Genomic DNA, 57,671 nt, shown 5'->3' on the forward strand with positions numbered 1-57,671 from the left:
AAGCCGTCATCGCCGAAGACGGAACGCTTTCGCGGAAGAAGCTGGGCGATATCATCTTCGCCGACGCTTCGGCGCGCAAAGATTTGGAGGCGATTCTGCATCCCGCCATCCGCCGCGAGATGATCGCCCGCATGGAGCAGGCGGAACGGGAGCGGCCGGAGCGGCTCGTTGTGGTGGACGTGCCGCTGTTGTACGAGTCGGGCCTGACGGCCATGTTCGACGAGGTGATGGTCGTCTATGTGCCGGAGCAGATGCAACTGCAGCGGCTTATGGCGCGGGACGGGACAAGCGAAGAGACGGCCAGGCTCCGCATCGCCGCGCAGCTGCCGATCGAGCGCAAGAAAGAGCAGGCGGACGTCGTCATCGACAATTCGGGCACGCTTGCCGAAACCGAACTTCAGCTGGACACGTTCTGGCGACGAAAGGGGCTGACATGAGCTTCTTCCGCACCAAACGATTCTGGGCCATCGTGTTGGCCGCGCTGCTCCTGACGCTGTTTTATAGGAGCACGTGGCTCGGCAAGCTGATGTATCCGATCCATTACCGGGATGAGATCGAGGCCGGAGCCGGCCGTTACGCCGTCGATCCGCTATTGATCGCCGCCATCATTCGCGTCGAAAGCAATTACAAGCCGGAGCCCAGATCGCGCAAGGGGGCTGTCGGATTGATGCAGCTGATGCCGGATACGGCGGAATGGATATTCGGCATGGAGGACGGCCTTCGTAACCTGACGCTTGACGATCTGGACGATCCTGCGGTCAATATCAAGGTGGGCAGCAAATATGTCGATCTGCTCGTCAAGCAGTTCGAGCATAACCTGGCGGAAGTGCTTGCAGCCTACAACGCAGGGCAAGGCAACGTCGTCAAGTGGCGGCAGACGGGGGTATGGGACGGAAAGCCGGAGCACATCGCGGATATCCCGTTTGCCGAAACGCGCAAATACGTCGATCGGGTATTGTATTACTACGACAAGTACGTCCAGGTTTACTCGGAGCAATAAAAGAAGCATTGGACGGGCTCTGAACAGAGCCGGTCGTCCAATGCTTCTCCAATCTTCCTTGCGCTTATCGCAACCGTTAAGCGCTCGTATCGTCAGAAAATAACGTTGTTAACGTGCGCTGCCTGCCAGTTGCTGCTCAGCGATTTGCACGAGACGACGAGTGATGTTACCACCGATCGAACCTGCATCGCGAGTGGCCATGTTGCCCATGTAACCGTCTTGCGGGATGGCGATGCCAAGCTCTTGAGCGACTTCGTATTTCAGTTGGTCGAGAGCAGCATTCGCTTGCGGTACAACGAGTTGGTTGCTGCTGCGGGATTGACTGGATGCCATGTTTGTTCACCTCCTTGTCGGTTGGTAACTCTATTATGCTCGGATACGCACAGATCATTACAGGTAACAGCTGGGAAATTTTTGCCGGCCGCACGCGTTCGTTTATCGCGATCGCACGTCGAGGAGAGTGGGAGGAAATGACTCGTGAGATGTCCCTTTTGCGATTATAACGGTTCGAAAGTGCTCGATTCGCGTTCGGCGAACGAAAACAAATCGATTCGTCGCCGCCGCGAATGCGAGCAATGCCAACGGCGGTTTACGACTTTCGAGATGGTGGAAGAAACGCCGCTGATCGTCATCAAAAAAGACGGCAGCCGCGAAGAATTCAGCCGCGAAAAAATGCTGCGCGGCTTGATCCGCGCTTGCGAGAAACGGCCGGTATCGGTGGAGAAGCTGGAGTCGATCGTGTCCGAAGTCGAAATGCAAATCCGCAACACCGCCAGCCCCGAAGTGCAAAGCCGCGACATCGGCGAAGCGGTAATGGAGCAGTTGTATCCGATTGACGAAGTGGCGTATGTTCGTTTCGCTTCCGTATACCGGCAATTCAAAGACATCAATATGTTCATGAAGGAACTGACGCAAATTTTGGTCAAAAATCAGATGGACGAGCAAGGGAAGTAGCGCGCGCGGCGCAGAGACGGCGGAGCCGATGATTGCGGACCGCCGTTTGCCGCTGCGGAGGAAGCAGTTTTATTATTTGGTAATACCATACTATAGATTGTAAATGCGCCAATGAAAACCGGGGGGATGAAATTGGTACGCAAACGGTTGTTGCATTCGGCCCGCACACGGTTGTTTTATTACAAACTCATCACGTACACGCTGCTTGTCTCTTTGTTGCCCATCTCCGTCATCAGCCCCTTGTTTTATCACAACGCCAAGCAAAAAATGCAGCAGGAGCTGCAGCTCGCAGGCGCCAATTATTTGAAAATGACGGTCAATGCGATGGAAGTCGTCGCCAGCAACATCGCCGCCAATTTCCGGCAGCTGTCACTCGATCAGGTCATTCGCGATTTTGAAGGCTTTCCCCGCGGCGCCTATTACGAAGCGTTGAACGGCGCGTATCCGGACGACGACCTGCCGGGGCTTTACAACTACCTCGACCGCAAGGCGAGACTGCTGGAAAATTTGCGAGCGCTGAAGCTTTCCAACGAGTTCATCTGGTCGGTTTACTACTACGACACGTCCAAGCAGATGGTCATGACCTGGGACTTGATGCAATACAAACCCGACTCGTTCTACGATCCGGGGTGGGATCAGTTTACGGAAACGATCGATTCGTTTCCCGCCTTCATGGAGATGCGCCAGGCCCGGCAGCCGGACGGCAGCGTCAAGGAAGTCATTCCGATCGTTTATATGTCGCTTGCCCGCGGCAACTATTTGGTCATCAATTTGGACGCCGCTTCGATCTACAACCGCTTCATCAGCAAGCTGGACAACAAGACGGACAGCGCGCTGTTCGTATTGTCCAAGGCCGGCAAATTGATGCTATACGAAAAAAACAAAACGCTCAGCGCGATGATTGAAGCCGATTGGCAAACAAAGGGCCAGACGGAAGCAAGCGGCCATTTTTCTTATGAAAGCGATTACGACGGGCGCAAAATGCTGGTTACGGGCATATCCTCCGAAACGCTCGGCTGGACGTTTGTGACGGCGACCGCTCTTGACGAAATGTACCGCAGCGTTTCGTATATCAAAAGCATCATCATGCTGATCACTTTCCTGCTCGTAGTGGCGACGGGGCTGCTCGTTTTCATGACGACGCGGAATATTTACAACCCGATCCGGCATTTGCTGCAATTTATTCGCGTGAAAGACGCAAGCGGCGGCGCTGCGGCCGAAGGCAAAGGAAGCAGCGAGCTGACGATGATCCGCAGCAGCCTCGAAGGCGCTTATGAGGACCGGTCGAGCTTGCAATTGCGCTTGATGGAGAGCATGCCGGCGAGCCAGGAGAAGTTTATACGCAGCTTGCTGCGCAAGCACGCGATCGGCAGGGACGAAATGGCCGAAAGGTTGCGTTATCTGGACCTGCATCTTGAACTGGACGGGCTTATGCTGCTCTTGATCGCCATTGAGCCGCACGCCGCGGGAAGTCCGGCCGAAAGCGCCGAGGTCGTCGACATGAACAAGCTGCGCCTCGTCGATTTGGCCGGCGGCACGTTGTCCGTCGGGCGCCGTTGCCTCGTCATCGAGCTGTCGGAAGGCGTGTTCATCGCGCTCGTCAACTGCGCGCCATCCGACTTTCAGGCGCACTTCTTGCTGGCGGAGCACATCATCCGCGACGCGCGGGAGACGATCGGCATTCGCTGCTCCATCGGCATCGGCAACTATTGCAGCGATTATCTCGAGCTGCCCCGGGCTTACGAGGAGGCGCGGGAGGCGCTGCGCTACCGGACCATCGTCGGCACGTGCGAAGTCATCTACATCGAGGACGTGCGGCTCGTGAACACGCCGCTGTTCGTTTATCCGAAAGACAAGGAAGCGGCGCTTATCAACTACCTCATAAACGGCGAAACGGAAAGCGCACGCCGCGTGCTCGCCGACATGATGCGCGACATCCGTTCGCAGCAGACAAAGGCGCACTACCGCCAGGTGCAGCACGGCTTCATCCAAATTCTCGGCAGCCTTGCCGGCGCCTCGAACGATTTGCGGCTCGATCTCGACAAGCTGATGGCGGCCGATACGAACCTGTACAGCGTGCTGCTGCAGAAGAGCGACGATTGGCAAGCCGTTGCGGTCTGGTTCGACGAGATGGTGGTCAAGCTGACGGCGCACATCGATCATGCGTTCCAGGAAAAAAACAACAAACACGTCGACGAAGTCATGCGCATGATCGAACGCGACTATGGCGAACAGATGTCGCTGACCGTCGCTGCCGACCGGCTCGGCCTCAATCCTTCGTATTTGAGCCGCATATTCAAGGAGAAGAACGGCGAAACGTTTTCGGAATATTTGACCGGCGTGCGGATTGGCAAAAGCAAGGCGTTGCTGATCGGCACCGAGATGAAAATCAAGGATATCGGCGAAACGGTAGGGTATTACAAAACGAATTACTTCATCAAGCTGTTCAAGGAATATACGGGCATGACGCCCGGCGAGTACCGCAAGCTGCATGTCGGCGCCTGATTGCCCGCGGTGCTGTGAAAATGCGGGATGCCGATCATTGTACAATGTCAATAACGTGGCCATGCGGGTAAAATAAGTGCCATTTTGTTCGCGTCTGCTTCCTCCTACAATGAATGTATCCGTCGCTCCGGCCGGCCGGCATAAGGGAACGGACGCGGAGGATTGTCCGCAGTCGGGCTTTCTCCGAAAGGCTTTCATCCGAACGATTCAACAGGGAGGGGTATCATTTGTCGAAAAAATGGGCTTCATCCGCCGCAATCGTTGCGATAGCTGCGGTCATGCTTGCCGCCTGTTCGTCCAACAGCGCCGGAACTTCATCTTCCTCGTCGCCTTCGGCCAGCTCTAATGCGGCAACGCCTGCGGCCACGGCCAAAACGAAGAAGGTCGTCTACGTTTATGCCAACACCGGAGCGCTGCAGCTGACGACAGATACGAGCAAGCCGGAGGCGGTCGAGGAAGTACGGCAAGCGATTCTCGCCAAGTCGGGCATCGAGGTGCAGGCGATCATTCCGCCGAAAGGCTCGGAAGCCGACAAGCTGAACCTGCTGCTTGCTTCGAACGAACCGCTTGATATTTTTATGGGCAACATGAGCACGCACCAGGCCAAAGGCGCCGTCATGCCGATCAACGATTTGCTCGACAAATACGGCGCAAACGTGAAGAAGCTGTGGAAGCCGGAATGGGAGTCCGGCTGGAAAGGGCTATCGACGAAGGACGGAAAAATTTGGGGCGTCCCGCAATTGCCGCCGCTTGCGGGCAATACGGTGCTCGTACGCAAGGATTGGCTCGACAAATACGGCCTTGCGGTGCCAAAAACGTTTGACGATTTCGAAAATGTGCTGAAGGTGTTCAAGGAGAAAGATCCGGCCGGCAACGGACAAACGATTCCGCTGCTGACCGATTTCAACGTGCAGAACAATTTGCAGGGCATGAACATGGCGCTGGCCGCCGGCTTTATGGATATTGGCTACGCAAACTGGATCGATACGGACGGCAAAGTGAAGCCGATCGTGTTCAACCCGGGATACAAGCAGTTTATCGGCGTCATGGCCGATTGGTACAAGAAGGGCTACATCTACAAGGAAGCGTTCTCACTGATCAAGGACAAGGAAATCGAGCTGACGAAACAAAATCGGGTCGGTGCTGCGGCCATCTGGTACACAACGATTTTGAACCAGGTGTCGGCGCTGAAACAGACCGCTCCGGATGCGAACTATATCGTCGTCGATCTGCAGGGGCCCAAAGGCAATGTCACCTCTGCGGGCGGTGTCAGCCTGGGCGGCACGATGATCAGCAAAAACTCGAAAAACGCCGAAGCCGCCATGGAGCTGATCAACTGGGCGCACAGCGATATCGAAAATTATTTCCTTGCGTTCTACGGCATCGAAGGCAAGCATTGGAAATACGTGGACAAAGCGAATCATGTCATCGAGCGGCTAAACCGCGATTACCTCGGCGATCTGCAAATCGGCAGTTCGTTCGCTTATACCGTGCAGCATTCGCTGAACGACCCGGCCTCGAAGCCGGCGAACGACTACATCAAGGATTACATCACCAACACGAAGCGGATGAAAATGCCGGCGCTGCTCGACTACGATTACAAATTCGATCAGAAGGCGATCGCCGATAAAATTCCGACCTTGAATGACATCAACCGGATGATGGAGCAGGAAATCGTCAAGTTCGTCATGGGCGCAAGACCGATTGCGGATTACGACAAGTTTCTGCAGGAGCTCAGCAAGACAGGCGTCGACAACTGGACGCAGGTGATGACCGAGCAGTACAACAGCGTCAAGTAGCAGGCCGGTCCACGGCCGCTGCGCCGGCGGACGCCCTTGCGGAGCGGGACGCCCTGCTAGGGCAGTTCGCCATGACGGCGAATGGAAGCGGGGATGCTAGTGAGCGCGCAAACGTTGAGCAGAATCAAAAGGCAGAAGCTGTATTATTTTCTCCTGGTCCCCGGGCTGCTTTATTTTCTGATCTTTCATTACGGTCCGATGTACGGCATCATCATCGCGTTTAAGGATATCGCGCCGTTCGACGGACTGAAGGGCATTTTTTCCGCGGAGTGGGTCGGGCTGAAGCATTTCCGCAATTTTACCGAATCGTACTATTTTACAAACATCATGGTCAATACGCTGACGATCAGCGGTTACCGGCTGCTGTTCGGATTCCCGGCGCCGATCATTCTCGCTCTGCTGATCAACGAAGTTCGGGTGGTCGCGTTTAAACGGACGGTGCAGACGATCTCGTATTTGCCCCATTTCATCTCGATGGTTGTTCTTGCCGGCCTCGTCACGACGCTGCTCAGCACCGACGGCGGGTTCGTCAACGGGGTGCTGCAGAAATTGGGATTCGAACCGGTGCTGTTTTTGTCCGATACGCGGTTTTTCCGTTCGGTGCTCGTCGGCTCCGGCATCTGGAAGGAGATGGGGTGGAGCAGCATCATTTACCTCGCGGCGATCGCCGGCGTCGATCAGCAGTTGTACGAAGCGGCCAAGGTGGACGGGGCGGGCAAGCTCAAGCAAATATGGCATATCACCTTGCCCGGCATCAGTCCGATTGTGGTCATCATGTTTATTTTGGCGATCGGCCATGTGATGGACGCCGGATTTGAACAAATTTTTCTGCTGTACTCTCCGCCCGTATACGGGGTGGCCGACATTATCGACACGTACGTGTATCGGAAAGGGCTTGTCGAAGTGCAGTATTCGTTCGCAGCCGCAGTCGGGCTGTTCAAGTCGGTCATCGCCGCCGTACTCGTGCTCGGCACCAATTATTTGGCTCGCAAGTTCGGCCAAGAAGGAATATGGTAGGTGATCGTTGATGGCCGGGATGAAACCAAGCGGCGGGGAAACGGCGTTTCAGGCGGTTAACGTCGCGTTGCTGACCGTGTTGTCGTTATTGTTCGTTTTGCCTTTTCTGGTGGTCATTTCGACTTCGCTCGTCAGCGAAAGCGAGCTGATCGAGCGGGGCAGCTTTATCCTGTTCCCGCACCGGCTCGATGTGACGTCTTATCGGGCGCTGCTTTCCAACGGTTCGCAGCTTTATCACGCCTACGGCATTACCCTGCTGCGGGTGACGGTAGGCACCTTTTTCAACTTGTTGTTTACGGCGATGATGGCGTTTGCGATTTCGCGCAAGTCGCTGCCGGGCCGCAATGTGTTCATCACGCTCGTCTTTATCACGATGCTGTTCAGCGGCGGGCTCGTTCCGAACTATTTGCTGATGAAATTTATGCATTTGACCGATACGTTCTGGGTTATGATCGTGCCGTCGCTAATTAATGCGTGGTACCTTATCATTATGAAGGGGTTCTTTTCGCAAATTCCGGAAAGTCTGGAGGAGTCGGCGACCATAGACGGGGCATCTCCGTGGCGCATTCTGGTTCGTATCATTGTGCCGCTAAGCCTGCCGACGATGGCAACGATCGGGCTGTTCTATGCGGTTGGACACTGGAACGCCTGGTTCGATGCGACGATCTACATCAACAACCAGAACTTGATGCCGGTGCAGGTACTGATGCGGCGCATCGTGCTGACGATGACGAGCCAGGACCTGAACGCCGAAGTGATGGCGCATTTCGAGAGCAAACCGACGCCGCAATCGCTGAAAGGCGCGATGATTATCATCACGACGCTGCCGATCCTTTGCGTGTATCCGTTTCTGCAAAAGCATTTTGTCAAAGGCGTGCTGACCGGTTCGATCAAAGGTTGATCCTGGCTTGGCACGAGCCAATATACAGAGTGGAAGGGAAGCGATTGCAAGTGACGAATAACAAAGGAACAGTCGTGCTGGACCTGCGTCCGGCGGAAGGCAATCCGCGCAACAGCGAAGGCGCGTTTATCGAACTGCGGGACGGCAGCTTGCTGTTCGTATACAGCCGGTTTACCGGCACGGATCACAACGACGACGCGATTGCGAGCATTGCGGCGCGCGTTTCCTTAGACGACGGGGAAACGTGGTCGGACGACCGCATCATCGCCACGCCGGAGGAGCACGGCGCGCTTAATGTGATGAGCGTGTCGCTGATGCGGATGCTGAACGGCGATATCGGCTTGTTCTACGGTTTTCGTTATGGCTGGCACGATACCCGGCTGCATCTGCGCCGCTCGTCCGACGAAGGGAAGACTTGGAGCGAAGCGGTGTGCTGCGTGCCGGGCATCGGTTATTACGTGACGAACAACGACCGTGTCGTGCGGCTGTCGAGCGGCCGGCTGATCGTGCCGACCGCACTGCACCGGATGCGCGGGGAGAGCACGCGCGACTGGAGTTCGTTCGACGGCAGGGGCGTCGTCTACTTCTTCCTGTCCGACGACGACGGCCGCACGTGGCGGGAAGCGCGCAATTTCAGCGCGCTGAATGCCCCGCATTCGAAGAGCGGGCTGCAGGAGCCGGGCTTGATCGAGCTGGCGAACGGCTCGCTTTGGGCTTGGGCGCGGACGGACATGGGCTGGCAATACGAGATGCGTTCGTTCGACGGCGGGGAGACGTGGACGCCGGCTGCGCCGTCGCTGTTCAGCTCGCCGAATTCGCCGCTGTCGATGAAGCGGATGCCGGGGAGCGGCCATTTGCTGGCCGTATGGAACCCGATTCCGAACTACCAGACCCGGGTGATCGGCAAACATTCCTGGGGGCGTACGCCGCTAGTCGTCGCTATCAGCAAGGACGAAGGGCAAACGTGGGAATCGATCTTCACCGTGCAAAGCGAGGCGGATGGCGGCGGCTACTGTTATACGGCGATTCATTTTACTTCCGACGCCGTGCTGCTTGCCTACTGCGCGGGCGAGGCGGACGACGGCATTTGCCTGACTCGGCTGAAAATGCGCAAAATTTCGTTGGCTGACATTAGTGGCTGAGCGGCGGGTTGGCGGAGTCTTTACGCGGACGCGGATGCGGACGGAAAATAAGCCATAAAAAATGGCCTATTCGCTCCTTTTTACTTGGTTTATCAAAAATAGCCAGTGAAAACACTGGCTATTCCAGCCGAGCAGCCCTAAAATCGGGCATATCAGCCAAATAGCCAGCGAAATCGCTGGCTATTTCCTTGTGGCCGGCCCTTTTTGGCGAAATAGCCAGTCAAACAAGGCTTATTTTGATTGTGGCCGGAGCTGCCGGTTTGTTCCGCATCTTCGTGGAGATTGCTTAGTGAAGCCGGGCGGCATGGACTGCCGGCAGTTCTTGGATGAGCGGCATCAGTTGGCCGATCGAATCGCTGGCCGGAAGCTTCACGACGAGGTCGAGCTCGATTTCCGGCGGATTCCCGGGCTTCTTTTCGGCCTGGAAGCTGAGAATTGCGACTTGTTTGCCGGCGAGCAGCGTTTGGACTCGATCCATGGCGCCGGGCTCGTCGATCATCCGAATCGTGATCTGCTCCGTCTTCGGCGAGGCCAGCCAGCTAATCTGGCTGTGCAGCACCTTCTGCGCGATCAGAATGATCGCCGTTACGCCGAGCCCGACAATGTAAAGGCCGGTGCCGATGATCATGCCGATGCCGGCTGTCGTCCACATGCCTGCGGCGGTTGTCAGCCCTTTGATCGTATGGCGCTGCATAAAAATCATCCCGGCCCCGAGGAAACCAACCCCGCTGACTACTTGTGCGGCAATCCGCGACGGGTCGAGCGTCAGGTTGTTCCAGCCGATCTGATCTTGAAAGCCGTATTTCGATATGACCATCATGAGCGCCGCGCCGACAGCGACAATAAAATGCGTGCGGATACCCGCTTCCTTCATCCGATTTTTCCGCTCGAAGCCGATCAGCGCACCGCACAGTCCCGCTGCGAGGATGCGAAGCAAATATTCGAATTGCATGAGCCATCACACTCCCATCCGGAAAGATTGGCCGGTTTTATTGTTATACCATAAAATGGCCGGGAGGTATAGGCAATGGAGCGGGCCATTCGTTATTTGACGTCGGTGCCGTGTTCGCCTTATTCTGCGATGCGATCGTACTTGCGGATCAAGTCGCCGAGCGCTTCCCGCAGCAAGTGGGACTCCTTTTTCTTCGACTTGTCGGCGAGGGACTTCAGGCTGCGAATCATGCTTGCGGGGTAATAACACGATTTCATAATCATGTCTTCGCTTGGCGGAAGCGCGACAAGGTTGCGACCGCTTTCCTTGGCGGATGCGAGTGCTGCGTCGGCGGCGCGTCTGAGCGCGGACGCTTCTTTGGCATCGCGGGGGTATTGGGCGACGCCGATTGTAACAGTAATTTCTTTGCCGGCATCGGCGGGCAGGCCGTATGCGGATTGATTGGCATGCACCGCGGCGCGAAGCGATTCCATTTTCAGAAATGCCTGCTCCAGACTTGCGCCGGGCAGCAGAATCGCATATTCATCGCCGGAAATCCGGTAGGCTTGTCCGACGCCTGCGGCTTTAATCGATTCCGCTATCGCCTTTAATACCACGTCACCGGTTTCGTGGCCGAACTGTTCATTCACGACGTCGAAGTGGTCGACATCGAGCGATGCGAGACCTACCGCGTCTTCCTTGGCGATCGCCGCTTTCAAATCCTGCTCGAACTCCTCATTGTTCTGTAAACCGGTCAAACTGTCCACTCGTTTTGTCACACTATCACATCCTTATATATAATTATATATATGTATATATTTAAATTATATTTAATATATATGAATGTCAATTGCCGTGCTTGAAAAAGATTTGATCTTGCGCGTTGACAAGCATTGCAGGTCCGTGCTATGATAAATCCTGTTCGCTTCGGGGCCTTAGCTCAGCTGGGAGAGCGCATCGCTGGCAGCGATGAGGTCAGGGGTTCGATCCCCCTAGGCTCCATAAAAAGAAATAGCCACCTTGGGTGGCTATTTCTCTTTATGCGGAATCGGGGAGCGAACCCCGGGGTTCGTCCGGGCGGACGAAGCGAAGCGGAGGAGCACGGCGTCTGAATCTACCGCTAAGGTAGTCATCGTCGAGAATGCTTCGTCAGCAAGTTAAATCGAGATTCATACATCCCCCTAGGCTCCATAAAAAGAAATAGCCACCTTGGGTGGCTATTTCTCTTTATGCGGAATCGGGGAGCGAACCCCGGGGGTCGTCAGGGCGGACGAAGCGAAGCGGAGGAGTACGGCGTCTGAATTTACCGCTAAGGTAGTCATCGTCGAGAATGCTTCGTCAGCAAGTTAAATCGAGATTCATACATCCCCCTAGGCTCCATAAAAGAAATAGCCACCTTGGGTGGCTATTTCTTTTTGTGCGGAATCGGGGAGCGAACCCCGGGGTTCGTCCGGGCGGACGAAGCGAAGCGGAGGAGCACGGCGTTACAAGGAAACTAACAATAAACTTGATCGTCGTGATGATGATAAGAGTATTAATTGGTCAGACTCAAAAGCTCTTCTCTAAGTCCGAAATAGGCATTATTCCATCCCATCTTCGCGTAAAAGCGTAATCCGATCAATCCATTGTAATATTTTGCACCAAGTATTCTTTCCTTAAAATTAGGAATGGAAATACCAATCTGCTGCTGAAAATTCTGGTAAGCTCGGATCACATCAAGTTTCCGTAAGTGCCAGTCTAATGTTGCAAGGTCGACAAGAAAATCACCATATTTACTATTAGTATCGATAATCCCCGTAATATGCTGACCATCGGATAGAATATTAAACTGATGAAAATCACCGTGAATAAAATGCCGATGCGGTTCATTATAGCTGGAATAGTCCAATAATCGGTTATAACATTCATCGAACACATCTTTCTCCAGACAAGAAGTTTTGAATAAGCTATACCACCCATCCCAGAAAGTCCCCGTCTGATCCTCTGCATTGCTGGCCATTACATGTTCCCTCCAAGAATTGTACGTGCCATTCCCGCTCGAATTAATGTATCCGTACCCGTGTGTATTGCCTACCTCAATGTGGTTCATTTTAGTGAGAAGTTGAATGACCTCCGGAATCAATTGGCGTTGTTGTTCAGGAGAACAGTTTGCCAGATGGAATCCGCTGATCTTTTCGGAAATGAGATAGTGACATGATTTATAGTGACCCAGTCCGTGACTGAAAGGAAACGGAATTCCCTGTGATGTTAATAGACTAGAGATAAATCTTTCTGTTTCAAAACTTCCTGCTAACTCGCTAAACTTAATAACGTATTCCTTATCCAAAACCGCGAAGGAGAATACTGCGCTTAGATTACCCCCTTCTAGTGGCGTTACCCCAGTCACATTCGAACCAAAATATTTACTGAGCGCAGTTTCCACTTCCGAAGTTTCAAATGTTGGTTTTTCGTATACCGTCATTAATTTCTCATCCTTTTCTTTTGATTTAATGGCTCTTGGTTTCATATGATTCCCGTTATTTTTATAAGGGCAGGGGAACGTATTTAACGAATCAGGTGTATGGCTTCAAAAATGTTATCTTCCGCTTACCATGATTTACAGCATGTATTTTTTTAAAACCTTCATGCATCACTAGTTGTTTTTTATCGCAGACGATGGCAACGATCGAATTGTTTATGTCCAATAATGGATGAATATTTTGCAGCATTTGATGTATTGGATTGTCATTAGATCCCTTCCAATAGGCAATATTCCCATAAGGTAAGTCTGTCATGATAATATTGACGTTATTAATTAGGGGGCGTGTAACGCCTGCAATATTAAAGGGAAAACATTGCAGTTGTATTGCGGCTGTTTGATTTAACCTTCCAAGACGTTCAACACTTTCCAAGGCATGCAGATGAGATTCTTTATGATAAAGATTATAATCCCTTTGAAGTTGTTCCTTTCTTGCAAGAAGACCTTCCTCAGTTAAAAGGTTTAAGTTTCGTTTTGCATATTCAAGGACCTGCTCATCAATATCAGATCCATAGATTGCAGCAATGTGTTCCCCGTAAAGAAAGCCGATAAACGTTAATAGATGTGCACCGCCACAACAGGGGTCATACAGAGTTAAGTTTTTATTGTTTCTCAATTGAGCTAAACATCTAGACATAATTTCCTTACCTAACCTGACAGGAAATGCCGTTGTTTTCGGAGCATTATGCAGCACCCTGCCATTTGCAAAATCTCTATAATCCGCTTTCTCCATTTCATATTTAAAAATCACCGTTTCCTATCTCCCCTTACAATACCGATGAAGTTTTACTTCTTGCGATTGGAACCCATAGCTCGTATAGGGCATTCACTTGGATAACTCGGAAAAACTGAGCATTTTCCACAAGCTCATATCCATTTGCAGAAAACCATTCTGAAAATAAATAATTCCAGGTGTTATACAATGAACGCGGCGATATTGAAGATAATTCAAACACTACCCACATCTGCTTAGCTATTATTAACTCTATAAGTGAATAAGGACATTCTGCCATTGTTTCAAACCCGATATAACAATCGACTTGATCGTCTGTATGGTAGATTGCAACAAGCAGGATTTCATCTACTTTTTCCTTGGATACTTGCACAAAAAATGTTTGCATATCCATATATCTTGTTTGATCAATATCCGGAACAAAGACACCATTTTTATGTATTGACGAAGTCTCTTTTATACCAATAAATTTGAAGGATTCCCTACTCACAAATCGGAAGTTCATTAGTTTCAACCTTTCCTAGTTTTGTGTTTATGAAGCTCACTTCTTAAACTAAGAATAGCAAGTTCGGCATCAATGTTCCCGACAAAGCTGATATTGTTTTTGTCGGACTCGCAGCATTAAAATGAGTTTAGAACAACGACCCGTTAAATATTTGCTGCGAATTGTCGGGAACACTTCTTTGATAAACGATATGATAATCAAAGATGGGATGTGGAAGAGATGGATTTGTTGAAGAATATGAATGATGCTTTAGCGTATATAGAGAAGAGCCTTGAAAATGATCTGGATATGGCTGAAGTAGCAAAAATAGCTCGTTGTTCGGAATTTCACTTCAAAAAAATGTTTTCCTATTTAGCGGGGATTACATTGCTTGAATATGTTAGAAGAAGAAGGTTGACCATGGCTGGTTTAGAATTAATGAGTCAACCCAGGAAAGTTATTGACGTTGCAGTCAAATATGGCTATCATTCACCAGATTCATTCGCGAAAGCTTTTTATCAATTGCATGGTATTAACCCTTCCGAGGTTAATAAATCCGGGAAATCTTTGAAATCTTTTCCGCGTATGACTTTCCAATTAACGATTTCAGGAGGAAGCGAATTAAATTATCGAATTGAAAATAAAGAAGCATTTACAATCGCAGGTATCAAAGAAAGAATCCCTCTCGTCTATAAAGGCGAAAATCCTGCTATCACAGAAATGTTGACGAAAATAACAGGTGACGTTTATTCCAAGCTGAAATCGCTTGCCAATGTTGAACCTCTTGGAGGGTATAGTGCTTCATTTAATATTTGGGAAAGAGAAAATGAGGAAAAGGCCGAACTTGATCATCTGATTGGTACAGCTACAACAAAAAATGATTTGTTAGATCTGGATTCTCTGCATGTGGCAGCCTCTACTTGGGCCATTTTCACTGTATTTGGAATTCCCGCCGACATACAGGAAGTATGGGGACAAATTTATGCTGAATGGTTTCCCTCATCAAATTATCAACTTGCAGAAGGACCTGAGATTTTATTTACAGATAGAAATTCTATTGGTCCAAACTATAAAAGCGAAATTTGGATCCCTGTAGAAAAAAAGGAATCCGCTACGCAAAGCAGTTAATCTAACTACTTCGGGAGAGCGCATCGCTGTTCTATGCGATTGACACATTGACCGAGATGGAAATTCCGTACTCGACGTTTCGATTCAAGCTTGGGAGAAGGGGGACGTCGATCCGGCCGGGCATGCGGCAACAATCCGAAATGTTGGCGCGCTGCGAGGCTATGCAGCGTTTTTTCTGCGTAAGCAGCCTATCGGGCAAGGAGCAGCGGGAGCTTTCGAAGATGGTGAGACCATTCGTCTGTTAGGCGAAGCTGCGGATCACTATGAAGTGGTGAGCAAGGCGATCTTCGGCATTATGAGAGGTTGCCAACTGACCGTCATTCGTCACCTTCATAGAGCGCAGATGGCGGAAAAGAACGGTCTATTGTCGTTAGAACGGATACTTGGGCGGTTGCATGGCAGGTGAAATGGATATTTTTTGTTCTTTCAATACTTCTGCTATCCTATTTTGTGTGACAAGCTTCTAAAAAAATTAATTTTCCACTTGAACCTAACGTAACGTCATGATTTATAGTGAACATAACGGCAGGATAAAAGACGAGCCACCGGCCGAAAGATCGGCCAAATACATTCGAAATCGGAGGAGAATCGAATATGAGGAAACTGGTATTGTTCATGCACGTGTCGCTGGATGGGTATGCGTCCGATTCGAACGGAGGACTGGGTTGGATTCCGTACAACGAGGAAATCGAGAAATACGCCGAGGAGGTCGTAGCCGAAGTCGGCTCTCCTGTTTACGGACGCACAACGTATCAATTGATGGAGGGCTACTGGCCCACGGTGCTGGACGATCCGAATGCGTCGAAGCACGGTTTGGAGCATGCCAAATGGGTGCAGAATGTGAAGAAGATCGTCATTTCCAGTACGATGGACAAGGCGGAATGGAACAATACGGTGCTGATCAAGGACAATATCGCAGAGGAAATCAAGGCGCTCAAAGAACAACCCGGCAAAAATCTCGTCATTTTCGGCAGCCCGGGTGCGGCAAAGACGCTGCTTGAGCTCGGTCTGATCGACGAATTCCTGCTGACGATTTGTCCGGTCGTCCTTGGCAGCGGCAAATCGGTATTCGACGGCGGCGGCGAAAAAATCAAGCTCAAGCTGCTGTCCAGCCGAACGTTCAAGTCGGGCATCATCGCGGCCCGCTACGAGTTGGAGAAATAACCGCGGAGAGGTTCGAGTGCCCGCGCCGGCTCTGCTGGTGCGGCTCCCGATGCCGGATGGCTTTGTTTTATAAGGTCACTGCAAGCGCTAGGAAAGATAGACTGATTCGCCGCGGCGAACGCAAGAACGCCCCGATATCCTTTCAGTGAAGGGATATCGGGGCGTTTTATTTGCCAAGAAGTTCCGTGCAATAGCATCAGGCGAGAGGGGAAAAGTGAAAGTATTTTTATAGCGAAGTTTATTGTAGATTATTCCATAATCACCCCCTATAATATGTACAAACATTCCAAGTTAAACATTGAAATGGGGGCGTCGAGAATTCCTAAAGAGAATGCATCATCCTCTAAAGAGCTTTTTCCTGTTTATTTGTGGGCACTGGGGTATTTGAAGCCGTATCTGTGGTTGGTGTCTGTTGTTATTGCGACCGGATTAATAAGAGCCGGGGGAGATCTGATCATTCCGAAGGCTACCCAGTACACGATTGACAAGTTGCTGCCGTCTCGGAATTTCAACCAGTTTTATCAAATGATCGGCTTGCTGGTCGTAGTGGTAGTTATTGTACTTGCAGCAAGAGCCTTGCGAACGAAATTGGAGCGGATTGTTTCGGAGAACGCTTCGAAGGATATGCAGATCGATGTGTTCAACCATTTGCGTAAGCTTGGCGTGTCGTATTATGAACGAAATACGGTAGGCTCGATGCTGTCTCTCATGAACAATGAGCTGGGTGCGGCAACAGCCGTATTCCGCTGGCAATTGCCTGTATTGGTAGAGCGAGGCTTGCTGCTTGTGGCGAATATTGCTTTTATGGTATGGATCGATTGGCGATTGTCGTTGATGCTTGTACCTGCGACTCTGCTTGCGATGATATGCTCGCCTGCGATTACAAACCGCACTTTCTTCTATGGACGAAACTTCGGAAAATTACGGAATGAGTTCAATAAAAAATCGTATGAAAGCGTTTCCGCTGTTTATGAACTGCGTGCGAGCGGTTCCGATGAATGGGACCGGAAGCGTCATAGCGAGTCTCAATCGACGATGCATTGGACTTGGACGAGAATGCTCTTCTTCTCATATAGCCGCGGAATTGTAGCGAATGTTTCCTATTTTATCGGTGCAATAGGCGTCTTCTATTTGGGCGCTGTATTTATTCAAGCGGGAACCTTGACGGTCGGCGGGTTTGTCGCCTTTATCCTTTACTTTTTCTTCGGAATCATGAATGTCACGGTGTTAATTGATGTGTTGATCAATCAGCGGACGAATATGTTCCAGGTGAAGAAACTGCATGATTTTATGCTGGTGAAGCCTGATGTGGAGGAAGCGGCGCAGCTTGTGCATTTGCCGGAAATCAAGGGCGAGCTGCGCTTTCGTAATGTGAGCTTCCATTATCCGGGCGGCAGTCCGGTTGTAGAGGGGCTTGACCTGCATGTGAAACCGGGTGAACGGGTTGCCATTGTTGGAGTAAGCGGCGGTGGAAAATCTACGATGCTGAAGCTTGCCTGCCGCTTCTATGATCCTACCGGGGGCATCATTGAGCTGGACGGTGTGCCCATACGGGAGTTATCCCTGGGTCAGCTGCACGAGGAGATCGGTTACGTGTTCCAAGAGACGTATTTATTCGGTTCAACCGTACGTGAAAATATTTTGTTCGGCAAGCCGGAGGCGTCAGATGAAGAAATGATTCGCGCAGCGAAGCAAGCCGCCGCACATGAGTTTATTATGACGTTGCCTCAAGGGTATGAAACCGTCGTGGGGGAAAGAGGCGTGAAGCTGTCGGGTGGACAGCGGCAGCGCATTGCCATTGCTCGAATGCTGCTGAAGAATCCAAAAATTATTTTGCTGGATGAAGCGACCTCTGCGCTGGATCGCATCAGCGAGCTCGAAGTACAGCAATCGTTCGAACGGCTGCTCGTCGGCCGAACGACATTGACCGTCGCACATCGGCTTTCCACCGTTCAAGATTATGATCGTATTGCTGTCCTTGAGAATGGGAAAATCATCGAGTGTGGAACGTATGAGCAATTGCTGCGGCAGGATGGCGCATTCGCAAGGCTTGTTGGAAATCAGAGTGCATAGAATTACTGATTCAGGGGAGGAACTATGCAGTTAATAAGATGGGTCGTTCCACATGTGATGAAATTCAAGTGGATGTTTATATTGTCATTTCTTTTGTTAGGCCTGCAAGTGATTACGAACCTGGCAACGGTTGTGATCCAACAGGTGCTCGTCGACGATGTTTTCATCCAGGGACAATTCGGCTTGTTGACCTGGGTGATTGCCATTTTCGCAGCAGCTTATATTTTAAACAGCATGTTGAACGTAGCGGGGCCCATGGTGTTCCATAATAATCGTTGCAAGCTCGAAAAAGTATTCGCCCAGCAATTTCTGCATTATTTGCATCGCTCCATTCCGTTCACCAGCTTTCAGAAGGAGCGCGTTGCCAAATATGTGAACCATTTATCCCATGACGTTATGCTTTTCGCCAATGCGATAGCACGGGAAATGCCAATTGCGGTTCAGGGGGCTGTATCCATTCTTTTGCTGCTTGGTTATATCGCTTGGGCTAGTCCGATCCTGCTGGTTATCTTGCTGATTTTGGGTGCTGCCTATTACTTGATTGGCCGTTTTTTTGCACCGAAGCTGAAGGAAATCAGTAAAGATGTTGCTGCCAAACAATCCAATCTGGTTATTTTAATAGAAGAAGGAATCTCTGCGACTCGCGAAGTGGTCGCCTATCACCGCCAAGCATGGGAGTACAAAAAATATAAGGAGTTATTTCAAAACTATTTTGATGCTGCTGTCCATGAATCGAAATGGATCAACAAGCAGATGTTTCGCAGCGAGCCGATTCGCTGGGGGGCACGTTTGTTAGTATTTGGAGTTGGCGGCTATCAGGTGTTGAACGGCACGATGTCCGTAGGGGTTTTCGTCGTTGTGTTTCAGTTTACGAATCAGGCGATGGACTCCATGCAGCGTCTGCTGGAAACGGTGTCCGCAATCTCACAGCAGACCGCTTATGGAGAGCGGCTGAAGGAAGTCCTGGACGGGGAATACACGAATACGGGGTCAGGCAAGCTGTCCGGACCGATTGTTGAGCTTGCCTTGGATCAAGTACGCTTCTCGTATGCGGAGGATCGTCCGGATGTACTGAAAGGGATGAGTCTATCGTTTCCCACAGGCAAAAAAATTGCACTCGTTGGGGCGAGCGGCGGAGGCAAGTCGACGATTGCGCAGCTGTTGCTGCGGTTTTTCAGTCCGACAGACGGTACCATCCGGGTGAATGGGGCTTCCTTGCAAAGCATTTCATTGGATGAATGGACGTCCAGAGTATCCGTTGTATTTCAGGAGCCTTACTTATTCGCGGATACGATCCGCCACAATTTATTGCTGGGCCGTGATCATATTTCGGATGAGCAGTTGATGGAATACTGTAAACGGTGTGCGGCCGATGAGATTATTTCCAGCCTTCCCGACAGATTTGACACGGTGCTTGGCGAACGCGGAATAACGCTATCCGGCGGTCAACGTCAGCGGCTGGCAATGGTGAGGGCAATCATCGACGATCCGGAGGTGCTCATTCTTGATGAAGCCTCATCCTCGTTGGATCTGGAGACGGAGCGGAAGGTGCAGGCGAACCTGGATGCGATTCGCCAAGGGAAAACAACGATTATTATCGCCCATCGTCTCTCAACGGTAGAGAATGCAGATATCATCTATGTATTGGAGCAGGGCCAAGTGGCTGAAATGGGAACCCATGAGGAACTGTTGCGGCTGGATGGAAAATACAAGTCGCTCGTCTATGCCCAGCTTGAGGAAGCGGAGGCTTCATAAATAAAAAAAGTCGATCCAAGAGGGTCGACTTTTTTATCACCTTCCGCTCCGCTACTTGCGTGTTACGAACGTACTCGCGCTGCTGCAAGAATCATATCCGGCGAGCGGCTCCTTATGGCCCGATTTATGGCTCGGCAACCAAAATAGCCAATGAAAAATGGCTTATTTGCCCCATTTCACACAGCTCGTCGGAAATAGCCCGTGAAAACATGGCCTATTTGCCCCAGATCATCTTCAAATCGGCATTTCGTGTGGACTGCCCGTTTATGGCGAAATAGGCAATAAAACATGGTCTATTATGTAAGACGTTTGATCGGAGCGGCACGAAAGCCAATTGGTTAGCGGGCAGAGGAGAGAATGCCGCGCGTCGTGCAACGTGTCTGCTTTGCGATCGGCAAAACCCACGAGGCCGGTCGCTTGCATCGGCCTGGCCGCTTCGAGATGGATAAACGCAGGGCGAGAGGGCGGGAGCGGAGAGCGGGGGTTGGGATGGAGAAACGATCAAATTCCCGGCCCTCGCGAACGGCGGGAGCAGTCGCGCCGTTTGTTCCACCACAACAGGATCCGGGTATCGCCGACCGATCCCCAAAACCGTCAAGGTGATCTGCACTGACGGTTTTTCTTATTTCAGAAGAAACAATTCCTCGACGGGAAGATTAAAAACTCTTGCCATCTTGATGGCCAACACGGTACTCGGGATGAACTTGCCATTTTCGATCGTGTTGACCGTCTTTCTGGTGACCCCAATCAAATCCGCCAACTGTTCTTGCGTCAAATTCATTTTGGCTCGTTGCACCTTGATCGTATTTTCCAGAACATCTTCACTCATCGCCTGCAACCTCATCTTTGTCAAGGACCAAGTAACTTGCCAGGGGAGAAATGACACCAACGACGAGCAACAGGTGCAAAACAAGCGGGATATTTAAAGCAACATACAGGCTGAGCGTAAATAAAATCCCAACCGACACCAAAATAGCCCAAAAGCCAATCGTAAAGCTTTTTAGCCGAATCATTCGATAATACTCATTATTTAATGAAATGGCCAAAGGGGGCTTCTTCTGCATGCGAAACGACAACAGGACAATTTTCACGAGGTAGTACGCCCAAACAATCCCGCCAATCACTGAAATAATGGCAATCATGCCTGTGATTAATTTGTCGGTGTCTATATGAAGATATCGAATCAAATAAGTCAACTGCCAGATTGCAAAACCAATCAGAGCTCTTTTAATGAAAGTGGATCTGTTCGTTTCCAACTGTGTTACTTCAGATGCCAAATGGATCTCCTCCTCATCTATGTAACCTATACTACTCATAATATCACCTTGATGTTACAAGGACAAGTTCCAAATCGAAACAAAGCCCGCATTCCAAAGGAACACGAGCTTGCTGCGGCATTTCACGATCACCCGATGCGAGGTTTGCCGGAGAACAGTTTGATCAGCTGGCTGCGGCTTTTCACCGAAAGTTTGCCGTAGATGGCGCTGACATGTTTCTTTACCGTGATTTCACTGATGAACAACGTTTTGGCGATTTCCCCATTCGTCATCCCTTCAAACACGAGAGCGACCACTTCCCGTTCCCGCTCCGTCAGATTGCTGCCCGGTCCGGACCACCAGTCAAGCTCATACGGAAGACCGCCGCGTTTCAGCAAAAAGCGGAGGAACGACTCCAGCTTTTCTCCTCTCGTATCGAGGACAAAGGTGGGGGTAGGCGTTTTGCCGTCATAATGTTGATGAACGACTCCCGCGGCCGGCTGAAAGCCGAGATTCAGATGCGACATGTGGAAAAATTCCAACGGAGGCGGCGAAGCGAAAAACAACCCGCCCGAGCACATATACGAAAACATCAGAAACATCGCCTCAAGCACCATGTCCTGGTTTTTCCAATCGGCGTAGTCGATGGTCCGGATGAACCATCCCGCCTGTCCGGGCGGTTCGGTTTCCAACTGCCGGCGCTCCGAAGGCGACAGGGAGTGCAAATAAGGGCCGGCGAACGGATCGCGGCTCAAGGCCGGCAACGTCCCCCGATGGATCGGAACGATCACGGCAAGTCCGATCGCTTCCCCTTCTGCCGTACGCAGCAGCATCGCCGACTGCGGATCAAGCTCGACCCAGGTGCGCAGCTCCAGGTGCTTGATGGTCATGGTCATCTCTTCTTTGCTCACGTACTCGTCAAAGTGCTCTTCCGTCTCGGGGTCCATCCCCGATAACGATAGCGGAGTAGCCTCTTCCAGCCGTTTGTGCATGTATGCTTCGCCTTCGCCCAAATTGGCAAGCGTCACCGGCTCCCACGTGTACCGGCCGCGGGAATAAGATTGAATTAATGAGCGTATGAGCGGAATTCCCGTGAAATAAAACAGCTCCCCGACTTCCCATTCCGTGCTCCGGTAAGGAGCGGCTTTGCGGATCCGCGCCGCATAATAGAGCGCCGCGCGGCTGCGCAGGCGTTCGAAATGAGCCGGCGTCCGTTCCTCCAGCTGCTTGCGGGTCGCCATCCGCATCAGATCGTGGAGCATCCAGCCGCGCTCCGTCTTCCGGACGAAGGACAAGGAGACGAGTTGCCCGAATGTCCCGTCGTCCAGGTCCCGGCCTATTACCGCCTGCAGCACTTCCCGGTTAAGATGCAGCAACACGCCCGCCGTCTCGACCACTTCCCGGAGTGCGGCATCCGGCACTTCCCGCAGCCAGGCAGCGGCCAACTGCTCGAACCACTCCGACCAGTCCCCGGACTTGCCGGCCCAATGCTCTTGCGGACGTACGACCGACGCCAGCGCCAGTGCCAGCGGATGGCCGCCGGTTCTGCGGCAAACGGCTTCGATCCGCTCTTCGTCGTCCAGCCCGCATTGCCGCAGATAGGAGGCGCTCTCCGAGCCGGACAACTGCTCTAGCGGCATAAACAAAATTCGTTCCCGCAGCGCCGGAGATAAAATCCATTTGTCCTTCAACCGGTAGCGTCCCGCCAAAATCAACAGAACGCCGTCCGGCAGGTTCGGTATGAACCGCTCTCGAATCCAGCCGTCGAGGCTGCCCATCTCCTCATACGTATCCAGCGCGATCGCCACCCGGCCTTGCGCGGCCAATCGCTCCAACCGGGCGAAACAGGCGTCGGGCGAATCAGAGCGCGGTTGCGGTTCGTCCGGCATAAGCCCCTGCAACTGTCGCAGCAGCAAATCCCCTTTATGGTTAAAATCGCGGCTGTCTACCTGAAGCAAACATGCGCCTGCCCGGTCGGCCAAGCGGCGGAAGGCGTCCAGCAGAAAACTTTTTCCTATTCCGGCCGTGCCGTACAAGCTCCATACCGTTTGGCCAGCCGCTCCTTCGGTCAAAAACCGGCGAAAACGGGATAACGGTTCGCCGCGGCCCGCGATATATTGATCTTCTCTCAGCTCGATCCGGTTTATCGAATCCCGCCCGTTGTTCCAGGCGCCGGTGAATCCGTCCTTGTCGTTCGGCATTGTTTCCATTCCCTTTGATCGTGATTCTATAGCGATTCGCCGCTCCTTTGCCGAAGTCCTTTTTCCGCCCGCGCTTAAGCGGCTTGGCGGTGCGGGAACGCCAAAAAAGCCCACAAAGTGGGCTTTTTTTTCGAGGCTGAAAGTCTAATCCATCCGAACCCCGCCGTTTACTTGCAGACGGGTTCCGGTCATAAACCGGCTTTCTTCGCTGGCGTACAGCGCGATCGCGCCGGAAATATCCTCCGGCAGTCCCACCCGCTGCAGCGGCGTCATGGCGGCAAGCTGGAGCTTGTACGCTTCCGGCGTTACGCTGGAAGCTTCCGTTTCCACCAGTCCGGGGGAAACCAGGTTCGCGGTCACTCCATGCGGAGCAATCTCCTGCGCCACATATTTGACGAAGGCGTCCAGCGCCGCCTTGGCCGAACCATGGGCCGCCATATAGGGAACCGGCGCTTCGGACGCATTGCTGGAGATGTAGATCAAACGACCGTAACGCTGCTCGATCATGGCCGGCAGGATGGCTTGGGTCAACGTAAACGCGGCTTTCATCTCATCCTGCAGTTTTTGCGCCAGTTCCTCCCATTGCATGGCCAGAACGGGCTTCACGACAAAGGACATATGCGCATTGCTCACCAGAATATCGATCTCCCCCCAGGCTGCCCGAATGGGAGCAAGCGCTGCATGGACCTGCTCGGGATCCCGCACGTCCGCTTGCGCGAGCGCCGCTTCTCCTCCGGCTTGTCGAATGCGGTCCACGACAGCCTGAGCGGTCTCCTTCTGGCGGACATAATTGACCGCCACCTTGGCTCCGAGCCGGGCCAGTTCTATTGCGGCTGCAGCGCCGATTCCGCGGCCCCCGCCCGATACGAAAGCGATTTTGCCCTCTAAGCGTTTCATGAGTATTCCTCCTAAAGGTTTATGCCGCGGTTACTTGCCAGATGGAAGCCTCACGCCGGCTTGACGACCATCAGCAGAATCAATACCAAGCCCAGAGCGGAAACGGTGTAGTACACCCGGTTCGCTTGGGAGAGAAGCGTCAGGCTGTCGGCCTGCACCACGTTCGAAACCGCACTCAGCGATTGCGCAAGCCGGTTCATCATTCGCCCCAGTACGCCCACCACCATGATCTGGATGACTACGTACAACCCCAGGGAAGCGAGAATCCACAACTCCGAAAACTGCCAGTCGGACAACGCAACGAGCAGAATTCCCGAAACCACTGCAAGTGTACCGCCGATTTTGGGAAAGTAATTCAGCCGCCCGAACAACGCCAGCGAATCCAGCAATTGTTCCCGGCTCTGGTTTTTGCGAAGCAAAATATGACCGAAATACGTCGGTCCGATGCCCAGCACCGCCGACAGCACATGAATCGTTACCAGCCAGCCCATTCCAACACCTCCTTGTTGTTTCGTTGGTTCCCTTTCATTTACGAGATTCAATGTATCATGGGGGGACGCCGCTCCGATATTATACGATCGTATAGTATTCGGGTCCGGCAGGGCTTCCGTCTTGCGGCGGCGGAACTTTCCGGGGCGATCTGCAGTATATGAACAGAGAGCGAGAGGAACTTGCAGGGAGGGGTAACTTTGATTAATCAGGCACCCGAATATGCAACGCCCACGTTGACGCGGCTTATGGAAATACCGGATGAATTTTGTTATGAAGTGCCATTCGGCATGCTTTTTGACAGCCTGCTTTATGTTGGGGTTGCCGAGCAAAAAAAGTGGTATACCCCTCCTCATTTTCATCCTCATTTTGAATTGTGTTACATTGTGAAGGGGCAAGGGTGGTTTTATAACAACAGCCATTTTTATAACGTGAAGGAAGGGGATCTGTTTCTTTCCAAAATCGGGGAAGTCCATTATGGCGCGGCTTCGGGAATCGATTCCTTCAAGATGTACTATTTGGGCTTTAAACTGGATCAAATGAAAAATCTGGAGCTGGATTACATTGACATCGGGAATCATCGGGTAGTCGAGGATCGAACGGGAACGCTGAAACGGATGTTCGATAATATCATGGAAGAAATTCGAAGCGTGCAGAAGCAGAGCATGCGTATGGCTCAAAGTCTGTTGATTCAGCTGCTGATTACCGTCTTGAGAAATTACTCCCGTGCGGTCGAGCAGGGCAAATCGTCATCGGCCATTCTTCATCCGGCGGTCAGGCGCACACTTGAACGGCTTCATCTGGAAGTAAACATCAGGCATAACGCTGACGGTTTATGCGCTGCCGTACATCTGAGCCGCTCCCATTTAAACCGGTTATTCAAAACGACGCTCGGCATTTCCATCAGCGACTATATTCGTGCGCTCTATATGGACCGGGCCAAATATTACTTGCGGGAAACCAATGATTCCGTTACCGAAATTGCGGAAAGAATGGGGTTCAACACGATTCATAACTTCAGCATGTTTTTTAAAAAGGGGGCGAAAATGTCGCCTGCCGGGTTTCGCAAGTTTGTTCGTGACAAAGCAAACGTAAAAGATGATTCAAATGTTTAAATTGTTGCGTCAGATCGGGAAAGACAGCGGATTGTCGATCATTTACAATGAAGCCATCAAAAATATAATGAGGTGTTGTAAATGGTGGATTATGATTGGTTGCCCTCCGATCACGATATGGCGTTCTTTAACGAAAACGGCTACTGGATCTCGCCAAAAATCATCGACGATGAACGTTTGACCTTGCTTAACCGGCACATGGACAACGTATACAACGGGGAATTTGAAACCGGCAGGGCTCCGTGGAAAGCCTGGAAGGATACACCCGGTCTCAGGCAAACGGACAATTGCCATTGGGCCGATTATACCCTTCGCGAGTTGGCCGTTGATCCGTTAATCGGTCGACTTGCCGCGAAGCTGCTGAATACGAAAAGCACGCGGCTATGGCACGATCAGTTGTTGTACAAGCCGGGAACGGGCACGACGAGGGTCAAGGCAAACGTTGGATGGCATCAGGATTATTCGTATTGGCAGTGCGTGGCCGAGCCTGCTTTAGTGACGGCTTGGGTTGCTTTTGACGATGTATCGGCAGCCAACGGGTGCATGCAGGTTGTTCCGGGCAGCCATAAACAGGGGTTAATGAAGGTGAACGACTTTTACGAGCAAAATATCGAGCAACAAGAGAGAGGATTAAAGGAATCGTTGGGCGGATTGTTTAAACCGGTTCCAATCGAAATGAAGGCGGGGCAAGTAAGCTTTCATCATGCGCTGACGATTCACGGCAGCGGAGCGAATACAACGGATCGGCCGCGCAGATCGATGGCCATCCATTTGATGTCGGGCGAAGCGCGTTATAAAGCCGGCACGATCAACGATCATCATATGAATGTAAGATTGTTTCAGCCCAAAGACGGCGAACGATTCGTCGGAGATGGACTGCCGCTGCTTTATGAGGAAAAATAACCGTTCTCGAGGGGCCAGTAACGATGGGCGACAAGAAGGAATTCGGGAAACCGCGCTTGCGGGAGAAGGCCAAATTTCATTTTGACCATTTGTATATGAATGATCCGCAAGTGTACGATTCCGTCCTGTTGTACCAGGTGGGCGATTTGAGCTGCGATGCCGGGTTCTCCATCGGCGATCATATTCAAGTTTGCTATGAAATCAGCTACATTACTTCCGGCAGCGGCTATTATCGCAGCAACGAATCCCGCTATCCCGTCAAAGCCGGAGACCTGTATCTTAATTTGCCTGGCGAGCATCATGATGGCGAGGCGGATGAGAACGACCCGTTCCGGTATTATTATATTGGATTCGGCTTCGACACAACCAAAGGCGATTACAACAACCTGACCCACATACAGCGCATGTTCGATCAAGTGCGGATTCCCGTAGTCCGGGATCGATTCGGGATTGAGTCGGCGTTTCTCGGCATATTTAATGAGCTGATTCATCTGAAGGAATATTCGGACCTGCTGATCAAAACGTATATTTATCAAATTATTCTTCTCACGTACCGCAATTTTTTTGAAAGCTGGGAGAAGCAGTATTCCCGGATCAACAACGCGGATGAAAACAACTCCGTCATCTATGATATGATTCACTTCATTGACATCAATCTGGAAAAAGGAAACATGATCAAGCTGCCTCAATTGGAGGAAGAGCTCGGATACAGCTACTCGCATCTGTCGCATCTTTTTTCGCAAAAAACCGGCTTGGCCATCAAGCAGTATTACAATCGCAAACGGTTTGAGAAAGCGGTGGAGTGGCTGAAGGATTCCAGCTACACCATCACGCAAATATCCGAAAAACTCGGTTATTTGTCCATTCACAGTTTCAGCAAGGCGTTCCGCAAAAGCTACGGAATCTCCCCTAGTGAATATCAACAGCTCGTAAACAATCGCAAAAAAGGAACAACAGATTAACCGATAGGGCCAAAGACTTCGTGCCGCCCTTCCTGATACGATTGCAAAGGAGTTCGGCGATACGGACAGGGAGGGAACAATAATGGCCACATTAAAAGTAGGCATTATCGGTACGGGGGGCATCTCGGACATTCATATGAGCTCTTATGCGGCAAATCCGGAAGTGGAGCTGTACGCATGCTGCGATCTGAACGAAGAAAGGGCCGCCAAAAAAGCGGAGAAATACGGGATTAGCCGGATTTATACGGATTACAACAAGATGCTGGCGGATCCCGAACTGGATGCGGTGAGCATATGCACGTGGAACAATGGTCATGCTCCGATCAGCATCGCGGCGATAAAAGCAGGCAAACATGTGCTCGTGGAGAAGCCGCTCTGCATGACGATCGAGGAAGCGTTGGAAGTAGAGCAGGCTGTTCGGGCAAGCGACCGTGTGCTGCAGGTCGGATTCGTCCGCCGTTACGGCAACAATACGAAGATTGTCAATCAGTTTATCGAAGCCGGCGACATGGGGGAAATCTATTATGCCAAGGCGTCCTGCCTGCGCAAAATCGGCAACCCCGGCGGCTGGTTTTCGGACATGGAGCGTTCCGGCGGAGGGCCGTTGATCGATCTTGGGGTGCATGTCATCGACTTGTGCTGGTATCTGATGGGCCGTCCGAAAGTAAAATCGGTCAGCGGCAACACCTACAAGAAGCTTGGCAACCGCTCGAATATACAGAACCTTTCCTATTACAAATCGTCGGATTACGACCCGAACAAAAATGACGTCGAGGATTTGGCCAATGCCTTGATCCGGTTCGAGAACGGGGCGTCGCTTCTGGTGGATGTCAGTTTCACGCTGCATGCCAAGCAGGACGAGATTACCGTCAAAGTGTATGGGGAAAAAGGCGGCGTAGAGCTGGAACCGGAGCTGCTGCTGGTTACGGAAAAACACGATACGATTCTGAACGTCCATCCTCAAGTGGACAGCCTATCCTTTGATTTTAAATCGGGCTTCGGCAATGAAATCAATCATTTCGTCAACACCTGCTTCGGCAGAACGCAGACGCTCAGTCCGGTTGAAGACGGGGTGGAAATGATGAAAATATTGTGCGGCATTTACGAGTCGGCGAAGCTTGGTCGGGAGGTTCAATATTAAATCATGAAACTGACGAACAAAATTGGCGTTATCGTGGACAGCTTCGGCATCGGCGTGCGCGATGGATTGAAGAAGGCGGCGGAAGTCGGAGCGGAAGGCGTACAAATTTATGCGGTCAGCGGCGAGATGGATCCGGACAACCTGTCGCCGGCTGCGCGCAAGGAACTGAAAGCGTATATCGATTCGCTTGGGCTGGAAATTTCCGCCTTGTGCGGCGATCTGGGCGGCCACGGTTTTCAGGACGCTGCGCAAAATCCGCGGAAAGTAGAGAAATCAAAACGAATTCTCGACCTCGCGGTCGAACTCGGCACGAACGTCGTTACGACGCATGTCGGGATCGTGCCCGATGAATCGCATCCCGTGTATACGTCGATTCTGGATGCGTCCGAGGAGCTGGCCCGTTATGCGGCAAGCATGAATGCCCATTTTGCCATCGAGACGGGTCCTGAAACGGCAGCACATCTCAAATCTTTTCTGGACAAGCTCAGCTCCAAAGGGGTTGCCGTCAATTTCGATCCGGCCAACTTTGTCATGGTGACAGGAGACGATCCGGTAAAAGGCGTTTACACGCTCCGGGATTATATCGTACACACGCATGTCAAGGACGGCCTTAAGCTGCGCAATTTCGTCGATCCGATTGCCGTATACGGATTCCTCGGTCATCAGGGCATGTCGCATGACGAGATTGCCGTCATGGCTGCCGAAGGGGAAGCATTCCGTGAAGTGCCGCTAGGCGAGGGCGGCGTGGACTTTGACCGCTATTTTGCCGCATTGTCCGACATCGGGTATAAGGGATATCTGACCATCGAGCGTGAAGTGGGCGATCGTCCGGAGGTTGACATTCGACGGGCTGTTGCGTTTATTAAACAGTACCGTTAATGGTAGACGGCAGACAAAGCGGATAAATACGAGAACCTTGAGCGATCAAGGTTTTTTGTTTTTTATCCAATTGCACAATTCCTTCCAATGCAGGATAGAAATTTGCTTCATTATGTGGTTATATGAAATCAACTATCTATTTTTGTTGCTTGGAGGAGGATTATGGAAGTTTTATCGAATCGGAAATGGTGGGTTCTACTGTTCGTTATGGTTACATGCACCATATTGGCCGTGCTGCTTGGCGGAAATAATAACGTGTATGCGTTTTCGGGTGTTGGGGCAGGAACGTCAGGGAGTCCTTATATTATCACGGATCGGAGTCAATTAAACGAAGTGGGAAATGAGTTGACTGCTCACTATCGATTGGGCGGGAATATCGATTTGGCCGGCCCGAACTGGGAACCGATTGGGGAGTGGAACGGCAATCATCCATTCAAAGGCGATTTTGACGGAAACGGATATACGATTTCCAATTTAACCATCGACACCGATGGTGCCGGTACGAGCAATCTCGGGTTGTTCGGTTATATTTCGGGTGCCGCGATCAGAAATGTCGGACTGGTGAATGTAACTATCGATGCCGCAGACGGCGACTACATCGGCGGGTTGGTCGGATACAGCCAAAATTCCACAATCGAGTATGCGTATGCGACCGGAAATGTAGCCGGCGGCGATTCCATCGGCGGGTTGGCCGGCTATACAGCCGATAATGTCGTTCGCTATTCTTACACGTCTGTCAAAGCAACCGGAACTTCCAAGGTTGGGGGATTGATTGGCGAGAGTGATGGCGGGACGGTTGAGTACAGTTACTATAATTCGGGTCTGACAGCCGTTTCTGCCGGCGGAACGCCGCTTGCCGAGGCGGATATGAAGGACAGCAGCAAATATGACGAACGCTGGTATTTCACCGAAGATGCCGCCGACTTCAGCGAATGGGGCATAATCGAAGGGACAACCTTCCCCATGCATCGCAGAACATTCGACCGCATCACGCTGGACACGCTGGAGGTTGCGGTAGGCTCCACTCCGGGCGCCGGCGATCCGGTAGTCTTCGAGCCGGATTTCTCAAGAGGTCAAGCAACCTATTCGGGGATCGTACCGAATGCCGCGAATAAAGTAACGGTATCTGTGAACGCGCTGGACAGTGTCGCTTCGGTTAATTCCGGGGGCAGCACCGAAACAATCGATTTGATCGAAGGAGCAAACACGATCCATATCAAGGTTTCGAGCCTTGGTGCGGCGGTCCCGGCTCCATGCGGCAATCCGTGTACGCTGCCGGGCACTTATGAACTGGAATACACCCTTCAACTCAACCGGGAGGACGGGAACACCTATCCTCACCATATCTCGACAGCGGAGCAGTTGGCAACGATCGGCACGGGCACCTCGGACGGCTACCAATTGAGCGATCGCTACCTGTTGACGAACGATATTGACTTGTCCGCGTATTTAAGCGCATCCGGCGGGGGCTATAACGGCGCCAAAGGATGGAAACCGATCGGGGACGACGCTCATCCTTTTACCGGAACATTCAACGGGAACGGCCATGTCATTTCAAATTTGTTTATTGACCGCGCAGATGAAGATTACATAGGGTTGTTTGGCGTAGCATCGGGCGTGATCCAAAGTATCGGTCTGCATCGGGTGGAGATTACCGGCAAGAGCAATGTGGGAGGTTTGGTCGGAGAGCTCCGCGACGGCGGCAGTATTGCGAAAGCTTACACAACCGGAACGGTAACGGCAACCGGTCCGCGAGCGGGCGGTTTGGCGGGGAAATCAGAAGGGGATGTGACGGAAGCTTATTCCGCCACGGACGTCTTCGGACTTAACGGCTCCGATTCCATCGGAGGACTCATTGGGGAGACGAACAATGCAAACGTGACAGACTCTTACGCCGCAGGGAATGTAACCTCGTCTGCAAGCTCCGGAGTAGGAGGGTTAATCGGCGCAAGCGCCGGCACGGCAGTAACCGACTCCTTCTGGGATATCGAAACGAGCCATCAAAGCACTTCGGCCGGAGGGGGTTCAGGCAAACAAACGGCGGAGATGAAATTACAATCGACCTTCACCGGTGCGGGGGTGGACTGGGATTATACCACCGCCTGGGCCATGATCGAAGGGACGACATATCCGATGTTCAAACAAGACTACGAAGCTGTGAAGCTGACTAGTTTGAACGTCACGTCTGGCGGAGCCGTGTTGAATTGGGATCCTGCCGCGTTCGTTGCCGGGCAAGGCTTATATACCATTACATCGAACCGCTATATACAAACCGTACAAATAGCAGCCGGCCTCGCTGTATTGCAATCGAAGTCCAAAATTGCAGGAACGGAAGCGGCTTCGGCAACGGTCTCCGTGATCCCTGGCGATAACGAGATCGCAATCGAAACTACGGACGAGAACGGAATTGCACAAGGTCGGTATAAGCTGAAGCTGCAGGTTCCCGCACCTGAAGCAACCGACATGGATATTCCATCCGACGGTTATTACGGAATCGGAAATACGTTGGCGTTCACCGTAAGTTATGAGGGAGATGTGGATGCTCCCGTCGGCACGCCAAGATTGCCGATCGTCATTGGAGAAGGGGCGGATTTGACAACGGTTTACGCCGACTACACGGAACAGCCTGCCGGCGAACGGAACAAGCTCGTGTTCAAGTATGTGGTGGAAGAAGGATTTGTCGATACGGATGGCATCGGGATCGGAACGGAAATCGATTTGCCGGTTGGCGCCGCTATTACGGCGTCCGGTGTAGACGTTTCGCTGGCTGTACCTGCGGCGGGAACGAACAACATAGTCATTGAATCGCGGAAGCCGCAGCTCGACTTGTCGTACAGCCCGACCGGCGCAACCGGCGGTTCGGTCACCGTCAGTGTAACAGCTGCCGTATATGGCGGCGCCAATGCGTTAACCAAGCTGAATTGGCTGCCGGGGAGCCGCGCCGCGGCGGATTTTGCCGGCGGTGTGAGCGGAACCGATCTGATGACGGCCAGGCAATTCTCGGTCACCGTCAACGGGGTGTATACGGTTTATGCCAAAGATGCTGTCGGCAATGAAGCGGTGCGTGAGATTTCCATTGCCAATATAGCGGCGCCTCCATCAGATGAGGATACGGGAGCGAGCGGGAGCGGAAATGGGAACGGGAATGGGAATGGAAGCGGCAATAACCCGCCTCTAACTCCTCCCGAAGAACAAACGTACGTCATCGATTTACAAGATGGAATCACTGTTCGGATCGATGCTTCCGGCATGGTGAAGGAAACGTTGGCCGATGGAACCGAAATGGAGAAAATTGCGCTGTCCCCCGAGCTCCTCAAGCAGATCCGGGAAGCGCTGGAAAAAGCGCAGCAACCGTTTGTCACCCTTGCAATCAACGACTCCGTGCAAGTCGTGCAGGTGCAGTTCTCTGCGGCTTCGCTCGGGAAAATAAAAGATTCCGTTGCCGATGCGGTACTCGAAATCGAATTGAACGACTCCAGTTTCCAACTGCAAATTCAAGTGCTCGATTTGGAAGCGCTGGCCAAACAACTCGGCGTTGCGATTCAGGATATGCAAGTAAATGTCGTGATCGGCAAGGTGAGCGGACAAGCGAAGGAGCAGTTGGAGCAAATCGCAGGCAACCAGGGACTGAAGCTGATCGGTCAAGCGGTGAATTATCAAGTGACGGTTACGGCAGGCGATCGGACGATTGAGGTTAGCGATTTTGGCAGTACGTATCTGGTCCGGGCAATCGTGCTTGACGATGGATTGTCGAACAAGAATATCGTTGCCGTACTTTATGACCCGGCAACCCGGACGTTGTCCTTCGTTCCTGCCGTGATGGCCACGAGGGGAGACGGGCAGAAGGAAGTATCGATGAAGGTTCCACATAACAGCATTTATGCGATTATGGAAGCGGAGAAGAAGACATTCCCCGACCTGAACGGCCATTGGGCGAAAAGCGACGTGGAGCTGCTCGCATCCAAGCTGATTATAAACGGAAGGTCCGAAACCGAATTTGCTCCCGACGACAGCATTACACGAGCCGAATTTACAGCGCTGATGGTACGCGCCTTGGGGCTAAAGCTGGACGGAAAGAGCGAAAATACGAAATTTCAGGACGTAACTGCCGATAGCTGGTATGCTCCCGCTATCGAGGCAGGGGTGAAAGCGGGATTAATCGACGGGATTTCGGAGAATCGTTTTGCGCCGGCCAGCATGATCACCAGAGAACAGATGGTGGTGATCATCGCGAATGCCTTGTCAATCGCCGGCAAACCGCAAATGGACGACAACGAGGCAACGAAATTCCTTGCTCCGTTTGACGACCAGCCAGGCATCTCCATCTGGGCAAAAACGGCGATGGCACAATCCGTAGCGGCGGGCATTATACAGGGAATATCGGAAAACACGCTGGCGCCGGCCAAACAAGCAACAAGAGCGCAAGCTGCCGTCATGTTGAAGCGATTCCTGCTGGCGGTCGAATTTATGGATTGATGAATTAAGCGGCCGGAGCGAAGCGGGTACTTGGGTGCCCGGCAAATAAATCGGAATAGGCTGCACAGCTGGCGTCACTTTGTGGCGGAAAGCCCAACCGCAAGGTTGGGCTTTTGCATCGTTGGATCATGAGGCGAGGGACGGAACTCACAGACCTTATTACGATCATAATTGGACGTATGGCAGACCTAAGGGAACCAGGTGCCGTTATTAGCTCATATTGGCAGCAATTTTGCTCGAACTACACGCAATAACGGCACTCCCTTCCGTTAGCGATCAGTAGTGACTGTTTTCGGCCGAATAACGCCTCTCAGTTCCGTAAGCTAAGCGCTCTTTCTTCATTTCCACTGAATATCTAATCGGTTCTTAAGCTGATACGTTCGAAATCGTAAATTTCCTCCAACCACTGCCAGATGGTCTTTCTTAACCAGCTCATGCAGCACATTTCGAGCATAACGATCGGTCACATAAAGATGCTTCGCAAGCTCCATTGGCGTAAACGGCCTCAGAAGCCGTCGCGCGTATCGCACCGTCTCGGCTTCCATAAAGTTCAGCGGCGCATCCAAATCGATGGATATGAACTTTCCAATGAAAGACAAGATCAATTGTTTGCAAAATTCCGGTTCTTCACGGATCGACAAATAGGCTATGGGTAAATAAATCCAATCATCGAGCGTCAACAAACTTTGTCTGCGGCACAAGTCTTTGAATCGACGCGTGTCCACATCTCTGGCGTGCGAGCGGTAATCATGAATTTCAATGTCGCCCTTGACATCGCCGCCCGGCAAAAACGCCAAATCCAGATACCGGTATCCATGTCTCATATTCTTTCATAAACATGATACCTGATAGCCCCTTTTCTCCAAAAATAGAAAAACCGCCTCGATACATAAAGTATCGAAGCGGCATGTGCTTCATGACCGTTTCCCTAAATATAGCATAGAGACTTCCCCGGTATCAAGAACTGCGTCATTAGATCAAATCCGACTTTTTCAACAGGCGATAGACGAGCGTCGCAGCCTCGGCTTTGGTCAAGTATGCTTTTGGCGCCAGCGACGCGCCCCTTCCCTCAACGATGCCCGATTGCACATTATCGGCAATGCTGCTTTGCGCCCAAGCGGATGCCTCGGCCGCATCGACGAACGGCTGGAGTGTCGCTTCCGCCGCGGAGGAAAGCTGAGTCTTCAGATTGGTTATCATCATGGCATTTGCAATGATAACCATCGCTTGCTCGCGTGTAATCTTCTCATCAGGCCGGAACGTGCCGTCCTCGAAGCCATTGATCAGCTTGTAGGCATATGCCGTGCTGATCTTGCTGCCGTACGAATCCGCGGCATTGACATCGGAGAATGGAATGGATCCTGTTTCCAGTTTCAATCCCAACCCGCGTATGACGATGTTCGTAAATTCGGCGCGGGTAATGTCCGTTTGCGGCTGAATCAGGTCGTTGCCGGCCCCTTCGATTACCATACGCGATCCCATGTCGTTCACGATATCCTGGGCCCAGTGACCGACGACATCGCTATACGCGATCGGATGCCAAATAACCGAGTACGCGCTATTGGTCGTGCTTTTCATCTGCGCGTAATACTTGCCGTCGATCAGCACCACTTTGGTCGGAATATGACGAACGGTTCCGTCCGGATCGATCACGACTCCCGTCGTAATTTTGGTTGGATCGATATCGTCCGGCAACGCAATCGAACGTTCCACGTAAGTGTCGAACTTCGAGATTTCGATCGGCTTGTCGTTATACGTTGCCCGTATCGTAAATTCAACCGAAGGTACGACAATCGTGAACGATCCGCCGTTTGCTGCATCCTCGATCAGCTTTACCGTTTCGGCTGCAGGCACGGCGATTTCAATCTGGATCTTGATGTCTTTTAAATCCACGGTTTGACCAAGCTGCTCCGAAACCGCCGCGATATTGATTTGCCGGGCTGGAATCGTGTAGGCAGCCTGCTCGGTTTGAAATTGGATAACGGATTGATTGGCTTCCATCGTTTTGACCATTTCGCCGTTCAGTTCGCCAATGACGACATCGGACTTCGCACGAACCGGAATGGTGACGGCTGCGCCCTTGCCTTCGGCAGTCAACCTTTCCTCCAGCTTTTGCTGGTCAATGACGACAGTGGTGACTTTTTTGCCGTTCACTTCGGATGTCGTTGCCGTTCCCGCGTTATCCACCTTGCCGTTCACAATAACGCCAACTTCTGCGTTCTCTTGTCCCGGTGCGGGCGATGCGGACGGTGAAGGCGACGGCGACGGTGAAGGCGACGGTGAAGGCGACGGTGACGGTGTCTCCACCGGGTCGGGGCTCGGCGCCTCGGGGACGACGGCATTGGAGACGTCGGAGGCAGTACCCTCGCCGACGCCATTAATCGCTTTTACCGTAAACGTATAACTTGTCCCGTTGCTCAGGCCGTTAACCGTAATCGGGCTTGCGGTTCCCGTGGCGGTATGGTTTCCCGACGAATCCGATACCTTGTATCCCGTGATCGCGCTTCCGCCGTTATTGGTCGGGGCCGTAAACGAAACGGTTGCCTGTCCGTCGCCGGCAGCCGCCGCAACATTCGTCGGTTTGGCCGGTACCGTTTGCGGAATGACGCTGACTTCGTCGGAGTTTGAGCTGACCCCGCCCAAGTTGGCTGCCTGGACGACAAAGTAGTAGGTCGAGCCGTTCGTTAATCCTCCCAAGGTGTAAACGTTGTTATTGTACGATACGGCAGCCGGCGTGTCCGTGTATTGCCCAGCTTCGGTTGCCTTGTAAATGTTGTAGTACGTAGCGCCCGTTACCGAGTCCCAGTTCAGGGTTACTCTCCTATTGCCTTTTGCGGCAGCGAGATGCTGCGGCGTGACGGGCGGATCCGGCAACAGGATCGTCACTTTGACGATGTCGCTCGGAACCGATGTCGTTGTATTCCCCGGCGCGTTGTCGTCTCTGTTCGTCACCAAGCAATAGTAGTAAGCCTCTTCCAAATTCTGATTCTGTATGGTTAGCGTAGCGTTGGTCGCGCCCATAACAAAGGCGCCGCCGCTAAGACTGTTTTCCAGATTCCTTATCCATTGATAGGACAAGACTCCGCTTGTGCTGCTGGCCTCGACATGTAAGGTGATTTGTTCTCCCACTTTTTTCGTTATGGCCACCGGTTGTACGCTAATGTTCGGCGTTGCGGCATTATCAAGCGAGTTCACGGTTATCTGGGCCGACCGGCTCGTAGCCGTAGCCGTCGTCTGACCTGTTGCGCTCGGATCCGTATTGGTTATGATGCAGTAGAAATAAACGGTGCCCGGACCCTGGCTCGCAATCGTGATCGTTCCGGTCGATTGCGAAGAGCCGTAAGCGAACGTATTGGTACCGTCGTATCTGTACCATTGGTAAGTCAGATTGGTTCCGCCGCTGGCTGTTACGCTTAACTGGAATGAAGTTCCTTCATCCACCATTTTATCTCCCGGCTCCGTATCAATATGCGGCGTTTCCGCATTCGTTCCCGGGATCACGGTAATGACCGCCGTTTCGCTCGTTACCGAAGCCGTTTTTACGTCTGAACCGTCGGTGACTGTATTCGTGATTACGCAGTAGTAGCTCACTTCACCCACGCCCAGGCCCGGAATAGTAAGCGAATTGTCGGCCCGCGGGCCGCCCAAAGCGACTGTTCCCGAACTGTTGTCGGTTTTGTACCATTGGTAGCTCAGGACAGCGCCGTCGCTATCCGTCAAGTCTTCGATCGTTACACTTAATGTGAACGGTTTAAGCTCATATACGGTTTTACTCACCGGCTGCACGGTGATTACCGGTGTTTCCGCATCCCCGGGCAGCGCATATGCGCTCTGAGCGAACGGAAAGAGAGACGACGACACGGATGAAACAATCAAAACAAACATGATGACGAGTTTAAGGGCGATGGTTTTTCGCATGTAATGATTTTCAGGCATCGGTGCACCTTCTTTCTTGTTGTGTTCCTTCAATTCCATTTTCACATTCAAATGGAAGTACAAGGTTTGTTAATCATTATTACCCCATCATTGCAGTCTTGTGGCATCCAAATCACTTCCGCAGTATTGGAGCAGGTTTCCTCCCAGACTCAAGAATAACCTAAATGGTGGACGAGTCATAGACCAATCCCGATATTTCGACAAAATTTTCGCGTTTATAGGTATAAAGGCTCTAGGCATCTTAATCAGTAACAAGAGCGGATTGTTGCACATACGTTGTGGTATCGGTTGTCGTGTACCGGTAGAAGATTCATGGCCTTCCGACAATAATCATAACGGAGGAATAGAAATGAACGACTTCAGGAACCAGATTCAGAATTTGGAGTTTTCCGACATGCAGGCTGGTCAGGCAATGCCATTCAACGCGCAGGATCAGCAAAATGCCGATCCGTCCCGCTTATGCGTCGGATTTTGCGTGGGTGTTTGTTTTTTCCAATGTTTTAACTGCAATTGCAGCTGTAGTTGCAGTTGCAGTTGTAGCTGCAGTTGTAGCTGCAGCTGCAGTTGCAGTTGCAGCTGCAGTTGCAGTTGCGTTCGTTGTCACAATTGTTTTAATTGCCATACTGGCGCACGTTGCCGCTAGCAGCCGGCATATGCCGGAACAGAAAGGTCCCTGCACAAGCCCAGGCTGGCAGGGGCTTTTCTTTTTTTAAATCAGGCATGTAGGACAAATAGCGGTACATAAAATTACGGAAGCGTGATGGGGCCTATTGGAGATCAGGTTGCGAGGTGGTGCGGTATGGCGAGTGTGAACCCTTCCATGCGTTTGAAAGTAAAGGGCGACACCTACTTTCTCCCGAATTCTGACGGCGGGGTTTATTTCCGGAACAATCGGGTATCTTTGAGCTTGGAGGGCAAGACGATTTATCAATGGATCGAAAAATTGATGCCGATGTTCGGCGGGGAACTAACGCTTTCGGAATTGACGGACGGACTGTCGGATCAGTACCGGGAGCGGGTTTACGAAATTGCGGAGCGGTTGTACCAGAATGGTTTCGTACGCGATGTGAGCCAGGATCGGCCGCATCAATTGCCGGAAGCCATTGTTGAAAACTTTGCTTCCCAAGTGGAATATTTGGACAGTGTATCGGGATCGGGCGCCTACCGCTTCCAACTCTATCGGCAAACCAAAGTGCTTGCGGTCGGATCGGGCTCTATTTTAGGAGCGCTGGTTTCGGCATTGTTTGAATCCGGATTGCCCAGGTTCCACGTCCTTGTTACAGAACCGATGCAACAGACCGGCAAGGAGCGGCTCGCGAAGCTTGCCGAAAATGCCCGTCGTACCGATCCGGCGGCAGCGATGGAGGAAATTGTCCTGCAACGGCGCGGAATAAGCGGATGGCTTGCGGCTATCCAGCCATTCGACGCGATTCTGTATGTGTCCGAGGATGGAAATATGGAAGAGCTTCGGGTACTGGATGCAGCATGCAAAGAGGCAGGCAAGGTGCTGCTTCCGGCGCTATGCCGGCAGCAGGCAGGTTTGGCAGGTCCGCTGGTTCAACGGAAGGATGGAGGAGGCTGGGAATCGGCGTGGCGCCGTATCCATCAAACCGCGCTGCAGAAGGACCCGGAGAGGCATGCATTCTCCTCCACGGCAGGAGCGATGCTCGCGAATGTCGTGGTGTTTGAATGTCTCAAATGGTTCGCCGGGGTAGCCGAAGCGGAACCGAACCATCGATTGTTCCTGCTGGATCTTGAAACGTTGGAAGGGAAGTGGCATCCCTTCCTTCCTCATCCGCTGGTGACGGGGGGCGCGGCGATCGAAGAGGTACGGGATGTCGAGCCGCGGCTCCGCCAAAGTGCGGGGAACATCCGCTCCAACGCCGAATTGTTCTCCTGTTTCAGCCGGTTGACTTCGGAGGTAACCGGTGTTTTCCACATTTGGGATGAAGGCGACCTCAAGCAGCTTCCGCTCTCGTTGTGCCGCGTTCGGGCGGTCGATCCGCTGCCTGTTGGACCGGCCGGTCTGCTTCCCGACATCGTCTGCGCAGGGCTGACTCATCAGGGGGCGCGGCGGGAAGCGGGGCTGGCCGGAGTGGAAACGTATGCGTTGCGATTGGCAAGTTCGTTGATGGCGAACTTGCCCGCAGGGGCGAATATCGGAGTCGGTGCGGGGGAATCGTTCGCGGAAGGCGTTTGCCGCGGACTGCAAAAATGGTTGAACAACGAGCTGGAGAACCGTCTCTCCAACGGGAAACAGGCAGCCAGTCGCGTGGAGGGAATTTCGATCCAGGATGAACGTTGCCGATTTTATTGGCAATCGCTAACCACGCTGCAAGGCGCTCCGGTTATTGGCTGGGGAGAAGATCTTTCCGGTTTCCCCGTCATGTGGGTAGGGTCCGGCGGCCGTTGGTTCGGTTGTGCGGGCTTGAATCGAACGTTGGCGTTGCGGGACGCGTTGCAGCAGGCTCTCCTTCATGTGCAACATGAAGCGGCGAACCGCTCTTCGCCGAACTTGGAAATTTCGTCCGTATTATTGGACGGAAATCAACGGCAACACGTAACCATTCCCGTGTATGAAGAAGCGGGGCAGGCGGAGGCGGCGGAAGCGGCGCTGCAAGTATTGAAACGGAATCGCAAACGGCCTGTCATCCTGGATCTGTCGATCGAGCCGTTCATGAAAGAGGAGTTGGCCGGCGTATTCGGCGTATGGCTGCAAGAGGAGGAGCCAAGGTGAGCGCTTTGGTGGCGGTGATCGGAAGCGGGCAACTCCCGGACCTGGTTTGCGACGAACTGCTTTCCGCATGCGAGATCGTTCGACAAGCCGATTTCCGGGCCGGTTTGCCGGAAGCGGCAAACTTGGCCCTGGTACTGCATGATGCTTGGCATCCTGCGACTCATCGTGAAGCGGAGACGGTGCTGCGGCAAATCCGCGTGCCTTGGCTGCGCGGCTTTGTTGCCTGGGGCGAAGGGGTGGTCGGGCCGCTGGTTCGCCCGGATACGCCGGGTTGCTCCCAGTGCGCCGACACGAGACGGCTCATGGCGGGACGCGACCGTAAGGAGGCGTGGGAGTTGCAGCAGCGGCTCTTTGCGCACGGAGGATCCAAGCGAGATTCGTGGGCATCGCGCTCGGGACTTTTGCAGCTGGCTCATCTGCTGGCGGCGGAAACGAAAAGGGCGCTTCATGGCAGCCCGGCCCACACGGAGGGACGGCTTTTTATCATCGAGATGAATACGCTGAACAGCTCGCGCCATTTTTTCCTGCCCGACCCGTTATGTCCGGTTTGCGGCCGGCTGCCTGACGATTCCAGGGAAGCGGCCCGCATCGCGCTTAAGCCAAGCCCCAAGATCAGCGGGGACAGTTTCCGCTGCCGTCCCATGGGGGAGCTGAAATCGTTTCTGGTCAACGATTATCTGGACAGCCGAACCGGCTTTTTGAACGGAAAAATGCGCGACCTCGTTTCGCCGTTCGCTGACGCGAGCGTCAATTTGCCGTTGTTCGGGCAAGACGAGGCAACGGCAGGCCGCTCCCATTCCTATGCGGATAGCGAATTGACGGCCATATTGGAAAGCCTGGAGCGATATTGCGGCATGTCTCCCCGCGGCAAACGAACGGTAATTCGCGACAGTTACCGCAACCTGGAGGCAGAAGCGCTGAACCCGCTGCAGGTCGGGGTGCATGCCAAGGAACAATATGCGCTTGCCGGGTTCCCGTTCCAACCGTTCGATCAAGACCATCCGATCGATTGGGTATGGGGGTATTCGTTTGGGCGCGAGCGTCCGATTCTCGTTCCGGAACTGCTTGCCTACTACAGTATGGGCTGCGGGCAAGGATTGGTGTTCGAAACGTCCAACGGCTGCGCGCTGGGCGGAACGATGGAGGAAGCGATTTTTTACGGGATGCTGGAGGCGGTGGAACGGGATTCGTTCCTGATGGCTTGGTATGCGGAACTGCCGCTGCCGCGCATCGACCCTTATTCCACAGGCGATCCGGAATTGCAAGTGATGATCGGCCGCCTTCGGGCGGTTGCAGGTTACGACGTCCACTTGTACAACTCGACGATGGAGCATGGTATCCCGAGCATATGGGCGATTGCCAAAAACAACAAACAGCGGGGCCTCAATCTCCTCTGCGCGGCCGGCGCCCACCCCGATCCGGTACGGGCGGTGAAAAGCGCGATCCATGAATTGGCCGGCATGCTGCTCTCGTTCGAGGAGAAGTTCGAGACGAATCGCGGGGAATATGAACGCATGCTCCATGATCCGAATCAAGTCAGGCATATGGAAGATCATTCGATGCTGTACGGATTGCCGCAAGCGGAGGAGCGCCTCCGGTTTTTGCTGGACGAAAACCGCCCCTTGCAAACATTTGCCGGGGAATTCGGGCCGAAGGCGCGCCACGCCGATTTGACCGCCGATTTGACGGATCTGATCGAAGCTTTCCGCAGGATCAACCTCGATGTGATTGTCGTGGATCAAACCACGCCGGAAATCGCCCGCAACGGACTGTATTGCGTCAAAGTGCTCATTCCGGGGCTGCTGCCGATGACGTTCGGTTATCATCTTACGCGTCTGACCGGGCTGGAGCGGGTGCTTCGTGTGCCGGCGGAGCTCGGATATCGAAAAGGGATGCTCACGCCCCGGCAGCTCAATCCCCATCCGCACCCGTTTCCGTAAAGTCGTTGCCGGGAGGGAACAAGATGAATCCGGGAGATTTTATCCATCGTTTGCATTATGAAACGGATCGAGCCCGGCCGCCGAATTGGGAAGTGGATTGGGAGGATGCGCCGCTTAAAGTGAAGCAGTACCGGGGGCTGCCGGTAGTTCCGCTTTCTTCGGAAGTGCCTCTGACGCTCGAGAGAGGGAGATTGCCCGAAAAACCGGGCCTGGACAGCGTCGGTCACATGCTTTGGTACGTATACGGGCTGACGCAAATGTGCCTGTCCGGTCCCGACTTGGATTCCGCAGCGCAAGACAAGGGCTCGCTGCAGTGGTGCAGGCGGTTCGTGCCGTCCGGCGGAGCCCTCTATCCGAACGAAGTATATGTTTATTTGAACATAGAGGAAGCGCCGGCCGGAGTGTACCATTACGATGCGGCCCATCATCGGCTGATACTGCTGCGGGAGGGCAATTTCGATCGTTATGTTTCCGGAGCGCTTGGCGAACGTTGCGATGTTTCCGGTTGTTTTGGCACGGTATTTGTCTCGACGGTATTTTGGAAAAACTTTTTCAAGTATCATTATTTTTCTTACCGGCTTCAGGGGCTTGACGCCGGGGTACTGATCGGGCAACTGCTGGAAGTGGCGAAACGGTTCGGATTCGCGGCCGGCGTTCATTATCAGTTTCTTGACAGGGCGGTTAACCATTTGCTCGGGCTATCCGAACGGGAAGAGAGTGTTTATGCGGTTATTCCGCTATCGGTCGTGCCTGCAGTCCAGCAGGCTGCCGCAGGGAGAAACAGGGGAGGAAGTGTCTCTGCCGGCGACTTGTGCCGGGAATTGCCGACGGTTCGGCATCCTACTTTCCTGCGTTCGAAGAGAGTCAAGGAGTATCCGTTGCTGATCCGGATGAATGAAGCGTCGTTTGCGGAATCTTCGCACTCGTTTCGGGAGATCGGAGGAGGCAGGGAGATCGGTTACGGAGGGCGGGCGTTCGTTCTGCCTTACGTGAGGCGAATGTCGTACGATCTGGCAGCAGCCAGCCGAAATCGCCGCTCTCCGGACATGGATTTCGTGATGCGGGAGGTAAACCAGCTGCAGTTGGCCGCCATGCTGCAAGAGGCGGCGGCTTCCTTCCGCTATCGGAACGATTTGGACAGTGCGGATGAAACGTTTGTTTCCCGCGTTTCCCTGTACTGCTGCTTGCACGGCATGGAGGGGATTCCGGACGGCGCTTACCGCTATGACAGCGCGGCGCATCTGCTGCAGCAAATACGCCCCGGGGACCATCGGATATGGCTGCAGCAAGCGATGTCGCTGCACAACGTCAATCTGCTTCAAGTGCCGATCTGTCTTCATGCGGCGGGAGACCGGGATCATTTGCTGCCGGTGCTGGGGGCCAGGGGATACCGGATCGGGCAGATGGAGACGGGGATTCTCGTCCAGCGGCTTCTGCTCGCGGCATCCGCGCTCGGGATGGGCGGACACCCGCTGCTCGGATTCGATACGCGGATGTGTGACGACATCTACGAATTGTCGCCGCGCGGGAAAGTGAGCTTGATTCAAATTCCGATCGGCCCGTATCGCCAGCGTGCGTGGCTGAAGGGAAGCTTGCACGGCTAGCGTCTCCGGCATCAATCATCCGCCTCCATCCGATTGACGGGTGGAGGCTTTCAGATGTCAGGGGAGGTTCCGTTATATCTCCAACGTTGGCTGTTGAGCACCGAATAGCGGAAGGAGAACCGTTATTGCTCCAAGATGTCTTCCAGACCAGGGACTATGGCAGGCTTGAATAGTAACGATTCGGAGTGAATCGGAAGGGAAAATCATGCATGCACGGAAACGTTCGATGTTGGGAAGGGCTTTTTTTTGCCATTTTATTGTAGTGAAACCGCCCCGGTTTATGTTATGTTGAATCATATGCAGCTATTTTCTTATCCAGGCAGGTGAAAGAAGTTGATCAATATTGCCGTTGCAGCAATATTGTCGATCGCACTCGGGATCACGATCGTTCTGACGACGTTTACGATGTTTTATTGCCAAAGCGCCAAAAAGGTACATTTCATTTTATTGTCCGTGCCGGTATTTCTTTTTGTGCTTGGTTACCTGCTGGAAGTGACGGCGACGTCGGATAACGGCGGCTTTACGGCGACCAAGGTCATGTATTTGGGATCCGCGTTCATATCGCCGGTATTTTTGTTGTTTGCGTCGGACTACTGCGAAGTTCGTCTCGCCAAACCGGTGATCCTCGTCCCTCTGTTTTTGATTCCATTCCTGGTGGTTGTGCTTGTCTGGACGACCGACTATCACTCGCTCATCTATACGTCGTACACATTCGAAATGGACGCGCCAATCCGACATTTGAATGTGGAAACGGGGAAGCTGTATTATGTGAACCATGCTTACGCTCTGCTTTGCATGTGTTTTGCAGGCGGAATCATCTTTCACCGGCTATTGAAATGGGACAAGCGGTATCGATTCCAGTTGCTCCTTTTGCTATTGGGTGTGATTACACCGGTGCTAGCCAATGTTTTATTCGTGTTGAAATGGAATGTGTATGGCATCAACTACACGCCGGTTTCCCTGGTAGTGTTCAACGTCTTGTTTTATGTCAATATTATGCGGTACGACCTATTCGACATTTTGCCAAAAGCAACGGCCATGGCGCTTAATTCGATTAAAGAAGCGTTTATGCTGATCGACGCGGATATGCGCTTCTTAAGCGCAAACCCGGCCACTTATATCGTGATGCCCGGCTTGTCCAAGCTTCGCAAAGGCAGTGATATTACGGGGCTGGACGAGTGGCCGCCGGAACTGTCCAAGCTGATGGACAATCGGCATGAAGAGATCAAATTTTCGATTCGTACCGAAAGCGAACGTTTTTACAGCGCAAGCATCAGTGCCGTCTTCACCAGAAAGAAAGCAGTGGCCGGCTGGATCATTTTGATCCAGGATGTAACAAGTCCGACTTTGTTGCTGCGAAAGCTGGAGGAAGCCGCTACCAAGGATGGGCTGACAGACGTTTACAACCGTAGGCACTTTACCGAACTTGCCCAAATCGAGCTTGCCAAAGCGCATGAATCGGCAAAATCGTGTTATGTCATCATGTTCGACATCGACCATTTCAAAAAGATCAATGATACTTACGGTCATCCTGCAGGGGACGCCGTTCTGAAAACGGTTGCGGCAAGAGTGAAGAGTTGCGTGCGCCCACACGATATTTTGGGCAGGTATGGCGGGGAGGAATTTATTGTAATCCTATCGGATGCCAATGAACATACGGCGCTGGCGCTGTCTGAAAGTATCCGCAGCAATATCGAAGATCAGCCCGTTGCTTACGACAACCTTTCTATTTCCGTTACAGCCAGCTTCGGCGTGGCGGCGTCGTACAGGGAAACATTGGAAATGATCCAAAAACACGCGGACCAAGCGCTTTACCATGCGAAACAGGGAGGAAGGAACCGGGTGGTCTTTTATCAACAAGCCGTCGGCAGTTGAGAGGGCGGCCGCCCCGACCTTAAGAATAATAGACAAGAACCGGAGATGAAGGATGGATGCTCATGAACATTTCCAGCAATCCCATGCCCCGCAATTACGCTCGCCTACCGCAGACGATAGAGGTGCCGCGGACTCAACAGGGTGCGGCTTTAGCGGTCAACGCCACTCCCGTTAGCGATACGGATTCGTTGCGGGCCAAACTGATCTCCGGCAAGGAACTGACGCCCGCCGAGCTGGAATATTTAAAACAGCATGCTCCCGACTTGTATCACAAGGCGGTGAAAGTGGCCCAAGAGCGGGAATCCTACAAAAGCTCCTTGAGCCAATCCCGTACCAAAAACGATACGATTGAGCTCCATAATCAAACGTTGACCCGCGTGCTGGCTGAAGTGAAAAATAGCGATGCCGATGAAATCATGATGCATGTTAACGCGATTCAGGACACTTACCGCACCTTTGTTCATTCGAAGGAGTATGCCAAGCTGAAATGGGAGAAAAACGGAACGGGCCATCGCTTCTTTTGAGCTCTCTTGAGTCACCGAACAACCCGCCCGGATGGAGTTGCTCCATTCGGGCGGGTTTTATATTGGCTTCGGGCGGCTCACTTGCCCCCGAGTCGACCGGAAATGGACGCCGCGCAGCGTTTCACGGCGGCGGCGAGGGGCGCGATCCGCTCCGCCGTAATCACATCGGTCAAGCCGTTGATACTGACCGCTGCAATCACATCGCCGGCATAGTTGCGAATCGGGGCGGCGATGCAGCGGGAGCCAAGACCCGCTTCTTCGTCGTCGAGCGCGTAGCCTTGCTCCCGCACAAGCCTCAGCTCCCGAAACAATGCTTCGGGAGAACCGATCGTGCGCGGCGTAAGGGCGGGCATGCCCAGTTTGTCCACGATGGCTTGCACGTCCGTTTCGTTCTTCCACGCGACGAGGCACTTGCCGAGCGCGGAGCTGTGCACGTACGTGCGTTCGCCGAGCAGCGTATCGAGCCGCATCGAGCTGGACGGCGCGGCATGCCGCAAGTACAGCACCATGCCGTCGTACAAGGTCGCCAGATGGGCACGGACCTCCACTTCGTCGACAAGCTGCTGCAGGAACGGCTTGCTTTCGTCGACCAGGCTCGTTTCGTGCATGTACAACGTGCCCAGCTCGAGCAGCGACGGGCCGATCCAGTACCGTTCGCTCGACGGTTCGCGTTCGACATAGCCGCGCAGCTGCAGTGTCGCCAGCATCCGATGGACGCTGCTTTTGTGCACGCCGAGCATGTCGGCGATTTCGGTGATGCCGAGCGGCTTGCGCTCCTGCCGGAACAAGTCGAGAATCGCCAGCGCCCGATCCAGCGACTGGACGAAATAGTAGGGCGCATCCTTGTCTTTCACTGCGTAGTTTCCTCCTTTCGAACCGTGTGCCGGAAGGCCGGCTCGTCAGATGAGCCGCTGGAAGCCTTTCAGCGCAACGCCTCCGCGCATGCCGGCATCGATGTCGCCTTCCCGCAGCGTTTCGGCGATGACGGCGAACACTTCGCCGATCGCCGCATCGTACTTGTCGACGATGTCATCGTTGTGCGCAAGCGTCGGATAAATCGACGTGCCCGCAAGGAAGCCGCGGTCCAGCATCAGCTGCGTGTACAACGTGCGCAGCTTCTCCGCTTCCGCGTGGCGGAAGCTGAAATGGGCGAGGCATGGGTACATGTCACCCGTACGCACCGGCAAGCCGAGGCGGTCCGCATGCTGCCGCCAGCTCGCCAGGATGCGGCCGCCGACATGCGCGACATGCGCCGGCACGTCGGTTGCGGCCAGCTTGCGCAGCGTGGCGACAGCTGCGGCGGGGCCGACGCTTTCCGTCCAATAAGTGCTGCTGATGAACGAATCGTGCGCTCCTTGCATCGCGTCCGTGGTGCCGATGACCGCCCCGATCGGATGGCCGTTGCCGAGCGCCTTGGCGAAGACGGCGATGTCCGGGTTGACGCCGAAGCCGAGATGGGCGCCGCCGCGCTGCAGCCGGAAGCCGATCGTAATTTCGTCGAAAATAAGCAGCGCGCCGCAGCGCCGCGTCGTTTCGCGAACGAACGGCAAAAATCCGGGCTCCGGATCGCCGTTGCGGCACGGCTCCATGATGACGGCGGCCAGTTGGTCGCCGTACTGGTCGACGATGCGCTGCAGCGCATCGCGGTCGTTGTAGGCGAACGTCAGCGCCGTCGCCCGCAGCTCGCGGGGAACGCCAAGCGGGTTCAAGCCGTCCAGCAGATGGCCGCGCAGCGCGTCGCTTTCGCCCAGATTCGCCGCCAGGTACCAGTCCGGCCAGCCGTGATAGCCGCAGATGGCGATGACGGAGCGGTCCGTCGTGGCGCGCGCGATCCGCACCGCCACGGCACAACTGTCGCCGCCGCCGCGCGTGAAGCGGGCTTGCTCCGCCCACGGATGGAGCTCGCACAACATGTCCGCGAGTTCCACTTCCTCCGGCGGGTTGAGCGTGCTCATGCTGCCCAGATTGACCCGGCGCACGACCGCGCGGGTCACGTCGTCGTCGCGGTATCCGAGCAGACAGGCGCCGATCCCGTTCGTGGACATGTCGTAGAAATGATTGCCGTCCAAATCCCAAACCTCGCAGCCCCGCGCTTCGCGGAAGTAAGCCGGCCAGCGGCCCGGCGCCATATTTTCCGGACGTTTGCTGAGCAGCTGCACGCCGCCCGGGATGCGCGTTTTTGCGTAGGTGTAGAGCGACTCCGTCACATTCCCCGGCTCTGGCAGCAGACCGACCAGACGGGCGCCATTCCTATAAAAGATATCGTCTTTATCCTCATCGTTCAACCCCAAATCGTTGATCGCGGTGCGCAGCGCCCGCAGCGACTCGATGCCGGCCAGCACCGGATGCCCGAGATGGGCCGCCTTGTCCCAGTCGGCGATGAAGCTGTTGTCGAGCCAGACGAACCCGTCCCCGACCGTTACCGCCCTGCCGCGAATGTGCGAAACGGGGAAGTCGCTGCCCCACATCAGCTTGCGCGGGCCGAACTGCTGCAAAATCACTTTGATCGCTTCCGGCTCGCAAATGCCCGACATATCGAAGAAGACGTTCTCCAGCCCGCGCAGCCCGGCGATTCCTTTCTCCGCGTTCGGGGCGTGGAAACAGCGCGCCGCATGCGCAAGAATGAGCTTCATCCGCGGATACCGCGTGCACAGGTCGCGAATTTCCCGCAAGTTGTCGGCGTCGGCAATTGCCCCGTCCTTGACCATGTGCAGCATGACGGACATGCCGCGTGCGTCGGCCTCCTCCCACATCCAGTCCGGGCAAAAGGCGTCAATCGACGACTGCCAGGTCGGCTTCTCTTTGCTGTATAGATGATAAATTTTGAAGCCGACGATTTGCGGATGGGTCAGATACGCGGCGACCGACTCCTTGCTGTCGTCCGGCGTCACGATGATCAGTCCGCGCGAGGCAGGTTCTTGTTCCAATTGGGCGATCAAATAATCGTTCTGCGCGCGCAGGTCCGCCGATAGCATCGGAATGGGAAAAAACAGCCCGCCCGTTAGCCGCTTCTCTCCCCCCATAAGCGGAGCCAAACACTCTCGCCACTTCTGAATGGTTGCATCCTCCGGCCCTTTCGACCAGAAGCCCGAGCCCGTCAAATGCAAATCCGCTTGCCTGTAAATGTGCGTGTGGCTGTCAAATATTCGCTCGGGCAAAAACGCTTCCAGTTCCTCGACCGCCTTGCGGTCGCGTTCGAGAACGACCCAGTCCGGGTTCGAATCCAGCTTCTTTTCCATCGTCGAGCCTCCGTTGTCTCTTATAGTAGAACGTAGTTTCACAATACGAGAAAAACGATACGAATCGATCATAATATACGGATCGTTGCCTGTAAACAACAACTTTGGTGAAAGCTATAATCGGTTGGCTGGATTCGAATCGCGACGCCGAGGCTGTTGTAACATCATGCCGGGGGGGTAACGAAAATAACCAATGAAAAATGGCTTATTCACTCGATTTGGCCCGCCTCGTCGAAAATAACCAGTGAAAACAGGGCCTATTTGCTTCGCCAAGCCGCAAATCGGGCCATTTAGCTGAAATAGCCAGTGATTTCACTGGCTATTTCTTCGATGTCGTCTATTTTAGGTCCAATAAGCAATAAAACATGGCCTATTTCAGCCGGAAATAAATGAACAGCGATCCGCGTTACGGTGCAAGCAACTCCTTTACGCTTTCCCTCAGTGTCGTGATCGGACGCCCCAGCAGATGCACGAGATCGTCAGATGTGGAAGAGGTGTCGATCCTGGAGAGAAACCCGTAAATCCAGTGACGAACCGAGGAGTCATGCTGCACGGCGACCGGCCGGCCGGAAAGTTCGGACAAGATGGCGGCCAAGTCGGCAAAGTTCCATGTGCCCGGCGCCGTGAGCTCGTAGGTGCGGTTGTGGTGTTCACCGGGTGCGGCAAGCACGGCGGCGATCGCCTCGGCCAGATCGCGACGCGTCACCGAATGAAAAGACCAGTCGCCGGGGGCGACGTCGAGCCGCCCTTTGCTGATTGCCGCCGGCAAATCGAGCGCTTGGACAAAGTCGGTATACAGCGCATTGCGCAAAAACGTAAACGGCATTCCCGCCGCACGAATCGCATATTCGGTAGCCAAATGCATCCAAACGGGCGAACAGGCCCCCCGCTCGGGAAAAGCAAACCCGGTGTAGAGCAAATGTTCCACCTTCGATTGTTTCGCCGCTTCGATGACATGGGCGTGTTGGCGCAGGCGAATCGTATCGTCGTGATGCGGGCTGGAAATCATCAGCAGGCGGGTGGCTCCCGCGAACGCCGCCGCCAACGATTCGGGCCGGTCGTAATCGCAATATCGGACCTCTATTCCTTGCGCTTCATACGGTTTGCCGGGATCGAGCCGGCGCACGCAAGCAACGATTTGCTGCGCGGGCACTTGCTCCAGCAGCCGTTCAATAATGAGACGGCCCAACTTGCCAGTAGCGCCGGTTATTACGATGGACACGAACGATCATCCTTCCTTGGGGTTGCATTTTAGTTAAGGGCTTAACAAAATAGCCGCGCCTCAGTATGCGTAAATGCCAATAGTTTCCGCTCGGAGAGCGGTTATTTCAATTTGTGCAACAGCATCAGAAGCTGGTGCAGTTCCTGCTCGTCCAGCGCTTGCATTTTTGACGCCACACATTGGCGATTCTCCGGCAAGTGCAGCAGCAGCAGGCTTTGCCCTTCCGGCGTAATCGAGATGACCCACTTTCGCCCGTCAAGAGGGTGGGCTTCGCGGCGAAGATAGCCTTCGTTTTCCAGCGGGGTGAGCAGCAGGCTGATGTTCGATTTGGTGACGCCGATTTTGCGGGCGAGCGTCGAGGGGAGCACAGTCCCGCCTTCCTTCATGATTTCAACCAAAATACGGATTCGAGCTCCGTTGATCCCCCGGGCCTGCCAATATTTCTCCGAGACGTCGACCAGCTTGGCCGTCGTTTCCACCAGCGCAAAGAACGCCCGATTCGGCAGCGGCAAGTCTAGCACGTAGTCCTGCAGGTCCTTTGCCAAAGGCGCACACCACCTCACATAGTTAAGTGCTTAACCAAAATCACTTTACTACTGCCGATACAATTTGTCAAACCCGTTTCGAGCGTGGCATTTTTTCCACCAACATCCGAGCGCCGCCTTGCTGATGGCCCAGGACGATTGAACCGGAGCGTTTGCTTCGCGGTTGTTCTCCCCCGTTTGGGGGATTTTTTTTTCGCCGCAATCATCTTACAGTATAGGAGGAAAGTAGCGTAATCGTCGTACAAAACAGGACCAAAGACGTATATTTCCGCAATCCGTAGTCGGGGGATATCCGTCACGGCGAAACCGGTAGAAAGGCATGTGAACACGAAGCATGGTCAGACGTTTGTTCTCGTTTGCATTAATCATTTTCTTGCTGGCGGGCATGATGCCGGTCGGTGCGCTGGCCGACACCGTTGACAATTGGACGGTTCGCAGTCCGTTGCCCACCGGGCAAAGTCTGTACGGCGTCGCGTATGGCAACGGAGTGTATGTGTCGGTGGGGATCGGCGGCACAGCCATGACCTCCGCAGACGGCGCGAATTGGACCATCCACGCGTCGGGTATCGAAAGCAATACGATGCTGTTTAGCGTCACCTACGGCAACGGCTTGTTTGTGGCGGTAGGCTGGGCCGGCAAAATTTTCACCTCTCCCGACGGGGTGAACTGGACCAGCCGCACGTCGGGCAGCGGGGAATATTTGTATAATGTCACGTACGGCAACGGACTGTTCGTGGCGTCAGGCAGCTCGGACGTGATTACGACTTCCGCCGACGGCATCACCTGGACCGTTCGTTCGTCGGGCAATTTCGCCAATTCGTTTCAGAGTGCCTTGTACGCGAACGGTATGTTTGTGGCGGTTGGCATGAGCGGCTTGCTCAAAACGTCGAGCAACGGAACGAGCTGGACCTCCCGCTCGTCCGGCACCACGAACCATTTTCGCAGCATCACTTACGGCAGCGGCAATTTTGTGGCCGTCGGCGACAGCGGCATGATCATGACCTCCTCCAACGGAACAAGCTGGACGAGCCGCTCGTCCGGCACAACAACCAGTTTGATCGGCGTCACATATGGCAACGGCATGTACGTGGCGGTCGGCAACAACGGGGTGATTGTCACCTCCGGCAATGGCACGGATTGGACAAGCCGCACGTCCGGCACGACGAATTATTTGTTGGGGGTTGCCTTCCTGAACGGCATGTACGTGGCGGTAGGGTTATACGGATCGGTGCTGACGTCCGCCGACGGCATAAACTGGACGAGCCATATGTCGGGAACAACGGTCGACCTGTTCGGCATCGCATACGGCGACGGCCAATACGTAGCGGTCGGCCAAAGCGGGGAGATCGTCACCTCCGGAGACGGGTTGACCTGGAATCCATTCACCGTCAATTCGAGCATGCAGTTCCAACGGGTTGTGTACGGCAGCGGGCAGTTCGTGGCGATTGGTTACTCGGGATTGATCGCAACGTCCGCCGACGGAACGAACTGGACAAGCCGCACCTCGGGCACCAGTGCCCATTTGGCAGGCGTCGCGTACGGCAACGGCAAATACGTGGCGGTAGGTCAAAGCGGCGCGTTTACGACCTCCGGCAACGGCGTGAGCTGGACGGGCGGCACGTCGGGCACGAGCTATTTGCGCGGGGTCGCCTACGGCAATAACGGCAACGACGGCCTGTTCGTGGCGGTCGGGGACGCAGGGACGATCAAAACATCCGGCGACGGGTCAAGCTGGACGAACCGTACTTCGGGCACCGGCAACAACCTATACGGCGTGGCGTATGGCAACGGGCGGTTCGTGGCGCTCGAAACGAACGGGGCCATCCGCACCTCCGGAGACGGCGTCAACTGGACGACCGGCTCGACCGGCATCGCCCAGTATCTGGGCGCCATCTCGTATGGCAACGGCCTGTTCATGGCAGTGGGCGACGGCGGGGCGATCGTCTCTTCGGCCGACGGGGTCAATTGGACGCGCCGCACTTCGAATGCGACGCAACAGCTGAACGGCATCGTCGCCGGCAACGGCACGAATGTGGCCGTGGGCGCAAGGGGAACGATCGTGCAATCGGCTGCAACCGCCAAACCGGCGAACAACAGCGTCGCCGCCAGCCCGGTCAGCGTCGCCGCCGGCGCGGCGGTGACGTTGACCGCAAGCGGGGACCGGCAGTCCGCGGCGGCGCCGGCGAACGGCGACGAACGGTATGTGCCAAGCGGCTGGACATCGACGGAGAGCGACAAGTCGGGCACGTTCAGCCTAAACGCAGGCAGTTACACCGCCGTTTATACGCCCGCGGCTGCCAACGAGAACGGCTACACGGTGACCGTCACGTTCACGAAACAAGTGTGGAACGGCAACGCCTGGGAGGATACGTCGACTACGGATACGAAAACCGCAACGGTTGCGGTAAGCGTGCAGCCGCACGCCGTCACTTACGACGGCAATGGCCAGACGGCCGGCACGGTACCGGCGGACGGCAGCGTCTATCGGCAGGGCGATTCGGTAACAGTTCTCGGCAATACGGGCCACTTGACCCGGGCAGGCTATACGTTCGCGGGGTGGAATACGGCCGCCGACGGCAGCGGCAACAACTATGCGGCCGACGGCACAGCCACGCTTGTAATGGGAGCGGACGCCGTCACCTTGTACGCCAAGTGGGTGAAGGAAGACGGGACACAGGCCGGAGCAATCGCGGGCATCTCGCTGGACGCAACGAAGTATACGCTCGCGGTCGGCGGGATGCATACGACAATCATGCGAACGAACGATGCCGACAACAGCTCGGCGGCGATCGCTTCGGGCAACGTGACGTTCGTATCGTCGAATGCGGCGGTGGCGACGGTCGACGCCGGCGGCGTCGTCACCGGCATAGCCAAAGGCACGGCAACGATCGGCGCCAGCTATACGACCGGCGGCAAGACGTACAAACGGTACGCGACGGTCGCCGTCGATCCGAAGGCACCGGCGTTCGCCGAGAAGGGCGAGCGGAAAACAGGCGCCGTTCACATCAGCGTCGTGGATCCGGACAACAAGCCGGTGCCGGACGCCGTTGTCAAAATTTCGCAAGGCGGCAAAGTATGGCCGCTTGCCCGAACGGACGGCGACGGGCGATTGCTGGCGTACGTGCCGGCCGGTACGTACAACGTGCTGGTGTATGCGACGAACGGCAGCACCCTGCAAAACTTCGCGGCAACGAAGCTGAAAGTGCCGGCCGGCCAGCGCGCCGAGCCGTTGGCGCCGCAGCGGCTGGTGGCCGGTTCGGTGGCGTTCGGCGTTGCCACGGCGAGCGGGACGGACAAGCAGCTGACCGGCACGGCACCCGCCGGCGCGACGATTGTCGCACGCGACGGCGAAGTGACGCTCGGCACGGCGAAGGCGAACAAGTCGGGGCAATTCAAGCTCAAGCTGAAATCGCCGCAGCCGGGCAAAACGCTTGCCGTAACCGCAGTCGACGCTTATGAAAATGAGCAGACAGTCGATGTCGAAGTGCCGGAAGTTGCCGCCGCAACGCCGACCGGCAAGCGGTGATCGGCAAGCACGAAATGATTAAGGCCGCCTTCAAGCCGGTTCCCGGCTTGGGGACGGTCTTTGGCATGTCGGATGCCGCCATCCGTATGGTATGATAGGGGAAATGCCGGATGCCAACCTTGATGCGGGTGATAGGATGAGCTTGAATTTTGCCAAAGATTTTATGCTGCAGCTGGCAGCAATCACGACGCTGATTTTTGCGTACCAGGTGTTTTTTGCCGGGAGGCCGCGTCTCGACCGCGGCAAAATCGCGCTGAACGTGCTGTTCGGGCTGTCCACGCTGCTGTGCATGACGTTTCCCGCCGTGTTTGCCTCCGATTACCGGGTCGATATCCGCATTGTGCCGTTGCTGCTCGGGACGCTTTATGGCGGCCCGCTGACAGGCATCTTTTTGTCCGCTGTCATCATCCTGTACCGGTGGTATATCGACGTGGATATGGGACTGCTTACGACAGTGCTGAGCCTGTTGCTGAGCCTGCCGGTGTTTCTGTACTGCCGCAAATATTTTATCGCCGCCCGCAAAAACAAGCGGGTCGGCATCGCGTTCCTGCTCCTGCTCTATTACAGCCTGGCCGGCATCGTGTCGGTGGCGTTGGTCAGGGGACTGGCCTTCGTCGATGTCGTGCGCATCCATGAAATCCACATCGTGTTTAATGTGGCGGCGCTGCTGTTTTTTATCAACCTGAACGAAACGATCAAGGAAATGATCCAGAACAACCAGCGGCTGGAGTCGGAAGCGAAGGACGCGGAAATCGCCTTTTTGCGCTCCCAGATCAATCCCCATTTCCTGTACAACGCGCTCAATTCCATCGCCGCCCTATGCATCGACGAGCCGCGCAAAGCGCAGAATTTGACGCTGAATCTGGCACAATATTTGCGCAGCAGCTTCCACTTCAAGCGACTGAACGCCATGACAACGCTCGAACATGAGCTGGAGCTCGTCCGCGCTTATGTGAACATTGAAAAGGCCCGATTCGGCGACCGGCTGGAAGTCGAGTACGACGTGGATGCCGACCTGGATATGGAGATCCCTCCGCTGATGCTGCAGCCGCTCGTCGAAAACGCGATCCGGCACGGCCTGATGTCCAATCTGCAGGGGGGAACGGTGAACATATCGGCCAAACGGCTGGCGAACGCGGTCATTCGTTTTACCGTCGCCGACAACGGTTGCGGGATGAGCGAAACGAAACGGAACGAAGTGCTGCAGCCGGACGCCGGCAAAGGCGGCATCGGACTGTGGAACATGAGCAAACGGTATCGCATCCTGTACGGCCGAAGTATCGGCCTGGTGAGTGCGGAAGGGGTCGGAACGAAAGTGGTTTTCGACATTCCCATGCAACCGGAGAAGACGAAAGGAGCGGGGCGGCATGCTGCGGGCGATTATCGTCGATGATGAGGAATTGTCGGTCAAATGGCTGAAGAGCGTGCTGGCCGAGGTCGGCGGGGTTGACGTCTGCGAAACGTTCATGAGCCCGCTTGCCGCTTACGAATACGCGAAAACACATCCGATCCGGATTGCTTTCCTCGATATTTCGATGCCGGCGATCAACGGAATGCGGCTTTCGTCCCTGTTGCACGAGCTCGACGCTTCGATCGACGTTGTGTTCGTCACCGCGTATGACGACTTCGCCGTTCGTGCGTTCGAGCTGAGCGCGCTCGACTATTTGATGAAACCCGTCACCGCGGAGCGGCTGGCGAAGACGCTGGAGCGGATCGCAAGGAAACAGAGCGGCAGTGAAGCCGAAGCCGTCGGACCTCAAGCGGCCAATTACAAGCATAAAGAGCTGCTGACCGGGCAGGAGCTGAAAATATTGCAATTGGTCGCCGGCGGGCTGTCGAACAAGGAAATCGCCGACCGGCTGTACATCAGCGGGGAAACGGTCAAGTCGCATATCAAAAGCGTATACCGCAAGCTCGGCATCAACAGCCGGCTGCAGGCGCTGCGGCGGGCCGAACAATGGAAGCTGCTGGAATGAACCCGGTATTGGCGCAAATAAACGGGGCTGTCGCCCTCATCGCAGGACCGCATTTCGCCGCAGGCGAACGTGCGGTCCTTTTGTTGTGCGCCCAGTATGGCGTTTGCCGGATTTGTCGATTTGG

At 53.9% G+C, this 57,671-nt stretch carries 44 protein-coding genes and 1 tRNA gene (1 of these 45 only partly in view); 28 read left to right on the top strand and 17 right to left on the bottom strand.

Annotation, left to right across the window (positions count from 1 at the left end):
- Positions 1 to 437, top strand: partial view of a dephospho-CoA kinase gene (gene coaE / locus EXY20_RS27160; protein ID WP_135555277.1) — the 3' portion only. 160 nt of this gene lie to the left of the window's left edge; only the last 437 of its 597 coding nucleotides appear in the window; the start codon falls outside the window, past its left edge; its stop codon occupies positions 435 to 437.
- Positions 434 to 1,000, top strand: coding sequence for a lytic transglycosylase domain-containing protein (locus EXY20_RS27165; RefSeq protein WP_135555278.1), 567 nt, complete (start codon positions 434 to 436; stop codon positions 998 to 1,000). Before coaE ends, EXY20_RS27165 begins: the two co-directional genes overlap by 4 nt.
- Before the next feature lie 108 nt (positions 1,001 to 1,108).
- Here the strand turns inward: EXY20_RS27165 and EXY20_RS27170 are convergent, their stop codons facing one another.
- Positions 1,109 to 1,333, bottom strand: a complete 225-nt coding sequence (locus EXY20_RS27170; protein ID WP_135555279.1) for an alpha/beta-type small acid-soluble spore protein — start codon at positions 1,331 to 1,333, stop codon at positions 1,109 to 1,111.
- Positions 1,334 to 1,477: 144 nt separating this feature from the next.
- Here EXY20_RS27170 and nrdR point away from each other — a divergent pair, with 144 nt between their 5' ends.
- From nrdR to EXY20_RS27200, 6 genes are all read left to right on the top strand, one after another.
- Complete coding sequence (nrdR, locus tag EXY20_RS27175; RefSeq protein WP_135555280.1) at positions 1,478 to 1,954, top strand: transcriptional regulator NrdR; 477 nt, start codon at positions 1,478 to 1,480, stop codon at positions 1,952 to 1,954.
- Positions 1,955 to 2,080: 126 nt separating this feature from the next.
- Positions 2,081 to 4,459 carry a helix-turn-helix domain-containing protein gene (locus tag EXY20_RS27180; RefSeq protein ID WP_167859553.1) on the top strand — a complete coding sequence of 793 codons (2,379 nt, stop codon included), beginning with the start codon at positions 2,081 to 2,083 and terminating at the stop codon, positions 4,457 to 4,459.
- A 227-nt stretch (positions 4,460 to 4,686) separates the two neighbouring features.
- Positions 4,687 to 6,258, top strand: coding sequence for an extracellular solute-binding protein (locus EXY20_RS27185; protein ID WP_167859554.1), 1,572 nt, complete (start codon positions 4,687 to 4,689; stop codon positions 6,256 to 6,258).
- Positions 6,259 to 6,372: 114 nt separating this feature from the next.
- The gene (locus EXY20_RS27190) at positions 6,373 to 7,275 is read left to right on the top strand and encodes an ABC transporter permease (protein ID WP_235886216.1); all 903 of its coding nucleotides are present in this window, start codon (positions 6,373 to 6,375) and stop codon (positions 7,273 to 7,275) included.
- A gap of 10 nt (positions 7,276 to 7,285) precedes the next feature.
- Positions 7,286 to 8,176: a carbohydrate ABC transporter permease gene (locus EXY20_RS27195; RefSeq protein ID WP_135555284.1), complete on the top strand. Its 891-nt coding sequence runs from the start codon at positions 7,286 to 7,288 to the stop codon at positions 8,174 to 8,176.
- A gap of 50 nt (positions 8,177 to 8,226) precedes the next feature.
- Positions 8,227 to 9,318 carry a sialidase family protein gene (locus EXY20_RS27200; RefSeq protein ID WP_207671345.1) on the top strand — a complete coding sequence of 364 codons (1,092 nt, stop codon included), beginning with the start codon at positions 8,227 to 8,229 and terminating at the stop codon, positions 9,316 to 9,318.
- Positions 9,319 to 9,604: 286 nt separating this feature from the next.
- Here the strand turns inward: EXY20_RS27200 and EXY20_RS27205 are convergent, their stop codons facing one another.
- Positions 9,605 to 10,270: an MgtC/SapB family protein gene (locus EXY20_RS27205; protein WP_135555285.1), complete on the bottom strand. Its 666-nt coding sequence runs from the start codon at positions 10,268 to 10,270 to the stop codon at positions 9,605 to 9,607.
- A 119-nt stretch (positions 10,271 to 10,389) separates the two neighbouring features.
- Complete coding sequence (locus EXY20_RS27210; RefSeq protein WP_135555286.1) at positions 10,390 to 11,028, bottom strand: GGDEF domain-containing protein; 639 nt, start codon at positions 11,026 to 11,028, stop codon at positions 10,390 to 10,392.
- 150 nt (positions 11,029 to 11,178) lie between these two features.
- On the opposite strand from EXY20_RS27210, the gene EXY20_RS27215 reads away from it, so the two are divergent.
- Positions 11,179 to 11,251 (top strand) — tRNA-Ala (locus EXY20_RS27215).
- 532 nt (positions 11,252 to 11,783) lie between these two features.
- Here the strand turns inward: EXY20_RS27215 and EXY20_RS27220 are convergent.
- From EXY20_RS27220 to EXY20_RS27230, 3 genes are read right to left on the bottom strand one after another with little or no spacing between them, the layout of a single operon-like run.
- Positions 11,784 to 12,755, bottom strand: coding sequence for a phosphotransferase family protein (locus tag EXY20_RS27220; protein WP_135555287.1), 972 nt, complete (start codon positions 12,753 to 12,755; stop codon positions 11,784 to 11,786).
- Positions 12,756 to 12,801: 46 nt separating this feature from the next.
- Positions 12,802 to 13,518 (bottom strand): hypothetical protein, encoded by a 717-nt coding sequence (locus EXY20_RS27225; protein WP_135555288.1) that lies wholly within the window; start codon positions 13,516 to 13,518, stop codon positions 12,802 to 12,804.
- Positions 13,519 to 13,534: 16 nt separating this feature from the next.
- Positions 13,535 to 14,005, bottom strand: a complete 471-nt coding sequence (locus EXY20_RS27230; protein ID WP_135555289.1) for a GyrI-like domain-containing protein — start codon at positions 14,003 to 14,005, stop codon at positions 13,535 to 13,537.
- Positions 14,006 to 14,224: 219 nt separating this feature from the next.
- Here EXY20_RS27230 and EXY20_RS27235 point away from each other — a divergent pair, with 219 nt between their 5' ends.
- The 4 genes from EXY20_RS27235 (at position 14,225) to EXY20_RS27250 (ending at position 20,104) form a co-directional block, all read left to right on the top strand.
- Complete coding sequence (locus EXY20_RS27235) at positions 14,225 to 15,112, top strand: AraC family transcriptional regulator (RefSeq protein WP_135555290.1); 888 nt, start codon at positions 14,225 to 14,227, stop codon at positions 15,110 to 15,112.
- 594 nt (positions 15,113 to 15,706) lie between these two features.
- Entirely contained in the window at positions 15,707 to 16,276 is a 570-nt protein-coding gene (locus tag EXY20_RS27240; RefSeq protein ID WP_135555291.1) for a dihydrofolate reductase family protein, read from the top strand.
- 273 nt (positions 16,277 to 16,549) lie between these two features.
- Positions 16,550 to 18,349 (top strand): ABC transporter ATP-binding protein, encoded by a 1,800-nt coding sequence (locus EXY20_RS27245; RefSeq protein ID WP_135555292.1) that lies wholly within the window; start codon positions 16,550 to 16,552, stop codon positions 18,347 to 18,349.
- A 24-nt stretch (positions 18,350 to 18,373) separates the two neighbouring features.
- Positions 18,374 to 20,104 carry an ABC transporter ATP-binding protein gene (locus tag EXY20_RS27250; RefSeq protein ID WP_135555293.1) on the top strand — a complete coding sequence of 577 codons (1,731 nt, stop codon included), beginning with the start codon at positions 18,374 to 18,376 and terminating at the stop codon, positions 20,102 to 20,104.
- A gap of 622 nt (positions 20,105 to 20,726) precedes the next feature.
- On the opposite strand, the gene EXY20_RS27255 is transcribed toward EXY20_RS27250, so the two are convergent.
- The 5 genes from EXY20_RS27255 to EXY20_RS27275 form a co-directional block, all read right to left on the bottom strand.
- Positions 20,727 to 20,933: a helix-turn-helix transcriptional regulator gene (locus EXY20_RS27255; RefSeq protein WP_135555294.1), complete on the bottom strand. Its 207-nt coding sequence runs from the start codon at positions 20,931 to 20,933 to the stop codon at positions 20,727 to 20,729.
- On the bottom strand, positions 20,926 to 21,381 hold the full coding sequence (locus tag EXY20_RS27260; RefSeq protein WP_135555295.1) for a hypothetical protein: 456 nt from the start codon (positions 21,379 to 21,381) through the stop codon (positions 20,926 to 20,928). Before EXY20_RS27260 ends, EXY20_RS27255 begins: the two co-directional genes overlap by 8 nt.
- A gap of 128 nt (positions 21,382 to 21,509) precedes the next feature.
- Positions 21,510 to 23,561 (bottom strand): LuxR C-terminal-related transcriptional regulator, encoded by a 2,052-nt coding sequence (locus EXY20_RS40505; RefSeq protein ID WP_328592600.1) that lies wholly within the window; start codon positions 23,559 to 23,561, stop codon positions 21,510 to 21,512.
- A 144-nt stretch (positions 23,562 to 23,705) separates the two neighbouring features.
- Entirely contained in the window at positions 23,706 to 24,458 is a 753-nt protein-coding gene (locus EXY20_RS27270; protein ID WP_135555296.1) for an SDR family oxidoreductase, read from the bottom strand.
- Between the two features lie 50 nt (positions 24,459 to 24,508).
- Positions 24,509 to 24,949, bottom strand: a complete 441-nt coding sequence (locus EXY20_RS27275; protein WP_135555297.1) for a DUF2269 family protein — start codon at positions 24,947 to 24,949, stop codon at positions 24,509 to 24,511.
- Positions 24,950 to 25,147: 198 nt separating this feature from the next.
- Here EXY20_RS27275 and EXY20_RS27280 point away from each other — a divergent pair, with 198 nt between their 5' ends.
- The 6 genes from EXY20_RS27280 to EXY20_RS27305 all read left to right on the top strand — a co-directional run bounded on the left by EXY20_RS27280 (position 25,148) and on the right by EXY20_RS27305 (position 34,423).
- Entirely contained in the window at positions 25,148 to 26,062 is a 915-nt protein-coding gene (locus EXY20_RS27280; RefSeq protein ID WP_135555298.1) for an AraC family transcriptional regulator, read from the top strand.
- A gap of 81 nt (positions 26,063 to 26,143) precedes the next feature.
- A complete protein-coding gene (locus EXY20_RS27285) occupies positions 26,144 to 26,965 on the top strand; it encodes a phytanoyl-CoA dioxygenase family protein (RefSeq protein WP_135555299.1) in 822 nt (273 codons plus the stop codon).
- Positions 26,966 to 26,988: 23 nt separating this feature from the next.
- Entirely contained in the window at positions 26,989 to 27,927 is a 939-nt protein-coding gene (locus EXY20_RS27290) for an AraC family transcriptional regulator (RefSeq protein WP_135555300.1), read from the top strand.
- Positions 27,928 to 28,009: 82 nt separating this feature from the next.
- Positions 28,010 to 29,068 (top strand): Gfo/Idh/MocA family protein, encoded by a 1,059-nt coding sequence (locus tag EXY20_RS27295; protein ID WP_135555301.1) that lies wholly within the window; start codon positions 28,010 to 28,012, stop codon positions 29,066 to 29,068.
- 3 nt (positions 29,069 to 29,071) lie between these two features.
- Positions 29,072 to 29,947 (top strand): sugar phosphate isomerase/epimerase family protein, encoded by an 876-nt coding sequence (locus EXY20_RS27300; RefSeq protein ID WP_135555302.1) that lies wholly within the window; start codon positions 29,072 to 29,074, stop codon positions 29,945 to 29,947.
- A gap of 333 nt (positions 29,948 to 30,280) precedes the next feature.
- Positions 30,281 to 34,423, top strand: coding sequence for an S-layer homology domain-containing protein (locus EXY20_RS27305; protein ID WP_167859555.1), 4,143 nt, complete (start codon positions 30,281 to 30,283; stop codon positions 34,421 to 34,423).
- Positions 34,424 to 34,761: 338 nt separating this feature from the next.
- On the opposite strand, the gene EXY20_RS27310 is transcribed toward EXY20_RS27305, so the two are convergent.
- The gene (locus EXY20_RS27310; RefSeq protein WP_207671346.1) at positions 34,762 to 35,211 is read right to left on the bottom strand and encodes a hypothetical protein; all 450 of its coding nucleotides are present in this window, start codon (positions 35,209 to 35,211) and stop codon (positions 34,762 to 34,764) included.
- Positions 35,212 to 35,395: 184 nt separating this feature from the next.
- Entirely contained in the window at positions 35,396 to 38,359 is a 2,964-nt protein-coding gene (locus tag EXY20_RS27315) for an S-layer homology domain-containing protein (RefSeq protein ID WP_167859556.1), read from the bottom strand.
- Between the two features lie 440 nt (positions 38,360 to 38,799).
- On the opposite strand from EXY20_RS27315, the gene EXY20_RS27320 reads away from it, so the two are divergent.
- The 6 genes from EXY20_RS27320 to EXY20_RS27345 all read left to right on the top strand — a co-directional run bounded on the left by EXY20_RS27320 (position 38,800) and on the right by EXY20_RS27345 (position 47,039).
- Complete coding sequence (locus tag EXY20_RS27320) at positions 38,800 to 39,072, top strand: hypothetical protein (RefSeq protein ID WP_135555305.1); 273 nt, start codon at positions 38,800 to 38,802, stop codon at positions 39,070 to 39,072.
- Positions 39,073 to 39,158: 86 nt separating this feature from the next.
- Positions 39,159 to 41,096, top strand: coding sequence for a putative thiazole-containing bacteriocin maturation protein (locus tag EXY20_RS27325; protein WP_135555306.1), 1,938 nt, complete (start codon positions 39,159 to 39,161; stop codon positions 41,094 to 41,096).
- Positions 41,093 to 43,036, top strand: a complete 1,944-nt coding sequence (locus EXY20_RS27330; RefSeq protein WP_135555307.1) for a TOMM precursor leader peptide-binding protein — start codon at positions 41,093 to 41,095, stop codon at positions 43,034 to 43,036. The genes EXY20_RS27325 and EXY20_RS27330 overlap by 4 nt, the downstream gene beginning before the upstream one ends.
- Positions 43,037 to 43,059: 23 nt before the next feature.
- Positions 43,060 to 44,640 (top strand): SagB family peptide dehydrogenase, encoded by a 1,581-nt coding sequence (locus tag EXY20_RS27335; RefSeq protein ID WP_135555308.1) that lies wholly within the window; start codon positions 43,060 to 43,062, stop codon positions 44,638 to 44,640.
- A gap of 333 nt (positions 44,641 to 44,973) precedes the next feature.
- Positions 44,974 to 46,515: a histidine kinase N-terminal 7TM domain-containing diguanylate cyclase gene (locus EXY20_RS27340; RefSeq protein WP_135555309.1), complete on the top strand. Its 1,542-nt coding sequence runs from the start codon at positions 44,974 to 44,976 to the stop codon at positions 46,513 to 46,515.
- 62 nt (positions 46,516 to 46,577) lie between these two features.
- Positions 46,578 to 47,039, top strand: a complete 462-nt coding sequence (locus EXY20_RS27345) for a hypothetical protein (protein WP_135555310.1) — start codon at positions 46,578 to 46,580, stop codon at positions 47,037 to 47,039.
- Between the two features lie 77 nt (positions 47,040 to 47,116).
- On the opposite strand, the gene EXY20_RS27350 is transcribed toward EXY20_RS27345, so the two are convergent.
- From EXY20_RS27350 to EXY20_RS27365, 4 genes are all read right to left on the bottom strand, one after another.
- Complete coding sequence (locus tag EXY20_RS27350; protein ID WP_135555311.1) at positions 47,117 to 47,893, bottom strand: IclR family transcriptional regulator; 777 nt, start codon at positions 47,891 to 47,893, stop codon at positions 47,117 to 47,119.
- A 45-nt stretch (positions 47,894 to 47,938) separates the two neighbouring features.
- Entirely contained in the window at positions 47,939 to 50,278 is a 2,340-nt protein-coding gene (locus EXY20_RS27355) for an aminotransferase class III-fold pyridoxal phosphate-dependent enzyme (RefSeq protein WP_135555312.1), read from the bottom strand.
- 406 nt (positions 50,279 to 50,684) lie between these two features.
- Positions 50,685 to 51,500 (bottom strand): NAD(P)H-binding protein, encoded by an 816-nt coding sequence (locus EXY20_RS27360; protein ID WP_135555313.1) that lies wholly within the window; start codon positions 51,498 to 51,500, stop codon positions 50,685 to 50,687.
- 101 nt (positions 51,501 to 51,601) lie between these two features.
- On the bottom strand, positions 51,602 to 52,045 hold the full coding sequence (locus EXY20_RS27365; RefSeq protein ID WP_135555314.1) for a MarR family winged helix-turn-helix transcriptional regulator: 444 nt from the start codon (positions 52,043 to 52,045) through the stop codon (positions 51,602 to 51,604).
- A 334-nt stretch (positions 52,046 to 52,379) separates the two neighbouring features.
- On the opposite strand from EXY20_RS27365, the gene EXY20_RS27370 reads away from it, so the two are divergent.
- The 3 genes from EXY20_RS27370 to EXY20_RS27380 all read left to right on the top strand — a co-directional run bounded on the left by EXY20_RS27370 (position 52,380) and on the right by EXY20_RS27380 (position 57,547).
- Complete coding sequence (locus tag EXY20_RS27370; protein ID WP_135555315.1) at positions 52,380 to 55,571, top strand: InlB B-repeat-containing protein; 3,192 nt, start codon at positions 52,380 to 52,382, stop codon at positions 55,569 to 55,571.
- Between the two features lie 136 nt (positions 55,572 to 55,707).
- Positions 55,708 to 56,964: a histidine kinase gene (locus EXY20_RS27375; RefSeq protein WP_167859557.1), complete on the top strand. Its 1,257-nt coding sequence runs from the start codon at positions 55,708 to 55,710 to the stop codon at positions 56,962 to 56,964.
- Entirely contained in the window at positions 56,939 to 57,547 is a 609-nt protein-coding gene (locus EXY20_RS27380; protein ID WP_135555317.1) for a response regulator transcription factor, read from the top strand. Before EXY20_RS27375 ends, EXY20_RS27380 begins: the two co-directional genes overlap by 26 nt.
- Positions 57,548 to 57,671: the final 124 nt, after the last annotated feature.

This window comes from Paenibacillus cymbidii (assembly GCF_004764705.1).
GTDB classification, from domain to species: Bacteria; Bacillota; Bacilli; order Paenibacillales; family NBRC-103111; genus Paenibacillus_AN; species Paenibacillus_AN cymbidii.

Excerpts from the sequence above, each read along its gene's own strand:
- EXY20_RS27205 (WP_135555285.1), bottom strand. The coding sequence starts at position 10,270 with ATGCAATTCGAATATTTGCTTCGCATCCTCGCAGCGGGACTGTGCGGT.
- EXY20_RS27290 (WP_135555300.1), top strand. The coding sequence starts at position 26,989 with ATGGGCGACAAGAAGGAATTCGGGAAACCGCGCTTGCGGGAGAAGGCC.
- EXY20_RS27235 (WP_135555290.1), top strand. The coding sequence starts at position 14,225 with ATGGATTTGTTGAAGAATATGAATGATGCTTTAGCGTATATAGAGAAG.
- EXY20_RS27380 (WP_135555317.1), top strand. The coding sequence starts at position 56,939 with ATGCTGCGGGCGATTATCGTCGATGATGAGGAATTGTCGGTCAAATGG.
- EXY20_RS27230 (WP_135555289.1), bottom strand. The coding sequence starts at position 14,005 with ATGAACTTCCGATTTGTGAGTAGGGAATCCTTCAAATTTATTGGTATA.
- EXY20_RS27300 (WP_135555302.1), top strand. The coding sequence starts at position 29,072 with ATGAAACTGACGAACAAAATTGGCGTTATCGTGGACAGCTTCGGCATC.
- EXY20_RS27375 (WP_167859557.1), top strand. The coding sequence starts at position 55,708 with ATGAGCTTGAATTTTGCCAAAGATTTTATGCTGCAGCTGGCAGCAATC.
- EXY20_RS27320 (WP_135555305.1), top strand. The coding sequence starts at position 38,800 with ATGCCGATCCGTCCCGCTTATGCGTCGGATTTTGCGTGGGTGTTTGTT.
- EXY20_RS27165 (WP_135555278.1), top strand. The coding sequence starts at position 434 with ATGAGCTTCTTCCGCACCAAACGATTCTGGGCCATCGTGTTGGCCGCG.
- EXY20_RS27240 (WP_135555291.1), top strand. The coding sequence starts at position 15,707 with ATGAGGAAACTGGTATTGTTCATGCACGTGTCGCTGGATGGGTATGCG.
- EXY20_RS27245 (WP_135555292.1), top strand. The coding sequence starts at position 16,550 with ATGTACAAACATTCCAAGTTAAACATTGAAATGGGGGCGTCGAGAATT.
- EXY20_RS27255 (WP_135555294.1), bottom strand. The coding sequence starts at position 20,933 with ATGAGTGAAGATGTTCTGGAAAATACGATCAAGGTGCAACGAGCCAAA.
- EXY20_RS27270 (WP_135555296.1), bottom strand. The coding sequence starts at position 24,458 with ATGAAACGCTTAGAGGGCAAAATCGCTTTCGTATCGGGCGGGGGCCGC.
- EXY20_RS27195 (WP_135555284.1), top strand. The coding sequence starts at position 7,286 with ATGGCCGGGATGAAACCAAGCGGCGGGGAAACGGCGTTTCAGGCGGTT.
- EXY20_RS27295 (WP_135555301.1), top strand. The coding sequence starts at position 28,010 with ATGGCCACATTAAAAGTAGGCATTATCGGTACGGGGGGCATCTCGGAC.
- EXY20_RS27180 (WP_167859553.1), top strand. The coding sequence starts at position 2,081 with ATGAAATTGGTACGCAAACGGTTGTTGCATTCGGCCCGCACACGGTTG.
- EXY20_RS40505 (WP_328592600.1), bottom strand. The coding sequence starts at position 23,561 with ATGCCGAACGACAAGGACGGATTCACCGGCGCCTGGAACAACGGGCGG.
- EXY20_RS27315 (WP_167859556.1), bottom strand. The coding sequence starts at position 38,359 with ATGCCTGAAAATCATTACATGCGAAAAACCATCGCCCTTAAACTCGTC.
- EXY20_RS27345 (WP_135555310.1), top strand. The coding sequence starts at position 46,578 with ATGAACATTTCCAGCAATCCCATGCCCCGCAATTACGCTCGCCTACCG.
- EXY20_RS27170 (WP_135555279.1), bottom strand. The coding sequence starts at position 1,333 with ATGGCATCCAGTCAATCCCGCAGCAGCAACCAACTCGTTGTACCGCAA.
- EXY20_RS27250 (WP_135555293.1), top strand. The coding sequence starts at position 18,374 with ATGCAGTTAATAAGATGGGTCGTTCCACATGTGATGAAATTCAAGTGG.
- EXY20_RS27275 (WP_135555297.1), bottom strand. The coding sequence starts at position 24,949 with ATGGGCTGGCTGGTAACGATTCATGTGCTGTCGGCGGTGCTGGGCATC.
- EXY20_RS27355 (WP_135555312.1), bottom strand. The coding sequence starts at position 50,278 with ATGGAAAAGAAGCTGGATTCGAACCCGGACTGGGTCGTTCTCGAACGC.
- EXY20_RS27220 (WP_135555287.1), bottom strand. The coding sequence starts at position 12,755 with ATGAAACCAAGAGCCATTAAATCAAAAGAAAAGGATGAGAAATTAATG.
- EXY20_RS27335 (WP_135555308.1), top strand. The coding sequence starts at position 43,060 with ATGAATCCGGGAGATTTTATCCATCGTTTGCATTATGAAACGGATCGA.
- EXY20_RS27325 (WP_135555306.1), top strand. The coding sequence starts at position 39,159 with ATGGCGAGTGTGAACCCTTCCATGCGTTTGAAAGTAAAGGGCGACACC.
- EXY20_RS27370 (WP_135555315.1), top strand. The coding sequence starts at position 52,380 with ATGGTCAGACGTTTGTTCTCGTTTGCATTAATCATTTTCTTGCTGGCG.
- EXY20_RS27285 (WP_135555299.1), top strand. The coding sequence starts at position 26,144 with ATGGTGGATTATGATTGGTTGCCCTCCGATCACGATATGGCGTTCTTT.